The organism is Stenotrophomonas sp. BIGb0135, from assembly GCF_024810105.1.
In the GTDB taxonomy this organism is placed as follows: domain Bacteria; phylum Pseudomonadota; class Gammaproteobacteria; order Xanthomonadales; family Xanthomonadaceae; genus Stenotrophomonas; species Stenotrophomonas maltophilia_AB.
The window spans coordinates 1-57,671 of record NZ_JANUDX010000005.1; the positions used below are offsets into that span (position 1 = coordinate 1).

Here is a 57,671-nt window from a genome sequence, read left to right on the forward strand (position 1 = left end):
CCCCCCCCCCCCCCCCCCCCCCCCCCCCCCCCCCCCCCCCCCCCCCCCCCCCCCCCCCCCCCCCCCCCCCCCCCCCCCCCCCCCCCACGACCGCGTCTGGAGAGCCCCAACGCGCGCCTAGCGCAGCGAATGCGAACCGTTTTAGAGCGGGCTACGCGGCTCCACAACGAAATGCGGCGCCCCTGAGGGCGCCGCATGGGTTGGACAGAAACGGTGGGCTTACCGGCTGTTGATCACGTAGTCGGCGATGATGCCGGTGGCGATGGCGACCAGCAGCAGGTTGCCGCGGTCGTCGCGGATCCAGTGGTGGCCATACGGCGGACGACGCACCGAGTAGCGGTTGTAGTCGTTGACCACGTAGACCGGGCCCCGGTAGTACTCGTTGTAGCGGTGACCCCGCGCCCACCCGTAGCCGCGACCCGGGCCCGGGCGATAGACCACGCGCGGCGGCGGCGGTGCCGGGCGGTAATGGCCACGGTTGTCGTAGTAGCGACGATCGTGGTGCGCCTCGCGGCGGTCATCGCGCCAGTCGCGGCGGTCATGCCGGCGATCATGGCGGTCATCGTGGCGGTCGTGGCGGTCGTGCCCACGACCACGGTGGTCATCATCGGCGAAGGCCGGTGCCACCGCGCCGAGGGCAAGCAGCGAGGCAACGGCCCCGACGACAAATCGATTCATGCGCATGATTGGCCTCGCTTGGTGGATTGATGGCTCCATCATGCGCACGCCATCTGAACGGTTTCCGGCTGGAAACGGTTTCCACTTCAAGGGCCTTGACGGCCCATTCAGGCCCCGGCAAGCCCCGCCCCATGGGCCGACCGGCGACTGTCATCGCTTCCGGCTATAATCGGGAGTACCCCTTTTATTCATCTGTTCCCGTTCCGCATGGAACGGGGGCAGGGTCGCGCCTTCGGAGACCTCATGTCCTCGCAATACATCTACACCATGAACCGCGTCAGCAAGGTGGTCCCGCCCAAGCGGCAGATCATCAAGGACATCTCGCTGTCGTTCTTCCCGGGTGCCAAGATCGGCCTGCTGGGCCTGAACGGCGCCGGCAAGTCCACGGTGCTCAAGATCATGGCCGGCGTGGATACCGACTTCGAGGGCGAAGCCCGCCCGCAGGCCGGCATCAAGGTCGGCTACCTGGCCCAGGAACCCGAGCTGGACCCGACCAAGACCGTGCGTGAAGCGGTCGAGGAAGGCGTGGGCGAAGTGCTGCAGGCCCAGGCCCAGCTCGACGCCGTCTACCTGGCCTACGCCGAGGAAGGCGCCGACTTCGACAAGCTGGCCAAGGAACAGGAGCGCCTGGAGGCGATCCTCGCCGCCGGCGACGCGCACACCCTGGAAAACCAGCTGGACGTGGCCGCCGATGCGCTGCGCCTGCCGCCGTGGGATGCCGTCATCGGCAAGCTCTCCGGTGGTGAAAAGCGCCGCGTGGCGCTGTGCCGCCTGCTGCTGCAGAAGCCGGACATGCTGCTGCTCGACGAACCGACCAACCACCTCGACGCCGAGTCCGTGGAATGGCTGGAACAGTTCCTGGCGCGCTACACCGGCACCGTCGTCGCGGTCACCCATGATCGCTACTTCCTGGACAACGCCGCCGAGTGGATCTTGGAACTGGATCGCGGCCGCGGTATTCCGTGGAAGGGCAACTACACCGACTGGCTGATGCAGAAGGACGAGCGCCTGAAGCAGGAAGACAACCAGGAGAAGTCGCGCCAGAAGGCGATCCAGAAGGAACTGGAATGGTCGCGCCAGAATGCCAAGGGCGGCCGCACCAAGGGCAAGGCCCGTCTGGCCCGCCTGGAAGAGCTGCAGTCGGTGGACTACCAGAAGCGCAACGAAACCAACGAAATCTTCATCCCGCCGGGCGAGCGCCTGGGCAACTCGGTGATGGAGTTCAAGAACGTGTCCAAGAAGTTCGGCGACCGCCTGCTGTTCGACGAACTGAGCTTCCTGGTCCCGGCAGGCGCGATCGTGGGCATCATCGGCCCCAACGGTGCCGGTAAGTCGACCCTGTTCAAGATGATCACCGGCCAGGAAAAGCCGGATTCGGGCGAAATCACCGTCGGTCCGACCGTCAAGCTGTCCTACGTGGACCAGAGCCGCGATGCGCTGGAGGGCAACCACAACGTCTTCCAGGAAATCGCCGGCGGCCTGGACATCCTCAACATCAACGGCATCGAGATCCAGTCGCGCGCCTACATCGGTCGCTTCAACTTCAAGGGCCAGGACCAGCAGAAGCTGGTCGGTTCGCTGTCCGGTGGTGAGCGTGGCCGCCTGCACATGGCCAAGACCCTGCTGCAGGGTGGCAACGTGCTGCTGCTCGATGAACCGTCCAACGACCTGGACATCGAAACCCTGCGTGCGCTGGAAGATGCGCTGCTGGAGTTCCCCGGCAACACCTTCGTGATTTCGCATGACCGCTGGTTCCTGGATCGCATCGCGACCCACATCCTGGCGTTCGAAGGCGACTCGCACGTGGAGTTCTTCCAGGGCAACTACCGCGAGTACGAGGAAGACAAGCGCCGCCGCATGGGCGACGACGCCGCGCCGAAGCGCCTGCGCTTCAAGGCGCTGAAATAAGAAAGGAAAAACGGCCGCGCACTGCGCGGCCGTTTGCATTTGGGTAGGTCATGACCGTTGGTCATGACACAGGCGCGCACTGCGCGGCCGTTTGCATTCTGGCAGGTCACGACCGTGGGTCGTGACGCCTTATCGTCACGAGATTCCACCATGTCCCTCCCCGAGCGCCTGTTCCAGCTGCAGCAGTACGGCACCTCCGTGCGCACCGAAGTGCTGGCCGGCCTGACCACCTTCCTGACGATGTCCTACATCGTCTTCGTCAACCCGGACATCCTGTCCACCACCGGCATGGACCCGGGCGCGGTGTTCGTCGCCACCTGCCTGGCCGCGGCACTGGGCTCGCTGGTGATGGCGTTTGCGGCCAACTTCCCGGTCGGCATGGCCCCGGGCATGGGCTTGAACGCGTTCTTCGCCTTCACCGTGGTCGGCGCAGCCGGGCTGCCCTGGCAACAGGCGTTGGCCGCCGTCTTCATTTCCGGGCTGGTGTTCCTGGCGCTGTCGCTGACCGGCGTGCGCGCCTGGCTGGTGGCCGGCATCCCCAGCTCGCTGCGTGCTGCGATCGTGGCCGGCATCGGCCTGTTCCTGGCGATCATCGCGCTGCAGAAATCCGGCGTGATCATCGCCAACACCGATACCCTGGTCGCGCTCGGGCCGCTCAACACCGCCCCGCCGCTGCTGGCCCTGGGCGGCTTCCTGCTGATCGCGATCCTGGAAGCGCGCAAGGTGCGCGGCGCAATCCTGATCGGCATCCTGGCCGTCACCGGCGCCGCCTGGCTGCTGGGTGATGTGCAGTTCCATGGGCTGGTGTCGCTGCCGCCGAGCCTGGCCCCCACGTTCCTGCAGCTGGACCTGCCCGGCCTGCTGCACCACAACGGTGGCGCGCCGATCGCCGTGCTGCTGCAGGTGGTGCTGGTGTTCGTCCTGGTGGAGGTGTTCGACGCCACCGGCACGCTGTACGGCGTGGTCGGGCGGGCGGGCCTGTTGAAACTGCCGGGCGCGCAGAAGCGGTTCGGGCGCGCGTTGCTGGCCGACAGCACCGCGATCGTGGCCGGCTCGCTGCTGGGCACCAGCAGCACCACCGCCTTCGCCGAGAGCGCCTCGGGCGTACAGGCCGGTGGCCGCACCGGGTTGACCGCGCTGGTGGTCGCCGCGCTGTTCCTGGCCGCGCTGCTGTTCTCGCCGCTGGCGGCGATGGTGCCCGGCTATGCCACCGCCCCTGCCCTGCTGTTCGTGGCCGGGCTGATGCTGCGCGAGCTGGTGGACGTGGACTGGGGCGACCTGACCGAGTCGGTGCCGGCGGCGCTGTGCGCATTGGCGATGCCCTTCACCTATTCCATCGCCAATGGCCTGGCCTTCGGCTTCATTGCCTATGCGGTGCTCAAGGCCGGCACCGGCCGCTGGCGCGACGTGCATCCGGCGGTGTGGCTGGTGGCCGGCCTGTTCGTGCTGCGCTACGCGCTGGAGTAAGCGCCACGGTTCACCCCTCCGCAACGCGGCTCTGGGATGATGGCGGCATGAGCGATGCTTCACTGCCAGCCGATCTTTCCTCGCCATTGCGTCGCCGCCTGTTGCGTGCGGCGCTGCTGGCGCCTGCGGTGGGCGCGTTGGCGGCCCTGCCCGGCTGCTCGATGCCGGTCCAGGTGGATGGCACCTTCCTGCAACCCTGGCGCAGCCACCTGGACTGGACGATGGCCGACTGGCAGCGTTCGATGCAGTTGGCCGGTCGCCTGGGATGCAAGAGGCTGGTGCTGCAGTGGGCCGGCATCCACGGCGCGCCGGAAGGCGATTGGCTGCTGCCGGACGCGGGCCTGCGGATGCTGTTCACCGCCGCGGGCGAAGCCGGCATCACGGTGCGGGTGGGCCTGCCGTTCGAGCAGTCGTGGTGGACGGCCATCGGCGGCGATGATGCCGCGCTGCAAGCGTTCTTCGCCGACAGCCTGGCGCGCGCGCAGCAGTGGCTGGCGCAGGCCCCATGGGCACGCCTGCAGGCGTTCGGTGGCTGGTACCTGCCCTACGAGATCGAGCAGTACCACTGGGCCGACCCGGCCCGCGTGCAATGGCTGGTGCAGTGGCTGCACGGCCTGCAGCAGGCCGCGCAGGCGCGCGGTGGCGACTGTGCGATGTCCACCTATTTCAGCCGGCTGCAGACCGAAGGCCGGCTGGAGACGGTGTGGGCCAGCGTGCTCGACCAGGTCCCGCTGCGGCCGATGGTGCAGGACGGCGTGGGCGTCGCCGGCGCTGGCAACGTGCAGGAACTGCGGCCGCTGCTGGCGCTGCTCAAGCAACGCGGCGTGGCCTTCGATGCGATCGTCGAGTTGTTCCGCGAACTGCCGGGCGGAAACGCCGACGGTACCCAGTTCAAGGGTGAAACCGCCGACCCGGCGCGTATTGAGCGGCAACTGGCCTGGGCGCGCGACAGCGGGGCCGAGCACGTGCTGGTGTATGCGCTGGATCCCTGGCTGTCGCAGGACACGCCGCAGGCCAAGGCATTGCGGCGTCACTGGGGCCTGTAAGGCCTGCCTCCGCTACCGACCGACGGTCGGTAGCGACAGGTTCGTGCCGTACGCGCGTTACAGCGTGCGGCCGATGATCTCGCGCAGGATCTCGCTGCTGCCGCCAAAGATGCGCAGGGCGCGTGCATCGGTCCAGGCGCGGCCGATGCCGTACTCGCTGCTGTAGCCGTAGCCGCCGTGCAGCTGCAGCAGGTCATCAAGCACCGTGCCCTGCAGTTCGGTGGCATTGAGCTTGGCCATCGCCGCCACCGTCGCATCCAGCCGGCCCTGCATCTGCTCGCCCAGGCACTGGTCGAGGAAACTGCGCAGCATCGCCAGTTTGGCAGCCGCATCGGCGAGCACGAAGCGGGTGTTCTGGTGGTCGATCAGGAAGCGCCCGAACGCCTTGCGCTGGCGCACGTAGGCCACGGTCTCGGCGAGCATGCCTTCGGCCGAGGCCGCCGCACGCAGCGCGATGGCCAGGCGCTCGGCGGCCAGTTGTTCACCCAGGTAATCGAAGCCGCGCTGTTCTTCGCCCAGCAGGTGCGAGGCCGGCACCACCACGTTGTCGAAGAACAGTTCGCTGGTGTCCTGCGCATGCTGTCCGATCTTGGGCATCGGCGCGCCACGGGTGACGCCGGACCACGCGGTATCCACGCAGAACAGGGTCAACCCGCGCGCACCCAGCTCCGGCGCGACGGTCGCCACCACCACCACCACGTCGGCATTGCTGCCGTTGGTGATCCAGGTCTTCTGGCCGTTCAGCAGGTAATGCTCCCCCTGGCGCTCGGCGCGGGTGCGGATCGCCTTGAGGTCGCTGCCGGCGCCGGGTTCGGTCATGGCAATGGCACCGATCACCTCACCGCGGGCCATCGCCGGCAACCACGCATCGCGCACGACTTCGCTGCCGTACTGCATCAGGTACGGCGCCACCATGTCCGAGTGGATCGAGAATCCGATGCCCAGGTAGTTCGCGCGCGCCAGTTCTTCGGTCACGCACGCGGCATGCCCGTAATCACCGCCAAGGCCATAAGGCTCGGGCAGCTGGCAGTTGAGCAGGCCGGCCTCGCCCGCTGCGCGCCACAGCGACCGCGGGGTGATGCCGTCGCGCTCCCACTGCGCGTAATGCGGCGCGATGTCGCTGTCGATGAAGCGACGCACCTGCGCGCGGAACAGGGCGTGGTCGTCGCGGAAAACGGAACGCTCGGACATGGGATCAGCGGCCCACCGCGTCGGTGCCACTGAGCTGACCCTGCAGCACCGGGGCGGCCGCCGTACCGGTCAGGAACAGGCTGTAGTGATCGCCGGGCTGCAGCGCCGGCAGCGCCAGCGGGGCGCTGTCCTTGCTGCCGCAGCCGGCTACCAGGCGCGCCTTGACCGGGTTGATGCCGCGCGCACTGCTGCTGCCGGCGGGCACCGCCGGGAACACCACCGGCCCCTTGTCGGCCATGGCCAGGCGGCCCTGCGTGCAGCCGCTGGCAAGATTGTAGAAACGGATCTCGGCCTTGAGCGCGTCGCTGGTGCCGCCGCCATCGGCCAACACCGCCAGCGGCCTGGTCGGGGTGGCGGCATCCAGCACCAGCGTGGTGAAGCTGCCGGCGGCGACCTGCGCCTGGCTGCGCGGCTTGCCGGCCACGCGCAGGTTGAACGGCTTGCCGCCTTCCACGATGGCGTAGCGGGTGGCGCGGGTGGCCGGGCCGATGCTCTGCTCGGCACCGTTGCCGACGGCGACCTTGAGCGCGGCGCTACCGGGATTCAACACGCGTACGAACGCCGAGCCGGCCGGCGGCCGCGGCGCGTACAGCTGCGCGAGGCGGCCTTCCTGGCCCCCCTGCTGCGCGTAAGCGGCCAGCGGGGAAAGCACCAACAGGGCGGCGGTGAGCGGGATCAGGGTGCGCTTCATGGTCTGGGTTCCTGGCTGCGGAGCGTGCGCGCCAATGCATAGCGCTGCTCCAGTTGTCTGCGGTCGACCTTGTTGCTGTTGCCGGTGGGCAACGCATCCACGGCGATCAGTTCGGAGGGAATCATGTAGGGCGGGACGCGGCGGCCGAGCTGTTCCTTCCAGTCCTGCAACGCGGCGGGCAGCGGCTGCACCAGGCCTTCGCCGGGCTGGGCCAGCTCGACGAAGCCGATCATCCGCACCAGGCTGCCGTCGGGCCGGCGCAGCACCACCGCTGCACCCGCCACCACGCCGTCCAGCGTGGACAGCGAGGCATCCACTTCGGCCAGCTCGATGCGGTAGCCGTTGAGCTTGATCTGGTCGTCCTTGCGGCCGCGGAAGTACACGCGGCCCTGGTCGTCGAGATCGCCGAGGTCGCCACTGCGGTAGGCGCGCTTGCCGTGGTGGTCGAACAACACGCCTTCGTCCAGGTCCGGGCGGTCCAGATAGCCGCGCATGACGTGGTCGCCGGCCATGCAGATTTCGCCATCGTCGATGAAGACCTCGGCATACGGCTTGGCCACGCCGATCGGGAACGGGTTCGGGGCGGCCGCACGCAGCGCCGGGTCGATCTCCACCCAGGTGGTCGAGCAGGTGGCTTCGGTGGGGCCGTAGGAGTTGATGATGCGCGCCTGCGGGAAACGCGCCCACAGTTCCTCGGCCACGCGTGGGGTGAGCGATTCGGCGCCGAACACGAAGACCTTCAGCGACGGCAGGTGCTCGGCGTTGAAGCGTGGGTTGAGCATCTGCTGGCGCACGAACGAGGGCGTGGAGGCCCACACCGCCACCGCCGAATGCCGCAGGTGCTCGACGAAACGCTCGCTGTCGGCGATCACCTCGCGCGGGCACAGCACGCAGCTGCCGCCCAGGCCGAGCGCACCGCACAGGTCGAACAGCGAGAAGTCGAAGCTGAAGAGCATCTGGTTGAGGAACGCCGGTGCTTCACCCAGCTGCAGGCAGTCGCGAATCCAGCCGGTGAACAGCGCCACGCTGTCGCGGCCGATCTGCACGCCCTTGGGGTCGCCGGTGCTGCCCGAGGTGAACATGATGTAGGCCAGCTCCGGCACGCGCAGCGCGCGCGGCGCATCGGCGCCAGGGCCGAAGGTGTCGGTGGCCGCATCGTAGATCGCCCCGGCATGGGTGAGCTGGGTGATGCGCTGCAGCCGCGCCGCCGGGTTGATGGTGTCCACCGGTACGTAGGTGACGCCCAGTCGCAGGCAGCCAAGCATGGCCACCACGAACGCGGACTGCTTGTGCCCGGAGATCACCAGCGCATGCCCCGGCTGCACGCCGGCCGCCTGCGCGCGCACGATCCAGGCCTGGGTCGCCGCGTGCAGCGCGGCCCAGTCCAGGGTGCCATCGGCATCGTGCAGCGCCGGCGCGTGCGGCGCGCGGTCCAGCTCGACGAAGCGGCAGTGGTCGAAATCGAAGCGCATGCGGGCGGCTCCTGCAGGGGGGGGGAAGGCTCAGCGCTGGTGCGCGGCCACGTAGTCGGCCAGCACCTGCACCGAATCGACCAGCGCATCGATCTCATCGACCGGCAGGGTCACGCCGAGGCGGTCCTTGACCTCGACCATCAGCTGCACCTTGGACATCGAGTCGAACAGCGACTCCATGTATTCGTCGGGCTGCACGCGGGTGCCGATCACCGCTTCGACGATGTCGATCAACTGGGCCTGGAGGGTCTGGATATCCATCGGGTTCACCTTGTCAGAACTGGAAGTAGAGGAAACGGGATTCTTTGTGCAGGCTCAGCAGCGACAGGCCCAGCATGAGCAGCATCACCAGCAGCCATTGCCAGTTGGGCTGCCAGCGCATCCACGCGCGCGGGGCCGGGCTCGGCTTGGCCAGCGACGGGCCGTACACGCCCATGATCTGCTGCGCATTGGGTGCCAGCCAGACGATGGCCAGCAGCACCAGGATGTAGAGCAGCTGCACGTGGTGCCCGGCCAGCAGGCGCCAGCTGTCGCCCAGCCCCATGCCGCCAAGGTAGCCCAGGTTCTCCAGGCTTTCCCAACCACGCACGCCGAACATGGCCTGGACCAGCTCCCAGGCATCGTGCACGCCGTCGGCGCGGAAGAACGCCTGTGCCACCAGCACCGCGCCAAAGGTGAGCAACACGTAGCCGGCGTGCTGGTACCAGCGCAGCTGGCGCAGCGCGGCCGGCTTGCGGCCACCGACGAACACGCGCCAGGCATGGTTGATGGAGAGGTAGCCGGCATGCAGCAGGCCGAAGATCAGGAACTGCAGGCCGGCGCCATGCCAGATGCCGGCCAGGCCCATCGCCCACACCGTGGGCAGCACGATCATCGACAGGAAGCCGCCGGCCGAGGCCACCGCGGCCGGGCCGGTGGCGCGGCCGTGGCGGGTGCGCCAGCGGGTCACCGCCATCGCCACCGGGTAGTACAGGTAGGCGGTGATGTAGCGGGTGAGGGTCATGTGCCAGCGCGCCCAGAAGTCGATCACGCTGGTCGCCTTGTACGGCGAGTTGAAGTTGAGCGGGAAGCGGATGCCGAACATCCGCGCCAGGCCCAGCGCCATGTCCGAGTAACCGGAAAAATCGAAGTAGAGCTGCAACGCATAGCTGAGCGCGGTGGCCCAGGCCCCCCAGAACTGGACCTCGCCCGTGGACGCGAAGCCGGCATCGGCATACGGGGCGATGGTGTCGGCCAGCAGCACTTTCTTGGCCAGACCGATCACGAACAGCATGCCGCCCACCGAGAGGTTGTCGGCCTGGAAACGGTAGGTTTCGCGCTTGCTGAACTGCGGCATCATCTCCTTGTGGTGGAGGATGGGGCCGGCGATCAGGTGCGGGAAGAAGGTCACGAACAGCACGTAGCTGAGCGGGCTGCGGTCGTTGACCACGCCGGCACGGCAGTCGAGCAGGTAGCCGATCTGGGTGAAGGTGAAGAAGGAAATGCCCAGCGGCAGGATCAGCGCGTCCATCGGGCCGACGTTGAAACCCATCTCGCCGACGAAATTCACCATCGCCGCGAAGTACTTGTAGTGCACCAGCAGCAGCAGGTCGGCGGCCACGCCCAGCGCGGTGGCCAGCAGCTGCAGCCTGGGCCGCCTGGCCAGCGACAGGATCACCAGGCTGACCAGGTAATTGAACACGATCGAGCCGGACAGCAGGATCACGAACTGCGGGTTCCACCAGCCGTAGAACACGATCGAGGCCACGCACAGCCACAACGCGGCCAGCCGCGGTCGCACCGCACCCAGCGCGTAATGCACGCCCAGTGCGATCGGCAGGAACACCAGCAGGAACAGGAAGGAGTTGAAAAGCATCGTCCGTAGCGCTCAGTGGATCTCGGCCAGTGTTGCCTGCTCACCGTCGGTCAACGGCAAGGACAGGGCCATTTCGGAGAATTCCCAGACCACCAGCTTCACTGTCGATGGCCACTGCGCACGCTGCGGCCAGGCGGCCAGCAACGCGCCCGAGAACTGCCCACCATCCAGGCTCTGGTTCCACACTTCGCGCCCCAGCGCATGGCCCAGGCGCTCGGCAAACAGGCTGCGGCGGCCATTGGAGCTGCCCAGCAGCAGTACCTCCACCGGCGGGGTGTCATCGAGCAGGCCGCCGCTGCGCAGCGGGGTGATCACCTGCTCCGGCTCGCGGTCGAGCGCCGGGCGCCAGGCCGGCGGTGCCTTCTCCAATCCGGCCAGCACGATCAGGTCGCCCATGCGCGGTCTGGCTGCGCCCGGCGCGCCGACCTCGAAGGCCTGCCCGCCCGGGCCACCCAGCAAGGGCAGCGCAGCGGCGGCCACCGCGTCGGCCGCGCGCTGCGCGCCGAGCCGGTTCATGTGCACGTCGGTACGGAAGAACATGGGCGCGTCGGCGCCCTGCAGCACCGGGAGCAGGTCGGCCGACGGCACCTGGGCGACCTGCAGTGCCTGCTGCCACTGGCCGAGCCGCGCGCGCATGTTCGCCGAATGCCGCAGCCCGCAGGTGTGCGCCTGTTCGATCCGCGACTTGTCCGGCACCACCACCACCAGCAACTGCACGCCCTGCGCCTTGAGCTGGGCCGACCAGTGCCGCATCAGGCGCACCCGCTGCTGGACGACCTGGTCGCCGGCACCCGGCTGCGGGCGCAGGCCGTCGCGATAGAACAGCCAGTCCGGGCACCCCAGTGCGACCTGCGGGCCGAGGTCGCCCAGCAGGCGATAGCGCAGCGCCGCCGTGGCCAGGTCGGCCTGGGCCTGCACCGGCAGCTTGAGCGCTTCGTTGATCGCGCGGCCCGCCTCGCCATCGGCCCAGCGCGCCGGCGCCAGCGACGCCGCCGGAATCTTCGCCCTGCCCAGCATCCAGCCGCCAGCGAGCAGGCCGACCACCAGCAGCGCGATCACCACCACCGTCGTGGGCAGGTGGGCACGCGCCGGCGCGGCGGGGGGCAGTGGCGCGGGCGCGCCGGGACGAGCACTCATCGGGTTACTGCCCCAGTGCCTTGTTCAAGCGTGCGGTCCATTGCTGCGGGGTCATGATCGAGGCGTTGTCCCACTGGCCACGTGCATCCGGGCCCTGCACGTAGGACGGCTCGAACATCTGCCAGACCAGCACCTGCGGCTTGTGCGCGCGGAACTCGGGCGACTCCAGGTACTCCAGCAGCATCACCCAGTGGCCGACGTTGCCCGGCTTCCAGTTCACCGAGACCGGGCGGTCGAGCACGTTGGAGAGCTTCTGCGGGAAGCCGAAGTACGGCTGCACCATGCTGTGGCCGGTGACATGCACCGGCGCCGGCGCATCGTCCAGCAGCGACTGCTGCTCGGCCTGGCGGCGCACGGTGAAGGTGTCACGGCCAATGGACCTGCGCTGCTCTTCGGTGAGGAACAGTTCGGCCAGGTCGCCGAAGCGGCGTTCCTTGATCTCGCTGCCCAGCGCCATCCCGGTGCCGGCCTCGCCCGCCAGGCTGGGCACCTGCTGGCGGATCTGCGCGGCCACGGCCGAGGCCACGGCGTCGGCCGCCGGCTGGGTCCAGTGCTGGTCGCTGCGGTAGAACACCTCCTGCCCGCCCTGTTTGACCTGGCGCAACACCTGCAACGCATCGACCGAGGGCACGCCGGAGGTTTCCAGCCCGTCATGGACCAGCGCATAGCGGCCGCGTACGGCCTCGCCCAGGCGCTTGCCGTCGGGCAGCTTGTCTTCGTAGAACAGGGCCTTGTCCGGCAGCACCAGCACCTCCAGCTTGACCCCGGCCGCGGCCAGCGCGGTGCGCGCCTGGGCGATCAGCTGGGTGTTGCGGGCAATCGCCGGCGCATCGACGTCGGTGAGGCTGCCCCACGCCGGGAACAGCCAGCCATCCTTGCCGATCAGCACGATCGAGGAGTCCTGGTTGGCCGCGCCGGCCGCCGCCGGCGGCGTCTGTGCGATCGCCGGTGCCGTGGCGCACAGCGCGCCGCACAGCGCGGCCAGCAACAGCGGCCGCAGGCGGGAGGGGCGGGCGGAGGATCGGGCGTGGGTCATCGTCGGGTCCTTTTCCTGGATCAGTAATAGAGCGTGGCAGTGGCGAACAGGCCCTTGGCCCGCTGCGTATCGCCGCCGCCGATGGCGAAGCGGTACTGCACCGCCACGTCGAGATACGAGCGTGCGGCGTTGTAATGGTCTTCGCGGAACCAGTAACGCACGCCAACGCCGGGACCGGCCCCCAGCGACCAGCTGCTGGCGGTGTCGGACAGGGTGAAGGACTGCGCGCCGATCAGCGGGTACTCGATGCCACGCACCTTCGAGGTCTGGTCGATCCAGTCCGCGCCGACGACCAGGTACGGGTTGACCACCCAGCGGGTCTGCGCGGCGCCGAAGCGGTAGCTGCGCCCGGCGCGGACTTCGGCCGCACCAAACCATTGCTGGCGGCGCAGGCGGCCATCGGACTGCAGGATGCGCTGCGACGGATCGCCATTGGCGTCCAGCGCATCGATGGTGAAGTGGGCGCGGTTGTCGTCCCAGCTCAGGCCGGCCTGCGCGTAACCGCTGAGCGTCCACCACTGGTTGACGTCGGTACGCACACCGGTGCCCTTGTAGAAGCCGTAGGTCAGGTAGGACATCCAACCGCCGGCGTTGCTGTCCAGGCGATACCGGGCCAGCGTGTTGATCTGCAGCGGACGATTGGAGTCGAGCTGGATGCGGCACTGGATCGCGGTGGAATCGGGATAGATGCCGCCGTTGCGGGTGGCGGTACCGGCGAACTGGCGGCGCTCGATGCCCGCGCTCAGACCGGTCTGGCCAAACGCATAGCGCACGCCGAAGGAGGCGATGGTGGACGGCCAGCCGGCGATCGAGCGCGAGCGGCTCAGGCGTTCGGCCCGGGCGCGGGCGTCCTCGGTGGCTTCACCGGTGCAGGGGTCCACGGCCAGGATCGACTCGAACGTGCCGCCCTCGTCGTACAGCGTGTTGGCGATGCGTGCGTAGGCTTCGAGCGTGCCGTGGCGGGTGTTCAACGCGGGCGGCCGCCAGAATGCTTCGAGCGTGCCGAACACCGAATCGCCCGGCGTGCTGATCGCCGCGCCGCCGAGGTTGGTGGCTGCCTGGCGCGCGCCGCGGTAGCCGGCCGAGGCGATCACGCCCCACTCGCGCGAGAGGTTGGCGATGGAACTGCGGGTGTTGTAACGCTGCGCCGTGTCCAGTTTCAGCGTGCCTGCGTCGGCACTGTCGATCGCGCCGCGCAGCAGGGTCACCGCGTCGCGGTTGGCGCCGCTGGCCGCGCTGGCATAGGCCTGGTCCAGGATCACGGTGGGCGGCGCCTTGCCGGTGGCCTGGGCCGCGCGGAAGTCGGCCAGCGCCTGCTCCGGCTCGCCGACGCGCTGGTGGAGGTAGCCGCGCTGCATGAGCAGGGCGGCGTCATCGGGCGTGGCCGCCAACGCGGTGTCCAGGCGCTGCCGCGCCTGCGCCGCCTGGGCACGGTCGCCGGCCGACAGGGTGGTGGTCAGCAGCGCCTGCAGGGTGCGGTTGTCGGGGTCATCGCTGACGGCCTGCTGGGCCTGGCGGATGGCTTCCTGGTAGTCCTGCCGGCCGAATGCCGCGTAGGCGCGCTGCGACGCCCCGCCCTCGCCCTGCAGGTCGGCCGGCATCACTTCGCACTGCGTGCCGTAAGGGGTATCGCGACACTGCTGGAACGGTGCCGGGTAGTCGGCCAGGGTGAGCGCCTGGCCGGGCCGGGCCCGTGCCAGCGCCTTGCTGCGTTCGGCCACCGCATCCTGCACGGCCTTGCGTGCGTCGGCGTCCAGGTCTGCATAGGTCTCCTGCTGCAGCGGCTGCAGCAGCTGGGCCGCGCGCGCGCGGTCGCCGGCGGCGATCGCCGCATCGGTGGCGAGCAGGCGCACGTTGCGCAATTGCTGGCCATCCAGCCAATCCTGCTTGAGCGCAGCGTCGAAGTCCGCGTTGGCTTGCGCGGTCTTCATCTGGCGCTGGCGCAGGTAGGCGCGCATCACCAGGGCGACGGTGTCGTCGCTGTCATTGGCCAGGGCCTGGTCGGCGGTGGTCTCGGCTGCCGGCAGTTGTTCATCGAGCATCTGCGCGGTCATCAGCAGCAGGCGGTGCGAGGCGACATCGGGCGCGTGCTCGACGGCCTGCTGCGCGGATCGGGTGGCCGCGCCGAAGTCCTGCGCGATCAGTGCCTGATAGCCTTCCTGCGCCGGCTTGACCGCCCGCTGCCGGCCCAGCGCGACCCGCTTGGCCTGCAGGTCGCCGACGTTGGGCGCGCCGAGCTGGATCGCCGTGGCCGCCGCGGCGTCAGCCTGTTCCAACTGCTGCTGGGCCTCCAGCGAGGCCACCCACAGGGTCGCCCACGCGCCCTGCTGCGGTTGCTGGCGGAACGCCTGCTCGGCCTTGCTGGCAGCCTCTGCCATGCGGTCGTTGTTGTAGGCCTCGTAGGCCTGGGTGGCCAGCGCGAACGCGCGCTGGTACGCCAGCTCGGCCGCCGTGGGTTTCGCGGCGGCGTCAGCCCGGGGGCCGGCGGCGGCATTGCCGCGTGCCGGGGCGGCCGCCAGCGCCGGCAACGCCGGATCGGTGATGCCCGCGGCGATGGCACGCTGTGCCAGGGCGCGCGCCTCGTCGTTGCGGCCCAGCTTCTGCGCCGCGTAGATCTGCAGCAGCCGCAGCCGCGCCACGTCCGGGCGCAACCGCACCGCCTCGCTGGCGCTGCGGTAGGCCTGGGGGAAATCGCCGCGCTCATAGGCGCCGAATGCCTGCTCGGCGATGCGGTAGGCGTTGCCCGAGAGCGGCAATGATTCCTGCGCGTGCGCACAGGCACTGCCCAGGCCGATCAGACTCAGCGCGATCACGCTGGAAAGCAGGGTGGTCCTCATGCCTTCAGCTCTCCGTCGGCGCTGTATTGGGGTTGCCCGGACCGGCGATGCTGCTCGCGCACCGCTTCGGCGATCGCCGCTTCGGTGGCCACGCCGTGCTTGACCAGGTAGTCGCCGATGCGCCCGTCGCGCTGCGGCTTGTATTCGTCCAGCACGCGCTCGAACTGGTCGCGGGCGATCAGGCGCATCTCCACCAGCAGGTCGCCGAGCAACGGCACCGCGTCGATGCGGTAGGTTTCACCGCTGATCAGACGCAGGCCGGCATTGATTTCGCTTTCGCGCGCGATCGACTGCTCCACGGCACTGGCGTGCACGTCGTGCAGCAGCTGGGCCTGCTCAGCCTCGCTGAGCGGGTTGGCCACCGCGACCGACAACGTATCGGCCGTGCTGCGCGGCAGGGGCAACAGGCGCCACTGCACGCACGCTTCCACCGACAGCGGGAACACCCCGGCCTGCAGGTAGTCCACGTCGATGACGGCACGCGCCAGGTCGCCCTGGAACGCGATGGCCTCGGCCAGGGTTTCATCATCCAGCCAGCCCTGCGAGACCAGGATCCGGCCCAGCGGCTGCTGGCGCCCGCCCTGCTGTTGCTGCAGCGCTTCTTCCAGGCGTTCGGGCTCGACCGCCTGCCAGGTGGTGAGCAGCTCGCCGAGGCGCTTGCGGGTCTGCACCAGCTGCGAGGCACTGGGGAAATCGTGCATGGTCTTGTCCCACACCATGCGCTTGCCGAACAGCAGGTACAGCAGGAACATGCGCCACGCGCGCGCGGTGGCCATGAAGTTGATCATGTTGCCGACCACCATGCGCGGGATCGACATCAACGCGTGTTCCCATCCGTACAGCTTGTTGACGAAGTAGAAGCGCTGCACCACGCGACTGGCCAGGGCAGCGGTGGTGATCAGGGCGATGTTCATCTGCCAGGTGCCGGCCTGGAAGATGGTCGGGAACTGGGTCTGCCACAGCCCGGTCATCTTCAAGACCCAGAACAGCAGCAGCTGCAGGAAGATGATGTAGGCGATGATGCTGACGAACGAGGTGACGATGCCCTTGCGGTCGCGCGCCAGCAGGTACTTGGTGGCCAGCGACCCGCGCCAGCCCAGCGTTTCCCAGCTCTGCAGGCCGATGCCGAGCACCCAGCGCGCCTTCTGCCGGTAGGAGGCGCGGAAGTTGTCGGGGAAATACTCGCGCACGCACAGCGCCATCGACTGGGTACTTTCGCGCACCGGTCCCCAGCCGAACCACGAGGGGCGGCGCACGCGGAACTGCACCGGGAACCGGGCGAAGATCGAATGCATGCCCATCGCCGCCAGGCGCGCGCCCACGTCGTAGTCCTCGGTGAGGCTGTCGGTGTTGAACGGCTGGTTGTTGGTGGCCGCGCTCAATGCCAGCAGCGCCTTGCGCGAGAAGCAGGTGCCGACGCCCGCCGAGGGCACCATGCCGGACACGCTTTCGCGCACCACCAGGTCCTTGGCGTGCCATTCGGCGAACTCGTCCATGTAGACGCCGGCGATCAACTCGTACCACTCGCGATCCAGCGAGGTCACCGGCAACTGGATCATGTCCTTGCGCGGCAGCAGGTAGTTGAAGAAGCGCAGCTCCATCGGGTGCAGCACGTCCTCGCTGTCGTGCAGGATCACCCCGGCAAACTCGATGTCGTGGCGCTTCTCGTAATCGAAGATCGACAGGATCAGCCAGTTCAGGCAGTCGGCCTTGCTGGTCGGGCCGGCATGCGGCACCTCCACGCGGCGCAGGCGCTTGTAGCGCCGGCGCATGCGCTCCACCTCGGCGATGGTCTCGGCATCGTTGGGATAGGTGCCGACGAAGACGATGTACTCGCGGTAGTCGAGTACATCGATCATGTTCTCCACCATCTGCGCGATCACGTCGTACTCGGCCCAGGCCGGCACCATGATCGCCAACGGTTGCTCCGGGCGCTGCAGCAGGTCCTGCTGGGTCAGCGGGCGATACTCGCGCCGCTTCTTGACGGTCAGCGTGCGCCAGCTTTCGCGGACCCAGTACCAGATGTCGATGAACAGGTCATCGAGGCTGGAAATCAGGATCAACACGGCCACCGCCGCCGCCACTGTTTCCAGGGCGGCGTAGTAGTTGGCCAGGTGGATATCCCAGGGGAGACCGTTCACGGGCGATCAGTGCCCGCTGCTGCCGGACGCGCGGCGACGACGGATCTGGGCGACGCGTGCGGCCAGCAGGGCAAACACCACCAGGCCGACCAGCACCAGCAGCCACACCATGTGCTGCTGCCACCACGGCTGCGGGTTGCCGACATCGGCCAGCCGTGCGCCATACGGATCCTGGCTGTTGAAATCAGTCACCACGCCACTGCCATCGAGCACGGCGAGGTCGCCGCGCCGCAGCCGGAACGGCTGCTCCAGCAGCGGGCCCTGCGCACCGAGGTCGGTGTAGAGCACGCCGGTGTGGCCACCGCCGTCCACCACCTGCACGGCGGCGGCACGGTCCAACCCGGTCACGTCGAGCAGCGGCTGGTTGCCGCCGTTGACCACCAGGTGACCGTCCTTGAGCCCGGCCGGGCTGATCCCGGACGGGGCCAGCGCGAAGGCCAGGTATGGATGGCCGGGGCTGATCGCGGTACCGGCGGCCACCACCTTCAGCTCGGCCGCCTGCGGCGACACGCCCACCGCACTGGCGATGGCGATCACCTTGGCCAGCGATGCCGGGGCATCCTGCAGCCAGGTGGTCGGGACGAACACTTCATTGGCGTGCGCCAGCTGGCTGGCCGCGCCGATGAAGTCGGCATCGAGGGTCCGCTTGGCCAGGGTCAGGTGGCTGCTGGGCAGCACCGACACCGGGAAGGCGGTGGCCGGGTCGTGGCAGTACGGGCGCGCCGGCTGGCGCAGGAAGCTGATGCGCACTTCGTTGCGTGCCGCCAGCGCATAGGCCGGCACCTTGGCGACCAGTCGCTGCGGCTTGCCGTCGCTGGCCAGCACCTTGGCGCCCAGCAGATAGTCGTTGAAGTAGATGCTGGCTACCGCGCCCTGCCCGGCCGCGTTGGGCGCGGCCGAGACATCGACCACCACCTGGTCGGGCAGACGGCCGTCGGCCGAGAGGGCGCCGAGCTCGAAGCTGGCGGTCCGGTCGCCGCGGGTGACGATGTCCAGGGTGCCGGCGATGTTGCCCAGGCGGCTGAGCAGCACGGCGTCTTCGCCGACCGGCGCTGCGCTGGCCTGCGCAACCTGCAGGGTGCGGCCCAGTGCATAGGCACGCCACTGCTCGCTGAGCAGCCCGGCCACCTTGGCCCCGGCGTCGGCGGCGACCACCAGCGTGGGACGCCCGGCGACCGCGGCCACGCTCACCGACGCGGTGCCGGTGCCCTTCTCCAATGCGGCCATGTCGCTGCCGCGCCACGCGGTGAATGCAGCCGCGGCGTCGCCACCGCTCGCACCGACTTCCGTTGCCAGGGCGTCCAGCGCAGCGCGCACGGCGGCGCGCAGCGGATCGGTACTGATCGCCACGTCCACCGCCAGCGGGCCGCTGTCGCGCAGTGACAGCAGCGCGCCCACCTCGGCCAGAGAGGCGATCCGGTGCTGGCTGCCGCCAGCGGCCAATGCCGCGTAGGCCGGCACGCCCTGCAGGCTGGCCGGAATGCTGATGCCGGTCAGGTCGACGGTACCGCCCACCACCGGCAGCGCCACCACGTCCACCTGCTTGCCACCGTTGCGCAGCGCCGCACCTACCCGCCACGCCGCGTCGTAGGCCGGTGCCTGCAGCGCCTTGCCATCCACCAGCAGGCGCACCCGCGCCGGCAGGGCGCCCCAGGCCTTGGCCACGGTGTTCACCGCGCGGCCGTCGAAGCGATAGCTGAAGCGCGAGTCCGGCGACAGCCGCAGCACGTTGGCCGGGGCGCTCTGGTCGGCGCAGCGATAGTCGGATACCACCGACCACCAGCCGACGTTGACCCGCACGAAGCCGTTGTCGCGCGGCAGCCCGTCGATGGCCAGCAACTGGCTGGCATCGCCCTGCGGATCGGTGATCGAGCGCGCGGCGACCGGGTCGCCGTCCACCGACCACAGGCCCGAGCTGCGCCCGGTATGGCCGCGCACGTAGCGGCCATCGAGCTGCAGCTGCGCATCGCGGGTGGGCACGCCCGCCGGGACCGGCAGGTAGATTTCGCGCTGGCTCTCCTGCCCGCTGAGGGTCAGCGCCTGGCGGAAGCCAAGCTCGCGCAGGGTCATGCTGCGGGTCACGGTGGCATCGGCGGCCCACTCGCTGAACTGCCCGGCCGCGGTGTCGGCGGCGTGGGCAGGACTGAGTGGGAGGGCCAGGACCAAGGCCAGCGGTACTACCTTGGGGAAATGAGCGGTAATCCGGTTGGTCTGGGTCATGGCGTCAGTTCGGAAAGGGAGGTATGGGACATCGGCGCCGGGTGGGCCGCCACGAACTCGTCGAACGGCTCGCCGCGCAGCGCGGCCACGATCCGTGCCGAGGCACGGCCATCGCCATAGGGGCTGGCGTCGGCGATGAAGTGCGCCGCCACCCGCGGCCCGTCGCAGGCGGCATGCACCGCGGCGACGATCCGTGCCGGATCGGTGCCGACCAGGCGTACCACGCCGGCCTGCACGGCCTCGGGGCGTTCGGTGACGTCGCGCATCACCAGCACCGGCCGGCCCAGCGCCGGCGCTTCTTCCTGCACGCCGCCGGAGTCGGTCAGCACCACGTGCGCACGCTGCATCAGGCGGACGAAGTTGAGGTAGTCCTGCGGCGCGATCAGGTGCACGTTGTCCAGCCCGCCCAGGTGCGCATGCACCGGGCCCTGCACGTTCGGGTTCAGATGCACCGGGTAGACGATCTGCAGGTCCTCGCGCTGGGCCAGCTCGGCCAGCGCGCGGCAGATGTTCTCGAAGCCGCCACCGAAGTTCTCGCGGCGGTGGCCGGTGACCAGCAGCAGCTTGCGTTCGGGCTCCAGGAACGGGAAGTGGGCATCGATCTCCGCGCGCAGATGCGCGTCGCGGTCGATGCGCTCGACGGTCTGCTTGAGCGCGTCGATGACGGTGTTGCCGGTGACGCTGATGCGCCCGGCCAGGTTTTCCTGTTCCAGGTTGTAGCGCGAGCTGTCGGTGGGCGCGAACAGATGGTCGGCGACCACGTCGATGACGCGTCGGTTCATTTCTTCCGGCCAGGGCTGCTGCAGGTCACCGGTACGCAGCCCGGCTTCCACGTGCGCCACCGGAATGCGGCGGTGGAAGGCGGCCAGTGCGGCGGTCATCGCCGTGCTGGTATCGCCGTGCACCAGCACGCGATCGGGCTGCACCTGCTCGTAGAGCGCATCGAGCTTGGCGAACAGGCGCGAACACAGCCCGTTGAGGGTCTGGTTGGCCACCATCACGTCAAGGTCGTGGTCGGGGTGGATGTCGAACAGCGACATCACCTGGTCGAGCATCGCCCGGTGTTGCCCGGTGATGCAGACGATGGAGTCGATATCGGGCGCCGCGTGCAGCGCGCGGACCAGTGGTCCCATCTTGATGGCTTCAGGACGGGTACCAAAAACAGATAGAACCTTCACCGGACAGCTCCCTGTGACGACCAACGAGTGTGACTTCCATCACGCAAATCGTAGGCCAAGTGGCGAGAGCTAGCCAGTGCAACGTGATGTGGATCACATTTCCCCGTATAAGTGACGCTCAGCGTCACTTAATGCCCCGGGTTACACCCCATTGTGGCGTTTATGCGCGTGTCACCCGGGTGAAAGTTCGAATACCTGCCGCAGGTAGGCCAGGTAACCGGGGTCGTCGCACATGCTCTTGCCGGGCGAATCGCTCAGCTTGGCCACGGGCTGGCCGTTGCAGCGGACCATCTTGATGACGATGTTGAGCGGCGTGGGGCCAAGGTCGTTGGTGAGGTGCGTGCCCACCCCGAACGCGACCTGGCAGCGCCCGCGGAAGTAGTCGAACAGCTGCATCACCTTCTCAATGTTCAAGCCATCGCTGAACACCAGCACCTTGCTGCGCGGATCGACGCGGCGGTCCTTGAAGTGCGCCAGCATGCGGTCGCCCCAGGCGAACGGATCACCGGAGTCATGCCGCACGCCGTCGAACAGCTTGCAGAAATACATGTCGAAATCGCGCAGGAACGCATCCAGCCCGACCACGTCCGACAGCGCGATGCCCAGGTCGCCACGGTATTCGCGCGCCCACGATTCCAGCGCGGCAACCTGCGAATCGCGCAGGCGCGGGCCCAGCGCCTGGAACGCCTGCAGGTACTCATGGGCCATGGTGCCGTGCGGGGTCATGCCGTACAGCCGGGCAAAGTGCACGTTGCTGGTGCCGACGAACTGCGCGCCGAGCGCATCGCGCATCATCGGCAGCATGCGGGCGTGCCACTCCCGCGAGTAGCGGCGGCGGCTGCCGTAGTCGGCGATGCGGCACAGCTCGAAACCGGGGGTATCGCGCAGCAGCGCGGTCTTGGCCTGGAGGCGGCGCTCGCCCTCGGTGAAGTCCGGCGTGGTGGTGTTGCGGAACCAGACCTCGTTGATGATCGCCAGCAGCGGCACTTCGAACAGGATCGTGTGCAGCCAGGGGCCGGTGATGTCCAGGTCGATCTCGCCGGGCACGGTGGCCGACGGGCGCAGGTCGATGTACTTGCGGTCCAGGTGGAACAACCCGAGGAAATCGGCGAAGTCCGGTTTGACGAAGCGCAGGCCGCGCATGTACTCGAGCTCGTCGGCGCTGAAGCGCAGCCGGCACAGGTGGTCGATCTCGTCGTTGATCTGATCGATGTAGCTGGCCAGGTCGATGCCGGGGGTGCGGCACTTGAACCGGTACTGGACCTGGGCGCCGGGGTGCTGGTGCAGCACCGCCTGCATCATGGTGAATTTATACAGGTCGGTGTCGAGCAGGGACTGGATGATCATGGCCGCGATTATGCGCCTGCCCGGATGTACCGACCAACGCCCGGTGCTCAGCGCCGGCGGAGCAGGCGCGGGACCTGCATGAGGGCGTGCGCCCAGATCGCGGCGAACACCGCGCCCTGCACCGGCAGGCTGCGCTGGCGCGCCTCGAACTTGCGGAAGTAGCGCCACAGCCCGCGGTGCTTGTGCCATTCGACGAAGAACGGCCGCGAGCGGCTGGATACGCCGCGCACATGCACCACCTGCAGATCGTTGGCGATGGCCACCAGCGCGCCGGCCTGGCGCACCCGGCGGCACAGGTCCAGGTCTTCGGCGTGCAGGCGGTAGCCGGCATCCCAGCCGCCGATCCGCTCGAACAGCGCCCGCGGCATCAGCAGCAGCGCGCCGGACAGGGCCGGCACCGGCTGCAGCGCCTGCGCGGGGTCGGGCGGGATGGCCAGCTTCGCGCCCTGCCCCGGCGAGCGCAGCATGGCGCCGAAATCCGGGTCGCGCCGGCGCACCGCCGCGTCGGGCTGGCCGTGTTCGTCCACCTGTTCGACCCCCAGCAGGCAGTCGCCGATGCCGATCGCGCGCTCGCAGAGCAGCGCCAGGGTCTCGGTATCGACCATCAGGTCGGGGTTGATGAAGGCCAGCCACGGCGCCTGGCTGTCGGCTGCGCCCTGGTTGTTGGCGGCGGCGAAGCCGGGGTTGTCCGGGTTGGCGATGAAGCGCACGCGCGGATCGGCGCTGGCGTGGCGCTGCATGATCTCCAGCGTGCCGTCGCTGGAGCCGTTGTCGACCACCCGGATCTCGACCACGCCACGGGCGGCGCGCAGCCGGGCCAGGCAGCCATCCAGGGTGCTGGCACTCTGGTAGCTGACGATGATCGCGGCGATGGCAAGGCTCAAACAGGTGACTCCGGTGGGGCGGCGGGCGCGGCGAAGAGATCGCCCTGGGACCGCGGCATTATCGCCTGCCGATGCAGTTGCTGCAGCGCCTGGCGCGTGCCGAGCAGCGGGTCGCCCATCAGGAACGCCGCCAGCCGCGGCTGCCAGCCCGGCCAGCGCGTGCCCAGTGCGTCCATGTCGCCGTCGAACGCCTGCGCTTCGCTGGCACGGGCGACGAAGGCGGTTTCGCACAATGCGTTGCGCCAGCCCAGCCCGGCCATGCGCAGGCTCAGGTCGATCAGCGCGGCATTCCACGAACCGTAGCTGTGCATGTCCAGGCCGCCGGCCTTGCGCCGCGCGTTGGCGCGCAGCAGTACCGCGTGGGTCACCGCCGAGGGCAGTTCCGGATGCATCGGCGGCAGCGCCGCGCAGGCCTGCGCCATCGCCGGCAGATCGGCCGGCACCGGATCGATCTCGCCCAGCCGCGGCCACGCGGCGGTTTCGCCGGCGTTGCACCATGGGGTAGCCGACCCGATCGAAGGATCGCGCGCGAAGCACGCATCCATCTGCTGCAACCAGCCCGGCGCGGGGATGGCGTCGGGCGCCAGCACCACCACGTCGGCGCCGGCGCAGGCACGCAGCATTTCATCCAGGTGGGCCACCTCGCCGATGCTGCTGGCACGCCGGGTGTACTCGGCCTGCAACGGGGTGTGCAGCAACCAGTGCGCGATCACCGCCTGTGCGCGGGGGCCGGCCTGGCCATCATCGGCCAGCCACGCGGCGGTGCCGGTCGGGGTGCCGGCGTCCAGCGCCGCCAGGCAACGGTCGAGGGCGGTGTCATCGACCCCGATCGGCAGCAACACGATCGTCCCCATCGATCCTCCTGTGCGCGGCGTGCGGGAAGCGGCCGGTCAGGATGACCGCCTGGCCGCAGCGTAGCAGGCGCGCTGGCCGCGGTGACACCGTCGCCGGGACTCAATCCTTCTTCGGGTGGTTCGGGAACGGCTCCATCGCGCGGAAGCGGCTGCTGTATTCGTCGGTCAGGTTGCGCGATTCCTGGGCGTTGCGCACGATGGTCGGAGTGAGCAGCACGATGACTTCGGTGCGGCCACTCTTCTGGGTCTTGCGCCCGAACAGCGCACCGAGCACCGGGATCCTGCCCAAGCCTGGAACACCGTTGGAACCATCTTCGTCGGAGTCGGTGATCAGACCGGCCAGCATGATGGTGTCGCCGCTCTGCACTGCCGCCTCGGTGGAGATCTTGCGGGTGTTGATCGGCGGATTGCAGGTGGTCTTGGTCGGATCGCAGCCGGTCGGCGTGGCACCGGCGGAGCTGACTTCCTGCACGATATCCATGAACACCACGCCATCGCGGGTGATGCGCGGACGTACTTTCAGGATCACACCGGTGTCCAGGTACTGCACCTGACTGTAGGTGTTGTCACCGACGCCGGTGTTGACCGACACCGAGTTGATCGGGATCTTGGTGCCGACGTTCAGGGTGGCCTCGGCGTTGTTGCGCACGAACAGCGACGGGGTCTGCAGCAGGCGCAGGTTGGTGACCTTGTCCAGTGCGCTGATCACCGCCGCCGCGTTCTTGCCGAGGAACGTCCAGCCCAGGCCGGTGCTGCCGACCACGCCGGAGGTGCTGCCCCAGATCGAGCGACCCAGCGCGCTGGGCAGATTTGCCCCGCCGCTCTCTGCCGGGGCGTTGACCGCCTGCTCGAAGAACCAGTTGACGCCATAACTAAGGTCGCCCGTCAGCGCCACCTCGGCCACCTGCGCCTCGATATGCACCTGCATCGGCATCACGTCGAGCTTTTCGATCACCTCGCGGATCGAGCGCCATGCCTGCGGCGTGGAACGCACCAGCAGGGTGTTGGTCTCTTCCACCGCCGACACGCCCACGGTGTCGCCCTTCACTTCCAGGCTGAAACTGGCGTTGCCGGACTGGCGCTGCGGCAGGTTCATCGTGCCATCGCCGAGGCCGCCGCCAGTGCTGGAGCCGGTATTGCCCACGCTGCTGTTGTTGAGGGTGTTGTCGCGGTTGCTGCCCAGCTCCATCTGGGTCGCACCCGGGGCCAGCGAACTGCTGCTGCCCCGTCCGCCGCGACCGTTCTCGTTGGCGAAGGCCTCGGCCAGGCGCTCGGCGAGGTCCTTGGCCTTGACGTAGCGCAGCTCATAGGAGAACAGGCGCGCACTGCCGCCGGCGCTGTCGATGCGCTCCAGCCACTGCTGGATCTGGTCCAGGTAACGCGCCTGGGGGGTGATCACCAGCACCGCGTTGGCGTTCTCCAACGGCAGGAAGCGGAACATGCCCGCGCTCGGCGTCTTGCTCTGCTCGCCGAAGACTTTTTCCAGGTCGGCCGAAACCTGCTCGGCCTTGCCGGTCTGGATGGGGAACACGCCCACCGACATGCCCGACAGCCAGTCGACGTCGAAGATCTCCACGGTGCGCAGATAGTTTTCCAGCTCGCTGCGCGTGCCACCCAGGGTGATCACGTTGCGGCCACTGTCGACGTTGACGATCGCATTGGGCCGCGCGTACGGCTCGAGCACCTTCTTCATCTCGGTGGCCGAGATGTACTGCAGCGGCACTACCCGCACTTCGAAACCCCGCGCGCTGGATGCCGGCGCGGTGCTCGGGGCGACGGTGCCGGCCAGGGCCTGGTCGGCGGCGACGATGTTGTAGCGGCCACCGCTGTAGACCATGCGCGCGTTGTTCCAGCCCAGCACCATCTCCAGCAGGTTCAGGGCCTGCGCCGAGGAGACCGGCTTGGGGGTGGCCAAGGTTACCGTGCCCTGCACGCCCGGGGCGATGACGTAGTTCTGGCCCAGCATGTCGCCGAGGATCGCCTTGACCACCGCGTGCACCGATTCGCCTTCGAAATTGAAGGTGGCGGTGCCGTTGCCGGCCTGGGACAGCGCAGGTGCGGCGGCGGCCGCGGCGCTGCGGTTGATCATGGTGCCGGTACCGCGACGGATGACCGCCTGCGGCGCGCCGGCGGTGTCCAGCGGCTGGGCGTCGATGCCGTCGCGCGAGCCGTCGCCGGCCACGACCTGGTGGCTGCCGTCGAGCACGGCGTTGCGACGGACGTCCGGTGCGGGCACCGAGGCACACCCGGCGAGCAGGACCAGGGCGAGAGACAGGCAGAAATGACGCGGGGAGAAAAGACGCAGTGTCATGCTTTGCACTCTAGTTGTTCTGGCCGGAGCCGCCCGTGGGCGGCCGCTGCGACTGTTGTTGTTGTTGCTGCAGCTGCTGGCGGCGCGCCTGGATACGCGCACGGATGGCTTGCATCTGCGCATCGCTGGGGCCTTGTGCCGACGGCGTCTGCGTCTGCGTGGCCGGTGGAGTGGCCGGCGCAGGCGCCGGCACCGAGGGATTGGCGGCCTGGACCGGGCGCGCAGGGGGTGCCATGGGCGGTGGCGCCGTGACCCCGGCGCCGGCCGGCGGCACCGCACCATTGACCGGATTGCCGAGCACCGTCGGGGGCTCCCCGCCCTGACCGTTGAACACGCTCAGTTCCAGCGTCTGGGTCCCGCCGGGGCCACTGACCGTGGCGCTGCGTGGCTCCAGTGCGAGCAACTGCCAGCCGTTGACCGGCTCGCCATTGAGGCGCAGGCGCAGCGACTGCTTCTGGTCGGTGGTGAGGATGGCCATGCTGAACTCGCTGGTGAGCAGCACGCCGGTCAGGCTGACCGCGCTGGAGGCGCCCGGTTCGCTGCCACCGAGCAGATAGGGGCGCGGCTTGCGGTCTTCGGCGAACAGCGGGCGCGCGCCGATCTGCGCGTAAGCCTCGGCCGAGGCAAGGCGCTCGGGTGCGGCCGCCGGCAGGACCGGCAGCGGCGACGCCGTGCGATCGCCCTCGGCGGCGGCGGGGATGCGGCCGCCCAGGCCAAACAGGCCGGCCACCCAGATCGCCGCGGCCCACAGCAGTGCCGTGGCCAGCCACCAGCTGCGCAGGGAGGCCAGCTCAATCTTCATGGGCGTCCTCCTCCGGGCCGTCGGATGCGCGGTCGGTGGCGTCGGCAGCGGCTGCGGCCGCCGCGTCGGCCCCGTCCGAAGGCACGTCGGCAGCGGCCTGCGGGCCGGTCGGCACCGCCATCGCCGGCGCGGGACTCAACCCGGCACCGCCGGACAGGCCCACGGGCGGCGGGGCGAGCGGCGCGCCGGCGGCTGACGCGCCTGCTGGCGCGTCGGCCAACGCATCGGGTTTGAGGTAGCCCACCAGCTCGAAGGACACATCCAGCCCGGTCCCGGTTTCATTGGGCGACTGCTGGAAGCGCTGCGCGAGCAGGTTGAGGTTGTTGATGAACAAGCGCGGGCTGCCGGTCTCCAGCGTGTGCAGCACCGCGGCCATCTCCGGAATCCCACAACGCAGGCGCACCTGCAGGGCGATCCTGGGGAAGGCGTTGTCGCCGCCGCCGGTGTCCTGCAACGGCGAGCGGTTGCTGATCGTGCAGCTGCGGTTGCCGGGGCTGGCCGAGGCGACCGCATCCTGCAGGCGCGACGACAACGCGGCGGCGGCCGACTCGGCCGTGGCCTCGCGCAGGAAGCCCGGGCGCCCGGCCAGGGCGGCCTGGGCCTGCTGCAGGCCGCGTGCCACCGGCACCCGCTGCTGCAACTGCGCCTGCACGCGCTGGCCGCGCTCCTGCAGTTCGCTGATCTCGGCATTGATCGCCAGCAGCGGACGGGTGAACCACGGGTGCACCAGCAGCAGGTACGCCAGCGCGATCACCGCCACCAGCAGTGCCAGCGCCAGCCAGCGGTCACGGCGTGTCGTTGGCATGGCCATCGGCACCCTCCGCAGTGGTGGTGGCGGCAGGCGCGCTGGCGGCAACCGCGCCCGGCAAGGGCTGCAGTTCGGCGGTGAGAGTGAAGCGATCGCGCCCGGCGGCGCCGCCATCGGCCTGCAGTACGCCGGTCAGGTTGACCTTGCGCCACAGCGGCGAATCCTGCAGCAGCGGCACCAGTTGCGAGGCTTCGCGGCTGAGCCCGATCAGCTGCAGCGAGTCCCCCTCCACCGACAACTTCTCCAGGTAGGTGCCATCGGGCAGCAGCCGGGTCAGTTCATTCCACAGTTCCACGGTGCTGGCATGCGCCGTGCGCTTCTGTTCCAGGAATGCCGCGCCTTCGACCAGGGTCTGCAACTGCTGGCGTTCGGCCGCGACCTGGCGCGCATCGCGCGCGGCCGCATTGACCTGCTCGCGCAGCACATCGGCCGCGGCCTGGCGGTTGTCGAGGATCTGCTGCCCGGCCAGCGCCAGCACCACCAGGGTGGCTGCGGCCATGAGCAGGTTCCAGCGCCGCATCGGATCGCGCAGGGTCTGGCGCTGCTCGAGCGGCAGCAGGTTCACGCCCAGCGGCTGGCCCTCCGCATCGGCGACGTCGATCCCGGCCAGTGCCTGCGCCCACGGCCCCACCTGCCCGGCCCACTGCTCCAGCGCCAGGCGCGGGATGACCACCAGCTCGACCTGCAGCTGGCCATCATCGCGTGTGCCGAGCTCACGCACATCGAAACTCACCTGCGCCGGTTCGAACGGGGTCTGTCGATCGATCTCGAAGCCGACCACGTCGCGCAGGCGCGCGGCGGCGGCGGCAGGCAGGCGCATCGGCCGGCGCAACGCCGCGGTGGCCGGCAACAGCCAATGCCGCGGCAGCGTGCGCAGGCGGGCGTCCAGGCGTTGTTCCAGCGTGGCCGGCGTCTGCGGCCAGGGCAGTTCCAGCAGGGTGTCGCGGTGCAGCCCGATATCGCGCTGCACGACCAACTGCTCGCCCTGCCGGTGCAGCAGCAACCGCGCGCGCGACCAGCCCAGCGCCCATTGCCAGCGCTCGGGCAGCCACGCCAGCAGCGAACGCCGCCACCAGCGCAGGCCTTTGCCCACGCCCGGCGCCACCTGCCCCTGCGCCCGCACCAGACTGTCCCGCCATGCCGTCATCGTGCTGCCATTCCCTGTTCCCAACGAAGTACTGTGTAAGTCGTTCCCGGCGTGCCCGACGCCCCCATGCGCACCACGCCCTGCAGGACCGACACCCGGCCGCGGTCATCCATTGCGCGGCTCTCGATACTATAGGTGCCGCTGCCACTGGCAAGCGTCGCACCGCCCACTTTCTGCTCTTCGTCGCCTTGGGACTGCTCACGCTGGGCCAGCAGCTGGTTCGCATCCAGGCCCAGCGCGGTGAGCACCGGGCCGGCGGCGAAGCGCGGATCCGGACGCGACTGCCGACTGTACAGGGTCAGCATCGGCGCGAGTTGTTCATACAACGCTGCATCCATGCCCAGCACGCGCTGCAGCTCGCCCAGGGTCTCGAAACGGTTGTTGCGGGGCCCGTAGGGCAGGCCGGCCGCGACATACTGCGGCAATTCCGCGCCCCCGACCGGCTGCTTGAGGCTGTCGGCGTCGCGCCAGTCCACGATCGCACCGGCCAGTTGCCGCGCACGCCCGGTTTCCACGCCCATCGCCCGCAGGAAGGCCTCCAGCAGGGCGGCATCGGCCAGGTTGAGGTTGATCTTGCCGTTCTCGTCGACGATGCGCAGGTCGATCCGGCGCTGGTCGAACTGCCAGCGATAGCGGCGCCCGTCGGCCACCCACGCCGGCCGGGTGGCGGTGGGCTGCAGGCGGTAGAGCGCGTACTCCAACCCGGCGCGCGCATGCTCCTGGCCGATCGCATCGTCGCCGACCACCCGTTCCTGCAGGTGCTCCACGCGCGCACTGAGCGCGAACGCGCCCACCACGGCGGTCAGCAGCGCGATCAGCCACAGCACCAGCACCAGCGCCGCACCACGGGCCCGGGTCATGGGCGCGCCCCGCGTTGTTGCGGCAACGCGGCCACCATTGGCGGCCATGCCTGCCCCTGCTGCGGGGTGACGGTGATCGAGACCAGGCTGGGCAGGCGACGGGTGTCCTCCCAGGTGTCCTGCCAATCGCCAAGTTCGCCGTTGCGTGGGTCGATACCGCGATAGCGGAAGCGGACCTCGCGCAGTCCATCGGCCAGCACTTCCGGCGGACGCACCGGGTTTTCCTCGATGCGTTCGCCGTTCTGTACCAGGGTCAATGCCAGCTCCAGGCGCTGCGCCCCGTCGCTGCCGCGCACCTGCAGGTCGTGCACGTACGGGCCGCCACGGCCCAGATAACCGGGCAGGTCGGACACGAACAGCATGCTCTGCGCCTGCCCCTGGAAGTACACCGGCTCACGGGTGGGATCGGGCGGTGTGGTGGCGGTGAGCATGGCCATCGACAGGCGCCGGCGCAGGAAGCCTTCGACCGCGCGCATGCGCTCGTTCTGCGCCACCATGCGTTCGCCGCGCTGGCTGATCGCCATCGCCGAGCGCACCGTGGCGAACGCCAGGGCCAGGCCGCCAACCAGCAACGCGGTGGCCAGCAGCACCTCGATCAGGGTGAAACCACGCGCGCCGCGCAGGCCGATGCGAGTCATCGCGGGGCCCCGGGTGTGGCCGGCAGCAGGCGCAGGCTGCGCCACTGCAGCTGTTCACCCGCGCCGTCGCCCCAACGCACGTCCAGGCTGAGCTGCGCCAGCACCGGGCCGGAGACCGGCTCGGCGGCGTTCAACGCGCCGCCGCGCGGATCCACGTAGGGCGCCACCTGCAGGTGCCAGCGGTAGCGGCCCGCGTCCCATTGCCCGCTGCGCTCGCCGGTCTGCAGCGGCGCCTCGACACCGGTCACGGCCAGCAACGACTGTGCGTGCAGCACCGCGCGGCTGCGCAGGTCGGCTTGCCTGACCTGCCGCGAGGCACCGGACAGACTGCCCAGCAGCAGGGTCAGCGCCAGCGCCAGCAGCGCGAAGGCAACGATCACCTCCAGCAGCGAGTAACCGCGTTGACGCTTCATCGGCGCTCCCGTGGCTGGCCCGAGCGCACTTCACCGGTGATCCAGCCCACGTCGATCCGCCACACCGCCTCGCGCACCTGCAACTCGATGCTGCCGCCACTGGAGGCCCCATCGGGATAGAACGCGATGGCGCCCTGGCCGGCGGCGGCAGCCACTTCACGCGCACCGCGGAAGCGCACCTCCAGCGACTCGGGCAGCGTGCCGTGGCGACCGCTGGCCCCCTGCCAGGTGCGCGCCTGCGGATCGATCACGAAGCGCTGCCGTTCGCCGCTGGCGATGGCCTGGGTGCGCGTGTAACGCAACTGCGTGGCCAGCTCCTTGCCCGCGTTGCGCAGGCGCATGCCGTCGATGCCGCCGTTCATCGCCGTGGCGGTGACCACCCCGACGATGGCGATCAGCGCCACCACCAGCAGCATCTCCAGCAACGACAGCCCGGCTGCGCCACGCGCGGGGCGCGGCAGGCAACGGGGCAACGCGCAGCGATGCAGGGCGGCGACCGGCAAGCAGGCTTACTCGTAACGGATGTCGGCGTCGTAGCTGCTGCCACCCACCTTGCCATCCTTGCCCAGGCTGATCAGGTCGAACGGCTGGCCTTCGCCGGGCGCGCGGTATTCCAGCGGGTGGCCCCACGGATCGTTGAGGTCGGCCGGCTTGGCGTACGGCCCCAGCCAGCCAGTGCTGCCCCCGGGCTGGGTGACCAGGTCGTCCAGCTTGGTGGGCAGCTTGCCGGTATCCAGCTGGAAGTTTTCGACCTTGCCGGCCACGGTCTGCACCTGGGCCTTGGCGATGTTGGCCTTGCCGCGATCGGCACCACCGAGCACGCGGCTGCCGACCAGGGTGAGCACCGCACCGATCAGCACGATGACGATGATGATTTCCAGCAGGCTCATACCCGACTGGTGGCGAGGCGAGGAAAAACGGGTCAGGCGGCGTTGCATGCGGCAGGCTCCTTGCGGGATGTCAGGGGCAGCGCCATCGTCAGCCGATGGCGTTGGTGAGGTCGTACAGCGGCACCAGCACGGCCACGATCACCAGGCCGACCACCGAGGCCAGCACCAGGGTGATCACCGGCACCATCGCCGACAGCAGCCGGTCGATCGCGCGTGCGCTTTCCTGTTCAAACGTGTCGGCGGTCTTGAGCAGCATCGTATCCAGCGCGCCGGATTCCTCGCCGACCTGGATCATCTGCAGCGCCAGCCGCGGGAAGCGCTTGCCGCGGGCCAGCGCCAGCGACAGGCCACTGCCGTTCTTGACCTCGTCGCTGGCGGCGTCCACGTCGTCGGCCAGCGCGCGGTTGCCCAGCACGTTGCGCGCGATGCCCAGCCCGGCCAGCAGCGGCACGCCATTGCGCAGCAACGTGCCCAGCGTGCGCGCCAGGCGCGCGGTTTCCAGCTTGGCCAGCAGCGGGCCGATGCCCTTGCGCTGCAGCAGCCAGCCATCCATCGCCAGCCGGAACGCGGGTTGCCGCAGCTTGCGCTCGATCACCAGCAGCGCCAGCGCGGGCACCACGATCATCGCCAGCCAGCCTTCGCGCACCACCAGGCCGGCCGCCAGCACCCATTGGGTGAACCACGGCAGCGCCACGTCCAGGCTTTCGTACATCAGCGCGAACTGCGGCACCACGTAGCCCAGCAGGAACAACAGCGCCCCGCCGACCACCGCCAGCAGGATCGCCGGATAGATCAGCGCATTGATCACCCGGCCCTTCAGTTCGGCGCTGCGTTCCAGGTAATCAGACAGGCGCTGCAGCGTGTCGTGCAGGCTGCCACCGGCTTCACCGGCACGCACCATGTTGATGTACAGCCGCGAGAATAGGCCATGCTGGCGTTCCAGCGCGGTCGACAGCGACGCGCCACCCCGCACCACGTCGCGGATCTCGGTGATCACCCGGCGGCTGCGCTCGTCTTCCGGCAGTTCCAGCAGGATGGTCAGCGCGCGGTCCAGCGGCTGCCCGGCACCGAGCAGGGTCGCCAGCTGCTGGGTGAACTGGACCAGCGCGGCGCCGTCGAACGGCTTGCGCCGCAGCAGCGAAGCCCAGGAGGTGGTGGTGGCCACGCCCTCGCTGGCCAGTCGCGCTTCCATCGGCAGGTGGCCCTGGTCCTGCAGGCGCGCGGCCACCTCGGCTTCGCTGGCGGCCTCCATCTGGCCGTCGAACAGCTCGCCATGGGCATTGAGCGCCTTGTAGCGGTACTGCGCCATGCTCAGTGGCCTGCCGGCCGGCGGACGCGTGCGTGCATCAGGATTCCTCCGTCACGCGCAGCACTTCCTCGATGGTGGTGTGGCCAAGCAACGCCTTGGACAGGCCGTCCTCGTACATGGTGCGCATGCCGGCCTCGCGCGCGATCCGCTCGATCTCGCCCATCCCGGCGCGGCGCATCACCGCCCCGCGCAGCGCGTCGTTCATCACCAGGAATTCCATGATGGTGGTGCGGCCCAGGTAGCCGGTGGGCGCGATCGCCGAGGGCTGTGCGCGATACAGGAAGATATCGCCCTCCGGCTGCAGCCGGCGCAGGTCGAACTTCTCGATCTGCTCGGGCGAGGCGGCGTAGCGCTGCGCGTGCTGCGGCTCCAGCCGGCGCACCAGGCGCTGGGCGAGGATGCCGTTGATGGTGGAGGTAAGCAGGTAGTCCTCCACGCCCATGTCGAGCAGGCGGGTGATGCCGCCGGCCGCGTTGTTGGTATGCAGCGTGGACAGCACCAGATGGCCGGTGAGCGCGGACTGGATCGCGATGCGCGCGGTTTCCAGGTCACGCATTTCGCCGATCATGATGATGTCCGGGTCCTGGCGCACGATGCTGCGCAACGCATGCGCGAAGTCCAGCCCGATCTGCGGCTTGGCCTGGATCTGGTTGATGCCCTCGATCTGGTACTCGATGGGGTCCTCGACGGTGATGATCTTCACGTCGGCGGTGTTGAGCTGGCTCAGCGCGGTATACAGCGTGGTGGTCTTGCCCGACCCGGTGGGTCCGGTCACCAGCAGGATCCCGTGCGGCTGTTCCAACACCTTGCGGAACTGCGGCAGGAACGCATCGGTGAACCCGAGCCGATGGAAATCGAACACCACCGTGTCGCGATCGAGCAGGCGCATCACCACGCTCTCACCGTGCGCGGTCGGCACCGTGCTCACGCGCAGGTCCAGCTCCTTGCCCTGCACGCGCAGCATGATGCGCCCGTCCTGCGGCAGGCGACGCTCGGCGATGTTGAGCCGGGCCATGATCTTGATGCGGCTGATCACCGCGGCGGTCAGGTTGGCCGGCGGGCTCTCGCCTTCGATCAACACGCCGTCCACCCGATAGCGCACCTTCAGGCGATTCTCGAAGGGCTCGATATGGATATCCGATGCCCGCAGTTCGAAGGCGCGCTGGATGACCAGATTGACCAGCCGGATCACCGGTGCTTCGGACGCCAGGTCGCGCAGGTGCTCGATATCATCGACCACCGCGCCCTCGCCATCGGCGGTCTCCACGATCGCGCCCATCGCGCTGCGGCCCTGCCCGTACCAACGCTCGATGAGGTCATCGATCTCCGAGCGCAGGCCCACCTGCAGCCGCACCGGCACGCCCATCGCCAACTGCACTGCATCGGCCGCATAGGGATCCTGCGGATCGCTCAACCACAGTTCCATGACGCCATCGCGCAAGGCCAGCGGGCAGACATGGAACTGCTTGAGGAAGCGCAGCGACAGCGGCAGCGCGTCGAGCAGCGACTCCGGCGCCACCTCGGGCACCGCACGCGCCTCCAGCAAGGGCAGCCCCAGCACGTCGGCACTGGTCTGCGCGTGGTCACGCTCGGACACCAGCCCCAACCGCACCAGCAACTGCAACAGGCTGCCACCGGCTTCGCGGTGCAGCGGCCGCGCCCGCGCGAGGTCGCCGTCCTTCAGGCGCCCGCTGCGCAGCAACGCCTCGACGATGCGGCTTTCCGCGCTGGAATCTGCAATGGGATCGTGGGCAACCGCGTTCACAGAAGCTCTCCTGGCGACCCCGCGACTTTAGCAGTTCATCGCCGCCCTGCACCGCTTTGGAGGCGCATCGATGAAAAGGATGGAATGCTCACCTGGCGACAACGATTGATCCCGTATGCGGGGACAAGGAGCAATCAACGGCCGCGAATATTCGACCTGCCACGGGCGTGGGCGGCTACACCGCGACCCACAGCAGGCGCAGCCCTTTGCCTGGCCGCTGCACGTCGTGTTCGACGCGCGGGCGCCGGATGGGCAACGCCGGCATCCGGGATGCAGCGCCGGGGTCAGGTCAGCGGGCCTCGCTCAAACGAAACCCCCAAACAAAAAGCGGGCGCCCGTCACAAAGACGGACGCCCGCAAACCACACACGCTGTTACTGGTTCGCGATCAGGCTCACACCGCTGAATGCGGACTCGCCGACCAGCTTGATGTAGTACGTGCCCGCCACCGGCGCGGTGAAGCGCACGGTTTCACTGTTGCCCGGACGGGCCGACTTGGCGTCGAACACCGTCGCCGTCGGTTCCTTGCCCTGGCTCACGTACACCGACACATTGCCGCTGCCGCCGTAGGTCAGCAGGCTCAGCACCTTGCCCGCCTGCGCCTCGAAGCTGTACAGCACTTCGCTGCCGCCGGCCCCGCTCAGCCCGCCCACCGCCACCTTGTTGGTCAGCGGAATCGCGGTCGGGCCGCAGTTCTCGGTGCATTCTTCTTCCAGCGCCTTGGCCAGCGCGGCCTTGGCGTCGACGATACCGGTCCCGATCGGCGTCGCCGCCGGGATGGTCACCGGGAACTTGCGTGCCGTCGACTTCAACAGCGCTTCCAGCTCGGCCGGCGTGAACGCGTCGCGGTTGTTGGCGATGCGGGCGCTCTGCACCAGCGCGGCCACCGCGGCCACGTGCGGGGACGACATCGACGTACCGCCCTTGCCGCCGTAATCGGAGGTGCCCAGCTCGGGCGAGGTGGTGCTGCTGGAGATCGCCTGCCAGATGTAGCCACCCGGATTGCCATCGACGCTGCCACCGCCACCCGGGGCCGACAGATCCACCGCCGCGCCGTAGTTGGAGTAGTACGTGATCCCGCCGGTGATGCGCGTCGCGCCCACCGCCACCACGTTGTTGCAGTTGGCCGGACGCGCGTTGGAGACATTGCCACCGGCGTTGCCCGCAGCCACCACCACCAGCGTGCCGCGCGACACCGCACCGTTGATCGCGGCCTGGTAGACCGGATCGCAGGCGCCGCTACCGCCCAGGCTCATGTTGATGATCTCGGCCGGATTGGCGTTGGCCGGAATCCCCGCCACCGTGCCACCCGAGGCCCAGGTAATCGCGTCGGCGATATCGGCCAGGCTGCCGCCGCACTTGCCCAGCACGCGCACCGGCAGCACCTTGGCCTTGTACGCCACGCCGGCCATGCCGACGCCGTTGTTGGTCGCCTCGGCTACCGTACCGGCCACGTGCGTGCCGTGCCAGGAGCTGTCTTCGGCCAGCGAGCCGGTGTAGCACTCGTTGTCATTTTCCACCCAGTCGCCGTAGTCCAGCGCACCCGGCACGCGGGCGTCGGTCGGACGCCGCGAGGTCTCCGCATCGCTGATGAAATCGTAGCCCTGCAGCAGGTTGCCGCTGAAGTCCTCATGGTCGGGCAGGATGCCGGTATCGATCACCGCCACCACCACGCCCTCGCCCTGCGAGACATCCCACGCCGACGGCGCGTTGATGCCGCCGGTGGCGCCGCTGAAGTGCCACTGGTACTGCGCGTAGTACGGATCGTTGGGAACCAGCTGCTTGGTCTCGGTCGGCTTGGCGCGCAGGTCGGCGCGCTGCATGCGCGCATTGACCACCGCGTATTCCACGGCCGGATCGGCCTTCAGCTCGGCCAGCACCTTCTGCAGTTCCGCATCGCCCAGGCGGCTCTGCAGGCGGATCAGGTCCGCGCCGATACCGAGCTTGCGCACCACCTGCGGGCTGAGCGCACCGGCGCGCGCGGTGCCACCGTTGAGGCTGGCGCGCGACAGGGCCGAATTGACCACCGCCAGCTTCGCCGAACGGTCCGACGCGGCGGCGGTGCCGGTACGGTACTTGACGATGATGCCGTTGCTGGTCTGCTGCGCGGCGGTTGCCGGACGCTGCGGTTCCTCGGTACGCGGGCTGGCGGCGAACGCCGAACCGGCGGAGATCGACAGCATCGCGGCTGCCAGCACGTTGATGTGAAGGTTCTGCTTACTGGTCACGTTGAAATCCTCTTCAAGGTCATGGATCAAACGACTGTTCAGGCCAACATTCCATGCGAGTTCCCTGGCCGGCCCTGGCCAGGGTCCCCGTGACCCGCCCCCTCAGGCCTTGCATTGCTTGCGACGTGGCCCGACCGGGCCACGCCTTGCCACGTTCCGCTTACCAGCCGAAGCCGGCACCCACGCCCACCGAGCTGTCATCGCTGCTGAAGGCACCGCCGATGGTCACCGTGGCGCGCTCGCTGAGCGCACGCTGATAGCCCAGCGACAGCGCCGACTCACCGCCCTGGTAGCCCACGCCCACGCCGACCCGGTTCTGGGTGCGGACGCCGGCGGCGCTGGTGGCCATGTTGAGCATGGCCGCGCTCATCGCCCCCTGGCGGTCGATGCGGCGATCCTGGTGGCGCAGGCGCTGGTCGATTTCGCCCTTGTAGATATCGAAGCTGTCGGCCATCGCGCCGAAGCGCTGGTCGGTGTAGCTGTTGGCCGTGGCGATGCCGCCGTCCAGCTGGCCCTTGTTGACCGCATCGGTGGCCAAGGTACCGGCAGCCACGTTGGCCACCTGGCGTTCGGCACCGACACTGCCCACCGACACCGTATCGGCCCGATCAGCGACCGAGCCCTGGCCGAGCGCGACCGAGTTGGCGGCCGTCGCGGTGGCGCCCTGGCCGATCGCCGTGGCCGACGCGCCGGTGGCGACCGCGCCATCGCCCATCACCACCGCATTGACCGCGGTCGGTGCAGCGGCCGCCGGTGCGCTGACCACCTGTGCCGCACCGGCACTGGCGGCGGTCGGCGTGCCCTGCACGCTGGCCGTTGCCACCGCCTCATCCACACGGGCCACCGAGGCGCTGGCCAGGCTGGCGGTGGACGGTGCGGCCGCGCGGGCGCGGGCGGTGCTGCTGCCGGCCACGCGCTGGTCGAGGTCGCTGACCTTGCGATCCAGCGCACCCAGCGCATCGCCGACGTTGTTGTACGTCGTGCCCTGGATCACGTAGTTGGGCGCTACGAACACGCCCTGCATGCCGACGCTGGCACCGCCGCCGAGGAAACTGGCGGCATCGGACAGCGACTGGAACAGCTGGCCACCGTTGATCGCCTGGCGACTGCCCGAGGCGATCGCGCCGCTGCCCACGTTGTCCAGCACCGTGCCCTGCACGCCGGACAAGGTGACCTTGTCGCGGCTGGCGTCGTCGTAGCCGAGCGCATTGGCGGTGACGTTCTCGACCGAGCCGATCCGCTCGTCGATGTCGCCCACGCGGGTTTCCACCGCGCCGACCCGCTGGTTGGTGGTGTTGAGCTGGCCACCGGTGACCGCGTCGGTGCTGCCGGCAGCAATGCGGCCCGCGCCCACGTTGACGATGCGGCGCGTGGCCGGACCATCGGTGCCGTTGCCGCCACCCACCGAGACCACGTTCGCTTCCACCGCACGCGAGCCTGCGCCGAGCGCCACCGCGCCGGCGCCGGACACGCCGGCGCCCGCACCGATGGCAATGCTGCCGGCACCATTGCTGGCGAAGGCGCCGTTGCCGATCGCCACGCCATTGACCGCGTTGGTCGAGGCCGAGCGGCCCAGCACCGTGCTGTTGTCACCGCGCGCCGACGCATCGGCACCCACTGCGGTGGCGCCGGTCGCCGAGGCCACCGCCGCGGTGCCCAGCGCACTGCTGCGGGTGCCGCTGGCGGTCGCCGCCGAGCCGGCGGCGAGCGCATCGCTGCCGCTGGCCGTGGCCACGCCGCTACCGCTGGCCTGGAAGTGCTTGCCGACCGCATCGGCAGTGGCCGCCACGCTATCCAGCTGCGCCTTGTTCACCGCATCGTTGGCGTTGACCGCCGCGCCGACGTTGGTGATGCGGCGCGTGGCCGGACCGGTGGTTCCATTGCCGCCACCCACCGAGACCACGTTGGCCTCGCTGGTGCGCGCACCGGCGCCCAGGGCGACGCTGCCGGCGCCGCTGGCCGAGGAGCTCTTGCCCACCGCGGTGGCGTTGATGCCGCTGTAGGCATAGCTGTCCTGGCCGATGGCGGTGGAGCCGGCCGAGGTCGCCCACGCCAACTGGCCGACCGCAGTGGTCTGCGCAGCGGTGGCCCAGGCGTTGGAGCCGGCGGCGACGCTGTTGGCGCCGCTGGCCTGGGAGGCATAACCGATCGCGTTGGCATAGGCACCCGAGGCGGTGCTGCCCCAGCCCAGTGCGGAGGCGTAGTCACCGCTGGCCTCGGCACCGTAACCGAGCGCGGTGGTGCGCACGCCGCTGGCGGCACTGAAGGTGCCGATAGCCGTGCTGTAGTCGCTGCCGGCTTCGGCGCTGTAGCCGAAGGCCGACGACTGCAGGCCGGCTGCGGTCGAACCGGCGCCGCTGGCCGTGCTGAACACCCCCACCGCCTGCGCACCCGCGCCGAGCGCGGTGGCGCCGATCCCGCTGGCGCTGGTGGCCTTGTCGAGCACCACGTTGCCGTTGGCATCTTCGTAGTACAGCGCACCACCGATGGCGGTGGCCGAGTCGGCGGTGGCCGATGCGTTGAAGCCGGACGCCGAGGCATTGCGGCCGGAGGCCAGCGCGCCGCTGCCATAAGCCGATGCACCGGTGCCGAAGGCATTGGCCGCTTCACCGGCGGCGGTGGCATAGGCACCGTCGACGTAGCTGCCGACGTCATCGCCGTTGCCGCTGCCGGAGGCCTTGAAGTGGCGGTTGGTCTGCTCGGCCACCTCGGCGACGGCATCGAGCTGGTTGAGGTTGACCGCATCGGTGCCTTCGGTACCGGCAGCGACGTTGGTGATCTGCCGCTGTGCGGTGGCCGTGCCGACCGAGACGGTATTGTCGCGGTCGGCGCTGGAGCCCGCGCCCAGGGCGACGCTGTTGACGCCCTCGGCCGACGCATTGGCACCCAGCGCCGTGGCGCTGGCCGCATCGGCCCAGGAGTTCCAGCCGATCGCGGTGGCGTAGTCGTCGGTGGCCCAGGCACCGGCGCCGAACGCCGCTGCACCGGTGCCGCTGGCACGCGCCGGAATCAGGCCGAAGAAGGTCGACCCACCGATGGCGACGCTTTCATCGCCGGTGGCTTCGCTGGATTCGCCCAGCGCGACCGCACTGGCACCGGAGGCCGTCGCCGAGGTGCCGACCGCAGTGGCCAGCGTGTTGGAGGCGATGGCGCCGTAACCCAAGGCATTGGACAGGCGGCCACTGGCCTCGCTGTAGCTGCCGAACGCGGAGGCACCGGCATCGGAGGCGCTGCTGCGGAAGCCGGTGGCGGTGGCCTGCTGGCCGCTGGCCGCCGACTCAACGCCCGTGGCGGTGGCATAGGCGCCGCTGGCGATGGCACCGCCACCGACCGCGCTGGCCCCGATTTCGCTCGCGCTGGCATTGCTGCCCAGCGCCACGCTGTTCTCGCCACTGGCCTGCGCATTGCTGCCCAGCGCGGCGGCACCCTCGGCACTGGCCAGGGCATCGGTGCCCACGGCCGTGGCGCTGGTGGCCAGTGCATTGGCACCGGCACCCAACGCGGTGGCACCGTTGCCGATCGCGTTGGCCGCTTCGCCCGCGGCGAGTGCGTCATCGCCTTCCACGTATGCGCCGGCATCGCTGTTGTCGTTGCCGCTGGCCTGGAAATACTTGCTGGTCGCCTCGCCTGCGGCCGCCACGGCGTTGAGCTGGTCGAGGTTGACCGCATCGGTGCCTTCGGTGCCGGCGGCGACGTTGGTGATCTGGCGCTCCGCCCCGGCACTGCCCACCGACACGCTGTCGTCGCGGTCGGCGATGGCATCGGCACCGAGGGCAACGCTGTTCTCGCCACTGGAGGTGGCCGCGTTGCCGAGCGCAGTGCTGTTCAAGCCCGGCGACCACGCCCCGCCACCGACGGCGGTGGAGTAATTGCCCGAGGCTTCGGTGGCCAGCAGGCCGAACAGCGAGCCGCCGACGGCGACGCTGTTGGTGCCCGTGGCCAGGCTGCCCTGGCCGGTGGCGGTGCTGTACGCACCGGACGCCTCGGCATCGCCACCCACGGCCACGCTGTTGGAGCCGGTGGCCTGGGCGAAGCTGCCCAGCGCGGTGGCGTTGAAGGCGCTGGCCACGGCCAGTCCGCCGATCGCGGTGGTGTAACCGGCAGTGGCTTCGGCACCGAAACCATAGCCGGCCGACAAGGTACCGCTGACCACGCTTTCAGCGCCCACGGCGGTGGCACCCTGGCCGCTGGCGGTGCTGTAGTACCCCAGCGCGACCGACTCCTCGCCGGCCGCTTCGGACAACGCGCCGCCGGCCAGGCTGCCCGCGCCGGAGGCGATGCTGGCCGCACCGGTCGCGGTGCTCTGCTCGCCGGTAGCCTCGCTTTCGGCACCGGTCGCGGTGGCGTATTCGCCACTGGCCTGTGCGTTGGCGCCGACCGCGATCGCGTTGGCGCCGCTGGCCAGCGCGTTGAAGCCCAGCGCACTGGCGTTGTCGGCCAATGCGAACGCGCCGCTGCCCAGCGCGGTGGCACCGCTGCCGGCAGCGAAGCTGGCCGAGCCCACCGCCGTGGCGTAGTCGCCGTCGGTGGCGGCATTGGACCCGGCGGCCACGCTTTCCTCACCGCCGGCCACGGCCACGCCGTCGCCGCTGGCCTGGAACTGCGCGGTCGCGTCGCTGAGCTGGTCCAGGTTCACCGCGTCCGTGCCTTCGGTACCGGCGGCGACCTGGGTGATCTGGCGCTGGCGGGTGTCGCTGCCCACCGACACGGTGTAGGCACGGTCGGCAACCGATCCGGCGCCGAGGGCGACCGCGTTGGATGCACTGGCATTGCTGCCCGCACCGATGCCGATCGCGCTCTCGCCGCCGGCCACCACGTTGGTGCCGATGGCGATGCTGTTGATGCTGTTGCCCAGCGCCTGGAAGCCGACCGCGACGCTGTTGTCGCCGTAGCCGAACGCACCGCGACCGAGCGCGGTGGCGCTGCTGCCACGGGCCCAGCTGTTGTAGCCGATGGAGGTGGAGCCGGTCCCGCTGGCCCATGCCGACTGGCCGACCGCGGTGCCGTTGGCGGCGGTGGCCCATGCACTGGCGCCGTAGGCGGTGGCACCGTCTTCGGTGGCCCATGCGTAGGCACCGGTGGCGGTGGTTTCCTCACCGCTGGCGAAGGCATTGTCGCCCTGGGCGACGCTGTAGTCGCCGGTGGCGCGCGCCTTGTAGCCAGCGGCCAGGCTGTTGTTGCCGGTGGCCTGTGCGCCGCTGCCGAACGCGTTGCTGGTGGTGCCCGTGGCGAGTGCGCCGGCGCCCACGGCGACGGCATCCTGCGCGGCAGTAGTGCCTACGGTGACGGCATTGCCGTCGGTATCCACCAGCGGCTGGTTGAATTCGTCATAGGCCTGGCCGAGACCGCCGATGGCGACGCTGCCATTGCCGTTGGCACTGACATTGCGCCCGACCGCCACGCTGTCATCGCCGAGCGCATTGGCCCCGTTGCCGAGCGCGGCCGCGCCGGCTCCCAGCGCGTTGCTCGCTTCACCGGCAGCCACCGCGCCATCGCCTTCGGCGAAGGCGCCCACGTCGCTGTCCTCGGAGGCATTGGCCTTGAAGCGGTTGGCGGTGACGTTGGCCACCTGGGCCACGCCGTCCAGCTGCGCCTTGTTGACCGCGTCGGTGGCCTCGGTACCGGCGGCCACATGGGTGATCTGGCGTTCGTTGCCGACATCGCCGACCGACACCGTGTTGGCGCGAGTGGCGGTGGAATTGGCGCCGAGTGCAACGCTGTTCGCGCCGCGTGCCGTGGCATAGAAGCCGACCGCGGTGCTGAGTTCGCCGCTGGCCCAGGTTTCCGCGCCCAGTGCGGTGGCCCCCTCACCCGGCGCGTAGGCGAAATAGCCCACGGCGGTGGCTTCGGTGCCCGACGCCTCGGTCAGGGTGCCGTTGGCGGTGGCGTAGTCGCCACTGGCGATGGCGCCGGCGCCCACGGCGGTCGCCGCTTCACCACTGGCCTGGGTCTGCACGAAGAAGCCCAGGCCCGGCAGCAGGTCGGCCGGACCACCGATGGCGGTGCTGCTGTTGCCGGTGGCCACGCTCTGCGTGCCGACCGCGGTGGAATAGTCGCCAATGGCGTTGGACACCGCGCCGAAGGCGGACGACTGCGCGCCGCCAGCGTACGCGCCCACACCGTAGGAGGACGAAGCGAAGCCCGCTGCTTCCGCGCTCGCCCCCACGGCGGTACCGCCGACGCCGGCACTGGTGGCACCGGTATCCACCGGCACGCCACCGTTGGTGATCAGCGGGTTGCCATCGGCATCCACGGCCGCGCCACCGACGGCCACGCTGCCCGGCCCGTTGGCCTGCGCGTTGTTGCCGAAGGCGGCGCTGTTCTGCCCACTGGCCACGGCGTTGAAGCCGACCGCGGTGGCGTTCTGTGCCACGGCCGTGGCGCCACTGCCCAGCGCGGTGGCCCCATTGCCAAGCGCGTTGGACGCTTCACCGATGGCAGTGGCGTTGTCGCCGTCGGCATAGGCGCCGACATCGCTCTCGCCAGTGCCGGTGGCCTGGAAATACTTACTGGTCGTGGCCGCCACCGCGCCCACGGCATCGAGCTGGGATTTGTTCACCGCGTCGTTGGCTTCGCTGCCGTCGGCCACGTTGGTGATCTGGCGGCGCAGGCCGGTTTCGCCGTTGCCCACCGAGACCGTGTCGATGCGATCGGCGTAGGAGCCGGCGCCGAGCGCCACGCTGCCGACGGCCACGGCCGCGGAATTGGAACCGAGCGCGGCGCTGAAATCGGCTACGGCCACGCTGAACGCGCCAACCGCCACCGAGGCTTCGCCGCCGCTGCCTGCGCCGCGGCCCAGCGACGTGCTGCCCGCACCGATGGCCAGCGCACCGCCACCGATCGCGGTGGCACCGTCGGCGCTGGCTTCGGCCAGGCCGCCGATCGCGGTCGCTGCGCCGTTTTCGCTGGCGGCCACCGCCGACGCGCCAAGGGCGACATCGCCCAGCCCGAACGCCACCGCACTCTGCCCGACGGCCGTGCTGGCATCGCCGAGCGCCAGCGCGTTCTGGCCGAACGCACTAGCGCCCAGGCCCGCAGCCACCGCGCTGCTGCCCACCGCCGTGGTGGCATTGGCCAGCGCCTGGCTGCCCTGGCCGACGGCCGTGGCGGCATCGCCGTCGGCAGTGGCTCCGGCACCGGCGGCAAGGGCGCCGTCACCATCGATCTTCGCCGCGTCGCTGTTGTTGCCCGCGCCATCGGCCTTGAAATAGCGGGTCGCGCCTTCGGCGGCGACCGCAACCTTGTCCAGCTGCGCCTTGTTCACCGCATCGGTGGCCGCGGTACCGGCCGCCACGTTGGTGACCTGGCGTTCCTTGCCGGCATCCCCCACCGACACCGTGTTGGCACGATTGGCCTTGGAGCCGGCACCGAGCGCCACGCTGTTGCTGGCCGAGGCGGTGCTGTTGCTGCCGATCGCCACCGCGTTGCTGCCCGAGGCCGTCGCGTTGCCGTCGACCACGCAGCTGTCGATCACGCCGCTGTTGAGCACCACGCAATTGGCATTGCCGCCCACTTCCACCGATTGCGCGTGCGCGGCCGGCGCGATCGCTGCCGTGCCCAGCCCCAGTGTCAACGCGATGGCGGCCGACAGCAGCGACGCGCCGCGTGTGTCGGTGGATCGTCGCTGGTCGATGACCACGCCGGCGGACTGGCTGCTGGCCAATTCCGAGGCGACGACCATCTGCCCCAGTGCTTTGTTCCAGACCTTGCGATAAATCCGATTCATCGATGCGACTCCTGAGTGGGCTGGTTTAGGCAAAGCGACGCCAACGCCGGACCACGTGGTCCAACGTCCCCTGGGGGCGTTTTCTCGCTTGATTTACTGCGTTGTGCCGAATGGCTTGTTACAGACGTACAGCGGACGCGCCATCCCTGCGGTTACTGTGGAACTGAACACTTTCCAAATGAGCAATCAGTGTTAACGCACCGTGCCAACAACGTCAAGACTTTGACTTCGAAAAACTCCTGACCGCCAAGCGCGTCACAAAACCGGCGGAAAACACGCTTATTTCGTTAGCTTCATGTGAGCAATGGTCATAACGCCGTTTCACATTGAAACGCGCTGTAACTCATTGCTGTCGATCACTTTCCACCGAACGCAAAAAAAAACCGCCGGCAGAACCGGCGGTTTCTTCACGCGATTTTCATCGCATCGACATCGGCAGCGTGCGCCGTATCAGCCGCACCATACTCTTGCGTTGCGGAACATCCGCAGCCACGGCGAATCGCCCTGCCAGTCACTCGGACGCCAGCTCAGGTTGAGCGCGCGCGGCGTGCGTTCGGGGTGCGGCATCATGATGGTGACCCGGCCGTCGGTGCTGGTCAGGCCGGTGATGCCGTCGGGCGAGCCGTTCGGATTGAGCGGGTACTGCGTCGCCACGTTGCCGTCGCCGTCCACGTAGCGCAGCGACACGCGTGCCGCGGCCTGGTCGACCGCCGTGGCAAACACCGCCTGGCCTTCGCCGTGCGCCACCGCGACCGGCAGGCGCGAGCCGGCCATGCCGCGCAGCAGGATCGACGGCGACTCCACCACTTCCAGCAACGCCGTGCGCGCCTCGAACTGCTCGCTGCGGTTGCGGCGGAACTGCGGCCAGTGCTCGGCACCGGGGATGATGTCCTTGAGCTGGCTCATCATCTGGCAGCCGTTGCACACGCCCAGCGCGAAGCTGTCCCCGCGCGCGAAGAACGCCGCGAAGGCATCGCGGAGCGCGCTGCGCTCCAGCACCGAGGTCGCCCAGCCACGGCCGGCACCCAGCACGTCGCCGTAGCTGAAACCACCGCAGGCGGCCAGGCCGGTGAAATCGGACAGGGCCACGCGGCCGTCGATCAGGTCGCTCATGTGCACATCGAACGCATCGAAGCCGGCACGTTCGAAGATGTTGGCCATCTCGATCTGGCCGTTGACGCCCTGCTCGCGCAGCACCGCCACGCGCGGACGCGCGCCGGTGTTGATGAAGGGCATCGCCACGTCTTCGTTGAGATCGAAGGTCAGCTTGGGCTTCAGGCCCGGCGCGTTGAAGCTGCGTGCGACCGCACGCTCCTGGTCGGCGCTGTCCGGGTTGTCGCGCAGCTTCTGCATGGCGTGGGTGACCGACCACCAGGCATCGAACAGCGCTTCCCAGCGCCACTCGACCAGGCTCTCGCCCTGCAGCGACACCCGCACGACCGGCGCGGTGGTCGGGCGGGCGATGCGCTGGGCGCACTCGGTCAGCGCGTGGCGCTCGACCAGGTCGGCGAAGGCCGCGCGGTCTTCCTTGGCGATCTGCACCACCGCGCCCAGTTCTTCATTGAACAGACTGCGGAACGGATCATCGCCCCAGGCATCCAGCGTGATGTCCAGGCCCAGCCGCGAGGCGAAGGCCATTTCGCACAGCGCGGCGAACGCGCCGCCGTCGCTGCGGTCGTGGTACGCCAGCAGCAGGCCGGCCTGGCGCGCATCGCGGATCAGCTCGAAGAACGCGCGCAGCCGCTGCGCATCGTCCAGGTCCGGCACCGCGCCGGCGAATGCCGGCAGTGCGCTGTGGTCGGCATGCACCTGCGCCAGGATGGAGCCACCCAGGCGCTGCTTGCCGGCACCCAGGCCGATCAACCACAGCTCGCTGTCGGTGTCGCGATCCAGCAGCGGGGTGAGCTGGCCGCTGGCATCGGCGACCGGAGCAAAGGCGGAGATCACCAGCGACACCGGCGACACCGACTTGTGCGCCTGGCCGTCGGCCTGCCACTGCGCCTGCATCGACAGCGAGTCCTTGCCCACCGGAATGCTCAGGTCCAGCTGCGGGCACAGTTCCATGCCCACCGCGCGCACCGCGTCGTACAGCAGCGCGTCTTCGCCGTCGTGGCCGGCTGCCGCCATCCAGTTGGCCGACAGCTTCACCGTCTCCAGCGCATCCACCGGGGCGGCGCACAGGTTGGTGATCGCTTCACCCACGGCCATGCGCGCCGAGGCGGCCGCGTCGAGCAGGGCCAGCGGGGTGCGCTCGCCGATCGCCATCGCTTCACCGGCCAGCGTATCGAACCCGGCCAGGGTGATGGCGACGTTGGCCAGCGGCAACTGCCAGGGGCCGATCATCTGTTCGCGTGCGGTCAATCCGCCGACGCTGCGGTCGCCGATGGTGACCAGGAAGTTCTTGGAGGCCACCGACGGGTGTGCCAGCACGCGCAGGCCGGCTTCATGCAGGTCCAGCCCGGCGGTCTTCAACGCCGGCCAGCGCGGGGCGGCCGGGTGCGCGGTATCGCGATGCATCTTCGGCGCCTTGCCGAACAGCACGTCCATCGGCAGGTCGATCGGCGCATCGGCCGGGATGGCGTCCACGGTGGCGCCGTAGGCCACCACCAGCCGCTCTTCAGCGGTGGCGACACCGACCGCGGCGAACGGGCAGCGCTCGCGCGCGCACAGGGCGGCGAACTCGGCCAGGCGCGCCTGCGGCACGCCGAGCACGTAGCGCTCCTGCGATTCGTTGCACCACAACTGCATCGGCGACAGCGACGGGTCATCGCTGGGTACCTTGCCCAGGTCGATCACACCGCCCACGCCGGAGTCGTGCAGCAGCTCGGGAATCGCGTTGGACAGGCCACCGGCACCCACGTCGTGGAACCAGCGGATCGGGTTGTCCAGGCCGAGCGCGACGCAGCGGTCGATCACTTCCTGGCAGCGCCGCTCCATTTCCGGGTTGTCGCGCTGCACGCTGGCGAAATCGAGGTCTTCGGCGCTTTCACCGGAGGCCACCGAACTGGCGGCGCCGCCGCCCAGGCCGATCAGCATCGCCGGCCCACCCAGCACGATCACCGCATCGCCGGGCTGCAGGCGCAGCTTCTCGACCTGGTTCTGGTCGATGGCGCCGAGGCCACCGGCCAGCATGATCGGCTTGTCGTAGGCGCGGGTCAGGCCCTGCCCTTCCGGCAGTTCGAAGCTGCGGAAGTAGCCAAGCAGGTTCGGGCGGCCGAACTCGTTGTTGAACGCAGCGCCGCCGAGCGGGCCGTCCAGCATGATGTCCAGCGCCGGGGCCATGCGCGGGTTCAGCGCACGCGGCGCCTCCCACGGCTGCGGCAGGGTCGGGATGCGCAGGTGCGAGACCGAGAAGCCGGTCAGGCCGGCCTTGGGCTTGCCGCCGCGGCCGGTCGCGCCTTCATCGCGGATCTCACCGCCCGCACCGGTGGCCGCGCCCGGGAACGGGGCGATCGCGGTCGGGTGGTTGTGCGTTTCCACCTTGATGCAGAACGCCGAATCGACCACCGCCTCGCTGCGGTACTGGCCGCTGGCCGGGTCCGGGCGATAGCGCGCGGCCGGGAAGCCGGCGACCACCGCCGCGTTGTCGCTGTACGCGCTCAACGTGTGCTGCGGGGTCTGCTGGTGGGTGTTCTTGATCATCCGGAACAGCGAATGCGACTGGTCGGCGCCGTCGATGGTCCAGCTGGCATTGAAGATCTTGTGCCGGCAGTGCTCGGAGTTGGCCTGCGCGAACATCATCAGTTCCACGTCCGACGGCTGCCGGCCCAGTTCGCCGAAGCGCTGGCGCAGGTAGTCGATCTCGTCCTGGGCCATGGCCAGGCCGAGGCGGCGGTTGGCCGCTTCCAGGTCGTCCAGGGCGATGCGTTCCAGCTCGCCGCGCGCCGGCGCGCTGAACAGCGCCTGGGCCTGGTCGGCCTGGGCCAGCACGGACTGGGTCATCGGGTCGTGCAGCGCGCGGCTGACCGCGTCCTGCGTGGCCGCATCGGCCGGCCAGCCGGCCAGGTCGATGCGCAGGCCACGTTCCACCCGGCGGATCGGCTGCCCGGCACCGCGGACCAGCTCGGTGGCCTTGCTCGACCAGGGCGACAGCGTGCCCAACCGCGGGACCACGAACCGCGACACGGCCCCGTCCTCACGCCCGGCCAGGTCCGGCTGGGCCTCCAGGATCCGGCTCAGGATCGCCGGGTCCGGGGCCGCATCGCCCTCGGTCTGGATGAAGTAGACATGCCAGGCACCGGTGATGCGCAGATCGGCGGCCAGGGACTGCAGGCGGGATTCAAGACGTTCGCGGCGGAACGGCGAAAGGGCGGATGCGCCCTCGAGGACCATCATGTCCGGGGAACCGTGGTTGGGAACGGGGCCCACCATTGTACCCAAGTCCGCTCCCGGGGCTGCCCCGGCGGGTAGGCGGCCGGCCCGGTCTTCACGGCCGAACCTTGCGCTGGCTCACGGATTGATCCGGGAATGCATGACAACGTTATCACCACCTGGCCCACGGCCAGGTCCTTGTCCGCCCCCTGCTGTTGCCGGCCTCTCCCCGGCGCCCGGACCTGCTGCACGCGGGCCGCCCCACCCGGCGGCCCGCGCCCATCACTAGATCGGAGTAAGACCATGCCTGACCCGATGATGCGCAGTGCGGTGACATCGATATCCCTCCATGCGGCGGGCCGCCGCAAACGCTGGTTGCTGGCCCTGGCCCTGGCAACGGCGGCCACCACGCCCACCCTCGCGCTGGCCGCCAACTGTACCGGCGCGCCGGAATGGAACCCGGCGGTGATCTACCTCTCCGGCACCACCCTGCAGAAGGGCGGCGTGCTGTACCGGGCCAACCAGGACATCTGGAACGCCCCGCCCGACCACCCGGCCGGTGCGCCGTACTACACCAACCTCGGCGCCTGCGATGGCAGCGGCAGCAACCAGCCGCCCAGCGTCAGCCTGACCTCGCCCAGTGCCGGGGCCAGCTTCAGCGCCGGCAGCAGCATCACCGTCAGTGCCAACGCCAGCGACAGCGATGGCACCGTGAGCAAGGTGGAGTTCTTCCGCGGCGGCACCTCGCTGGGCATCGACACCAGCGCGCCGTACAGCGTGACGTGGACCAACGCGAGCGCCGGCAGCCACACCTTCAAGGCGGTGGCCACCGACAACAACAACGCGGTGACCTCCTCGGCCACGGTCAGCGTGACCGTCACCGCGGCCAGCAACGACACCACCCCACCCAGCGTCCCCGGCGGGCTGGCTGCGCCGTCGAAGACCGCCACCACGGTCAACCTGGCCTGGAGTGCGGCCACCGACAACAGCGGCGGCAGCGGCGTGGCCGGCTACGACGTGTACCGCAACGGCAGCCTGGTCGGCTCGCCCAGCGCCACCCAGTACACCGATGGCGGCCTCACCGCCAGCACCGCGTACACCTACACCGTGCGTGCGCGCGACAACGCCGGCAACGCCTCGGCACAGAGCGGCGCGATCAGCGTGACCACCTCGGCCGGCGGCGGCGGTGGCGGTGCCAAGCGGGTGATCGGCTACTTCACCCAGTGGGGCATCTACGGGCGCAACTACCGGGTCAAGAACATCGACACCAGTGGCTCGGCCGCACGCCTGACCCACATCAACTACGCCTTCGGCAACGTGCGCAACAACCGCTGCGAAGTGGGCGTCACCCAGGCCTCGGACCCGAACACCGGCGTGGGCGGGGACGCCTTCGCCGATTACACCAAGGCCTTCGGTGCCGGCGAGAGCGTGAGCGGTGGCGCCGATACCTGGGACCAGCCGCTGCGTGGCAACTGGAACCAGCTCAAGCAGCTCAAGGCCAAGCACCCGAACGTGAAGGTGCTGATCTCGCTGGGCGGCTGGACCTGGTCGCGCGGCTTCTCCAGCGCGGCACAGCCGGCCAACCGCCAGGCCTTCGTGGCCTCGTGCATCGATGCCTACATCAAAGGCAACCTGCCGGTCACCGACGGCGCCGGTGGCGTGGGCGCGGCGGCCGGCGTGTTCGACGGCATCGACATCGACTGGGAATACCCGGTGGCCTGCGGGCTGAGCTGCGGCACCCCGGCCGACAACGCCAACTACACCGCGCTGCTGGCCGAGTTCCGCCGCCAGCTCGATGCGGTGCGTCCGGGGTTGTTGCTGACGGTGGCGGTGGGCGCGGGCATCGACAAGGTGCGGGTGACCGACCCGGCCGCGTACCACCCGTACCTGGACTTCATCAACGTGATGACCTACGACTTCCACGGTGCGTGGGACCCGCAGACCAACCATCACTCGGCGTTGTTCGATTCCCCGGCCGATCCGTCCACCGGTGACCAGAAGCTCTACAACAGCAACGATGCGATGGAGGCCTTCCTCAGCCGCGGTGTGCCGGCGTCCAAGTTGAACCTCGGCATCGGCTACTACGGGCGTGGCTGGACGGGCGTGGCCAGTGGCAACAACGGCCTGTACAAGAGCGCGAGCGGCGCGGCGCCGGGCACTTACGAGGCCGGCATCGAAGACTGGAAGGTGCTCAAGAACCTGGCCTGGCCGGGCTATACCGACACCGTCGCCAAGGCCACGTGGATCTCCAACGGCACCACCTTCTGGAGCTTCGACACCCCGGCGATGGTCACCGAGAAGATGGGCTACGTGAAGGCCCAGGGGCTGGGCGGCGCGTTCTTCTGGGAGTTCAGCGGCGATGATGCGCAGGGCACGCTGACCAAGGCGGTCAGCGACGGCCTGAACTGACCGGGCGCCGGCCCCTGACCGGGCCTACCCCGTAACGACAACGCCCCGGCCATGCCGGGGCGTTGTTGGTTTCAGCGGCTGCCGCCGGCGGAGATCCGCTCCAGCGCGGCCTTCATCTGCGCCGGCGGGACGTAGCCACCGAGCTGGGTGCCATCGGCGGCGAAGATCGCCGGGGTGCCGTTGACGCCGATCTGCTGGCCCAGCGTGTACTGCATGGCCACCGGGTTGGTGCAGTTCTTCGGCGCGACCGGCTTGCCGGTCTTGGCCGCGGTCAACGCCTGCTTGCGGTCGTCGGCACACCACACCGAGATCATGTCGGTGTAATCCTGGCTGCCCAGGCCCATGCGCGGGAAGGCGAGGTATTCCACGCTGATCCCGTTGCGGTTGAGCTCGGCGATGTCCTGGTGCAGCTTGCGGCAGTAGCCGCACTCGATATCGGTGAACACGCTGACCGTGTACTTCGCATTGGGCGCGGCGAACACGATGCGCTCGCTTCGCGGCACCTTCGCCAGCAGCTTCTGGCGGTAGGACAGCAGGCCCGCACTGCTCACCGGCGCCTTGTTCTGGATGTCGTAGGGCTGGGACTGCATCAGGTAGCGCCCGTCATCGGACACGTACAGCACCTGGCCGCCGACCAGCACTTCGCGGAAGCCGGGGAACGGCGCTGCACCGATGAAGTCCGGCTGGAACTTCGGGTCCAGGGTCAGCAGCGCGCTGCGCACGCGCTGGTCGGCAGTGCCGCCGGCCGAGGCGGCCGTGCTGGCCGGGGCCGCGGCGCCCTTGCTGGCGGCCGGAGCGGAGGGCTGCTGCGCACAGGCAGTCAGGCTGAGCGCGCCGAGGAGCGCGGCAAAGGCAACACGGAGCATCGAGCGATCCGGGGGGAAAGAAGGTAGCGCTGATTCTCGCACAGCCACCCGGCGCCGCAGCTGGACCGCGACGGAACAGTGACGTGCAGCGGCTCCCGCCACCGCACTCAGCCCCGTGGGTGGTGCTTGGCGTGCAGCTTCTGCAGGTGTTCACGCGCCACCAGGGTGTAGATCTGGGTGGTGGACAGCGAACTGTGCCCCAGCAGCATCTGCAGCGCGCGCAGGTCCGCGCCGCGGTTGAGCAGATGGGTGGCGAAGCTGTGGCGCAACCCATGCGGACTGATCCGCACCGGGTCGATCCCGGCCAGCACCGCGTACTTCTTGACCAGTCCCCAGAACTGCTGGCGGCTGAGCGGCTCCAGCGAGGGGGCCAGGAACATCGGCACCGCGCCGTCGGCGGCCACCGGCACCGCCCGCTTGCCGGCCAGCAACGGCCGCGACTCGGCCAGGTAGCGTTCCAGCCAGTGCTGCGACTCCTCGCCCAGCGGCACCAGCCGCTCCTTGCTGCCCTTGCCGGTCACCCGCAGCACGCCCTGGCGCAGGTTGACCGCGTTGGCGGGCAACTGCACCAGTTCGCTGACCCGCAAGCCGGCCGCGTACATCAGCTCCAGCATCGCCCGGTCGCGCAGGCCCAGGGGCGTCTCCACGTCCGGTGCGCCCAGCAGCGCGTCGATCTGGCTCTCGGCCAAGGCCTTGGGCAGCAGGCGGGGCAACTGCGGCGGATCCAGCAGGGCGCTGGGGTCCTCGTTGCGCTGACCGCGGCGCACCGCATCGGCGAAGAACGCGCGCAGCGCCGACAACAGCCGTGCGTTGCTGCGCGGCGACCAGCCATGCCGCGCCCGCCAGGCCAGGTAGTCGAACAACCCCGCGCGGTCGATTGCCCCCAGCCCGCCGCCCGCCCCATCGCGCCAGCGCGCTACCCCTTCCAGATCGCGCCGATAGCTGTCCAGGCTGGCCCGCGCCAGGCCATGCTCGGCCCAGATCGCATCGAGGAAACGCTGGATCAGGATGTTGTCGTCATCGCGCAACGGCGGAAGCTGCTGGACCAACTGGCGGCGCAGCGCGGGAGTGGAGGCATCGGACATGCCGCCAGCATACGGAGCGACGCCGGCCGCGGCCATCGAAGCCGCGCCGATGCACAGGTATGCTCGGCCGATGGCCACCACCCCCGCTCCCGCCGCGCGCACCGACCGCCCCGCCAGCCAGCTGCTGTGGCGCCTGCTGGCCCTGCTCTACGACCTGTTCCCGGCACTGGCGCTGTGGATGCTGGTCGGCACCCTGTTCACCGTGGCCTATACGCTGTCCGGCCATGCCGAACGCGAGAACATCCCGGCCTTCAGCGCCCTGCAATGGGTGCTCTGGCTGTGCTGCTGGATCGTCACCGGCGTGTACGCCACGCTCAGCTGGCGCCGCGGCGGCCAGACCCTGGGCATGCGCCCGTGGCGGCTGCAGGTGGTCAACCCCGATGGCAGCGCCCCGACCCGCCGGCAGCTGTGGCTGCGGTATGCGGTGGGTACGCTCTCGGTCCTGCTCGGTGGCCTCGGCCTGTGGTGGGCATTGATCGACCGCCACCGGCTGGCGTGGCATGACCGTGCCAGCGGCACCCGGATCCGGCGCCTGCCCAAGCGCTGATCCCGCCGCCGGGATCAGCCCGGCCTCATCCGGACTTGCGTCGGAACAGCATCCCCGACACCGCCAGCATCACGATCGGTGGCAGCGCGTAGGCAATGCGGTAATCGAACTTCAGCGCGCCGGCCATGCGCCCGAAGAACAACTGCAGCAGCCAGAAGCCCAGTGCGAACAGGATGCCCAGGAACAGGCGCTTGCCCATGCCGCCGCTGCGCAGCGAGCCGAAGGCGAACGGCACCGCCGCCAGGCACAGCGCCAGCACGTTGACCGGGTAGAACCAGCGGCTCCAGTAGATGTCCTCGTAATCGCGCGCATCCAGCCCGTTGCGCTTGCGGTACTCGATGCTGGTGCGCAGGTCCATCGCGGTCAGGTTGCGCGGCTTGGAAATGCCGCTGGCCAGCGCCGCCGCATCCAGCCGTGAATTCCACGGCTCGGACTCGACCGTTTCACGCGTGGCCGAACGCTCGCCAAAGGTATCCCGGCGCACTTTCTTCAGCACCCAGCCATCACTGCCATGCTCGGCCGACCCGGCATAGGTCAACGAGGCAAGCCGGCCATCGTCGCCGATCTTGTACAGGCGCACGTCGCGCAGCACCAGCTTGGTCCCGCCACCGGGCAACAGCTGCTCATCGCCCGCGCCCGCATTGAGGAACGTATCGCCCTCGCGCGCCCAGACGCCCGAGTAACGCGCCACGGCCATGCTGTTGCCCCACTTGGCGCTCATCTTGATGTCGTCGGCACGGCTCTGCGCCCACGGCGCCAGCGTCTCGCCGCTGAACACCATCACCGCCGTCAGCAACGACAGCGCGATCGCCACCGATGCGCTCAGACGCTTGCGCGACAGGCCCAGCGCGCGCAGCGCGGTCAACTCGGAGGTCGCCGCCAGCTGGCCCAGGCCCATCAGCGAGCCGATCACAGCCGCCGTCGGGAAGAAGGTGTAGGCCCGGCGCGGCACCGTGTACAGCACCCAGGCCGCCGCATGGCCCAGCGTATAGCTGCCCTTGCCCACGTCCTTGAACTCGCCGGAGAACGCCATCACCACGTCCAGGCCCACCAGCACCGCCCAGGTCAGCAGGACGGTGCTGAACACCGCCCGGCCCAGGTAAACGTCAAACCGCATCGGGCGAAGCTTCATGCGGTCCTCCGCGGGCGCGACAGCTTGCCATCACGCAGGTACATCCAGATCGCCAGCGCCAGCAGTGGCAGGCTCAGCCACCACAGTCCGACGCTGCCGGACAATTTGCCATCGGCGATCCAGCGCGTGCCGATGAACATCAGGTTCATGCCCACCATGTAGGCCAGGAAGGCCAGCATCATGCGGCCGTAGCGCTGTTGCCGCGGCGAGCTGCGCGCCAGCGGCAGGGTCATCAGCGCGAAGGCCAGCGCGATCAGCGGCGGGGTGATCCGCGAGTGCAGCTGCGCCTGCGCGGCCGGGCGTTCATCGCCGAACAGCCGGCTGGTCGGCAGCAGCTCCGGGTCGTCCTTCTCGCGGGTATCGGCGCCGTCGGGCATGGCCACGTCGTTGCGCGCGAAGGTCATCAGGCGGTAGTCCAGCGCGCCGGCGGCCGGCCCTTCCACCTGGTGGCCATCTTCCAGCTCCAGATAGCGTTGGCGGGCGCCCTCGAAGAACATCCGGCCGCGGTCGGCCGAGACCACCTCGATGCGGTCGTCCTTCTGGCGCTGCATGAACACCTTGCCCAGCTGTGTGCCATCGGGCGACACCGAGGACAGGTAGACCACCCCGCCGTTGGGCAGCGTGGTGAACTTGCCCGACTCCAGCCCGGCCATGACCACGCTGCGGTTGGCTTCCTCGATCATGGTCTCGCCGGTGCGGTCGGCCCACGGCCCCAGCCACAGCGAGCACAGCCCGATCAGGGCCACCACCGGCAGCACCAGCATCAGCACCGGGCGCAGCAGCCGCTTGGGCCCCACCCCGATGGCGGTCAGCACCGCCATTTCCGAGTCCCGGTACAGGCGGGCCGTGGCCAGCAGCAGGCCCAGCATCAGCGCCAGGGGCAGGATCAGCGGCATGTACACGATGAACTGCAGGCCCAGCTGGGAGAACAGCAGGCGGGCGGGCAGCCGGCCATCGGCGATGTTGCCGAGGATGTCCACCAGGACACCGCCGACGCTCACCACCAGCAATACGATGAGGGTGGCCAGGAAACTCTGGACGAAATCACGCAGGAGATAGCGATCGAGCTTCGACATGGGGCGGTGGTTTAAACTCTCGGATTCGTTCGCGGTGCTGCCCAGTCTACTGACGGGACGTAAACAGCTCGCGATTGTACGGATTTGCCAACGGAATCTGATCAATGGCCCTGGAATTCACCCTGAACCACGCAGCGCCGGCCTCGGCCGCGTTCGATTGCGTCATCGTCGGCGCCTTCGCCGACCAGACCCTGAGCCCGGCGGCGCAGGCCCTGGACACCGCCGCCGGGGGTCGCCTGTCGGCCCTGCTGGCCCGCGGCGACGTCGGCGGCAAGACCGGCAACACCACGCTGCTGCACGACCTGCCGGGCGTGACCGCTCCGCGCGTGCTGGTGGTCGGGCTGGGCGAGCCGGCCAAGTTCGGCGTGCCGCAGTACCTCAAGGCGGTGGGCGATGCCAGCCGCGCGCTCAAGGCCGGGGTCAACCACCACGCGCTGTTCACCCTTAGCGAGCTGGAGGTCAAGGGCCGTGATGCGGCCTGGAACATCCGCCAGGCGATCATCACCGCCGACCACGCCGCCTACCGCTACAGCGCCACGCTGGGCAAGAAGAAGGTCGACGAACCCGGCCTGACCACCCTGGCGGTCGCTGGCAGCGACACCGAGGCCCTGGCCCTGGCCCAGGGCCAGGCCATCGCCGCCGGCGTGCAGTACGCCCGCGAGCTGGGCAACCTGCCGCCGAACGTCTGCACCCCGGCCTACCTGGCCGAGTCGTCCGTCGCCTTCGCCCAGGCCCATGATGGTGCCGAGGCGGAGATCCTGGACGAGGCGCAGATGGAAGCGCTGGGCATGGGCTCGCTGCTGGCCGTGGCCCGCGGCTCGGCCAACCGCCCGCGCATGATCGTGCTGAAGTGGCGCAACGGCGGCGACGCCAAGCCCTACGTGCTGGTCGGCAAGGGCATCACCTTCGATACCGGTGGCGTCAACCTGAAGACCCAGGGCGGCATCGAAGAGATGAAGTACGACATGTGCGGTGGCGCCAACGTCATCGGCACCTTCGTCGCGGCGGTCACCGCCAGGCTGCCGCTGAACCTGGTGGTGGTGGTGCCGGCGGTCGAGAACGCCATCGACGGCAATGCCTACCGTCCCTCGGACGTGATCACCTCGATGTCGGGCAAGACCATCGAAGTGGGCAACACCGACGCCGAAGGCCGCCTGATCCTGTGCGACGCGCTCACCTACGCGCAGCGCTTCGAGCCGGCCGCGCTGGTCGACGTGGCCACCCTGACCGGCGCCTGCGTGGTCGCCCTGGGCCACCAGACCGCCGGCCTGATGACCAAGCACGACGACCTGGCCAACGAACTGCTGGCCGCCGGCGAGCACGTGTTCGACCGCGCCTGGCGCATGCCGCTGTGGGACGAATACCAGCCGATGCTGGATTCGACCTTCGCCGACGTCTACAACATCG

Annotated in this window: 39 protein-coding genes (1 of these 39 running past the window's edge); 6 read left to right on the plus strand and 33 right to left on the minus strand. The window is 69.5% G+C overall.

Annotated features, from left to right (window positions below):
* Positions 1 to 219 precede the first annotated feature (219 nt).
* Positions 220 to 684: an RcnB family protein gene (locus M2421_RS12100; RefSeq protein ID WP_259206952.1), complete on the minus strand. Its 465-nt coding sequence runs from the start codon at positions 682 to 684 to the stop codon at positions 220 to 222.
* Positions 685 to 921: 237 nt separating this feature from the next.
* Between M2421_RS12100 and ettA the strand changes: the two genes are divergently transcribed.
* The 3 genes from ettA (at position 922) to M2421_RS12115 (ending at position 5,099) form a co-directional block, all read left to right on the plus strand.
* A complete protein-coding gene (gene ettA, locus M2421_RS12105) occupies positions 922 to 2,586 on the plus strand; it encodes an energy-dependent translational throttle protein EttA (RefSeq protein ID WP_259206955.1) in 1,665 nt (554 codons plus the stop codon).
* Between the two features lie 150 nt (positions 2,587 to 2,736).
* Positions 2,737 to 4,053 (plus strand): NCS2 family permease, encoded by a 1,317-nt coding sequence (locus tag M2421_RS12110; protein WP_259206959.1) that lies wholly within the window; start codon positions 2,737 to 2,739, stop codon positions 4,051 to 4,053.
* 47 nt (positions 4,054 to 4,100) lie between these two features.
* Positions 4,101 to 5,099, plus strand: coding sequence for a DUF4434 domain-containing protein (locus M2421_RS12115; protein WP_259206961.1), 999 nt, complete (start codon positions 4,101 to 4,103; stop codon positions 5,097 to 5,099).
* A gap of 57 nt (positions 5,100 to 5,156) precedes the next feature.
* Here M2421_RS12115 and M2421_RS12120 read toward each other — a convergent pair whose 3' ends face one another.
* The 28 genes from M2421_RS12120 to purL all read right to left on the minus strand — a co-directional run bounded on the left by M2421_RS12120 (position 5,157) and on the right by purL (position 49,173).
* Complete coding sequence (locus M2421_RS12120; protein WP_259206963.1) at positions 5,157 to 6,290, minus strand: acyl-CoA dehydrogenase family protein; 1,134 nt, start codon at positions 6,288 to 6,290, stop codon at positions 5,157 to 5,159.
* Between the two features lie 4 nt (positions 6,291 to 6,294).
* Entirely contained in the window at positions 6,295 to 6,981 is a 687-nt protein-coding gene (locus M2421_RS12125) for an alginate O-acetyltransferase AlgF (protein WP_259206965.1), read from the minus strand.
* Positions 6,978 to 8,453, minus strand: a complete 1,476-nt coding sequence (locus M2421_RS12130; protein ID WP_259206967.1) for an AMP-binding protein — start codon at positions 8,451 to 8,453, stop codon at positions 6,978 to 6,980. The genes M2421_RS12125 and M2421_RS12130 overlap by 4 nt, the downstream gene beginning before the upstream one ends.
* Positions 8,454 to 8,483: 30 nt before the next feature.
* Entirely contained in the window at positions 8,484 to 8,714 is a 231-nt protein-coding gene (locus tag M2421_RS12135; protein WP_038690541.1) for a phosphopantetheine-binding protein, read from the minus strand.
* A 13-nt stretch (positions 8,715 to 8,727) separates the two neighbouring features.
* Complete coding sequence (locus M2421_RS12140; protein ID WP_259206974.1) at positions 8,728 to 10,308, minus strand: MBOAT family O-acyltransferase; 1,581 nt, start codon at positions 10,306 to 10,308, stop codon at positions 8,728 to 8,730.
* A gap of 12 nt (positions 10,309 to 10,320) precedes the next feature.
* Complete coding sequence (locus M2421_RS12145) at positions 10,321 to 11,445, minus strand: cell division protein FtsQ (RefSeq protein WP_259206976.1); 1,125 nt, start codon at positions 11,443 to 11,445, stop codon at positions 10,321 to 10,323.
* Between the two features lie 4 nt (positions 11,446 to 11,449).
* On the minus strand, positions 11,450 to 12,481 hold the full coding sequence (locus M2421_RS12150; protein ID WP_259206977.1) for a twin-arginine translocation pathway signal: 1,032 nt from the start codon (positions 12,479 to 12,481) through the stop codon (positions 11,450 to 11,452).
* Positions 12,482 to 12,501: 20 nt separating this feature from the next.
* Positions 12,502 to 15,318: a hypothetical protein gene (locus tag M2421_RS12155; protein WP_259206979.1), complete on the minus strand. Its 2,817-nt coding sequence runs from the start codon at positions 15,316 to 15,318 to the stop codon at positions 12,502 to 12,504.
* Complete coding sequence (locus M2421_RS12160) at positions 15,315 to 17,459, minus strand: glycosyl transferase family protein (RefSeq protein ID WP_259206982.1); 2,145 nt, start codon at positions 17,457 to 17,459, stop codon at positions 15,315 to 15,317. Before M2421_RS12160 ends, M2421_RS12155 begins: the two co-directional genes overlap by 4 nt.
* A gap of 6 nt (positions 17,460 to 17,465) precedes the next feature.
* Positions 17,466 to 19,679, minus strand: coding sequence for a cellulose biosynthesis cyclic di-GMP-binding regulatory protein BcsB (locus tag M2421_RS12165; RefSeq protein WP_259206987.1), 2,214 nt, complete (start codon positions 19,677 to 19,679; stop codon positions 17,466 to 17,468).
* The gene (gene wecB, locus M2421_RS12170; RefSeq protein ID WP_259206989.1) at positions 19,676 to 20,857 is read right to left on the minus strand and encodes a UDP-N-acetylglucosamine 2-epimerase (non-hydrolyzing); all 1,182 of its coding nucleotides are present in this window, start codon (positions 20,855 to 20,857) and stop codon (positions 19,676 to 19,678) included. Before wecB ends, M2421_RS12165 begins: the two co-directional genes overlap by 4 nt.
* A gap of 171 nt (positions 20,858 to 21,028) precedes the next feature.
* Positions 21,029 to 22,204 (minus strand): nicotinate phosphoribosyltransferase, encoded by a 1,176-nt coding sequence (gene pncB / locus M2421_RS12175; protein WP_259206991.1) that lies wholly within the window; start codon positions 22,202 to 22,204, stop codon positions 21,029 to 21,031.
* 47 nt (positions 22,205 to 22,251) lie between these two features.
* A complete protein-coding gene (locus M2421_RS12180; protein ID WP_259206993.1) occupies positions 22,252 to 23,088 on the minus strand; it encodes a glycosyltransferase in 837 nt (278 codons plus the stop codon).
* Positions 23,085 to 23,942 (minus strand): glycosyltransferase, encoded by an 858-nt coding sequence (locus M2421_RS12185; protein WP_259206995.1) that lies wholly within the window; start codon positions 23,940 to 23,942, stop codon positions 23,085 to 23,087. The genes M2421_RS12180 and M2421_RS12185 overlap by 4 nt, the downstream gene beginning before the upstream one ends.
* 100 nt (positions 23,943 to 24,042) lie before the next feature.
* Positions 24,043 to 26,253 carry a type II secretion system secretin GspD gene (gene gspD, locus M2421_RS12190; RefSeq protein ID WP_259206998.1) on the minus strand — a complete coding sequence of 737 codons (2,211 nt, stop codon included), beginning with the start codon at positions 26,251 to 26,253 and terminating at the stop codon, positions 24,043 to 24,045.
* A 10-nt stretch (positions 26,254 to 26,263) separates the two neighbouring features.
* A complete protein-coding gene (locus M2421_RS12195) occupies positions 26,264 to 27,055 on the minus strand; it encodes a general secretion pathway protein GspN (protein WP_259207000.1) in 792 nt (263 codons plus the stop codon).
* Positions 27,045 to 27,866, minus strand: a complete 822-nt coding sequence (gspM, locus tag M2421_RS12200; RefSeq protein WP_259207003.1) for a type II secretion system protein GspM — start codon at positions 27,864 to 27,866, stop codon at positions 27,045 to 27,047. Before gspM ends, M2421_RS12195 begins: the two co-directional genes overlap by 11 nt.
* A complete protein-coding gene (locus tag M2421_RS12205; protein WP_259207004.1) occupies positions 27,841 to 29,010 on the minus strand; it encodes a PilN domain-containing protein in 1,170 nt (389 codons plus the stop codon). Before M2421_RS12205 ends, gspM begins: the two co-directional genes overlap by 26 nt.
* Entirely contained in the window at positions 29,007 to 29,870 is an 864-nt protein-coding gene (locus tag M2421_RS12210) for a general secretion pathway protein GspK (RefSeq protein ID WP_259207006.1), read from the minus strand. Before M2421_RS12210 ends, M2421_RS12205 begins: the two co-directional genes overlap by 4 nt.
* Positions 29,867 to 30,508 (minus strand): prepilin-type N-terminal cleavage/methylation domain-containing protein, encoded by a 642-nt coding sequence (locus tag M2421_RS12215; protein ID WP_259207008.1) that lies wholly within the window; start codon positions 30,506 to 30,508, stop codon positions 29,867 to 29,869. Before M2421_RS12215 ends, M2421_RS12210 begins: the two co-directional genes overlap by 4 nt.
* Complete coding sequence (locus tag M2421_RS12220) at positions 30,505 to 30,921, minus strand: prepilin-type N-terminal cleavage/methylation domain-containing protein (protein ID WP_259207010.1); 417 nt, start codon at positions 30,919 to 30,921, stop codon at positions 30,505 to 30,507. Before M2421_RS12220 ends, M2421_RS12215 begins: the two co-directional genes overlap by 4 nt.
* Entirely contained in the window at positions 30,918 to 31,337 is a 420-nt protein-coding gene (locus M2421_RS12225; protein WP_259207411.1) for a GspH/FimT family pseudopilin, read from the minus strand. Before M2421_RS12225 ends, M2421_RS12220 begins: the two co-directional genes overlap by 4 nt.
* Before the next feature lie 93 nt (positions 31,338 to 31,430).
* Positions 31,431 to 31,859, minus strand: a complete 429-nt coding sequence (gspG, locus tag M2421_RS12230) for a type II secretion system major pseudopilin GspG (RefSeq protein ID WP_259207012.1) — start codon at positions 31,857 to 31,859, stop codon at positions 31,431 to 31,433.
* Positions 31,860 to 31,899: 40 nt separating this feature from the next.
* Positions 31,900 to 33,120 (minus strand): type II secretion system F family protein, encoded by a 1,221-nt coding sequence (locus tag M2421_RS12235; protein ID WP_259207014.1) that lies wholly within the window; start codon positions 33,118 to 33,120, stop codon positions 31,900 to 31,902.
* Positions 33,121 to 33,157: 37 nt separating this feature from the next.
* On the minus strand, positions 33,158 to 34,885 hold the full coding sequence (gene gspE / locus M2421_RS12240; RefSeq protein ID WP_259207015.1) for a type II secretion system ATPase GspE: 1,728 nt from the start codon (positions 34,883 to 34,885) through the stop codon (positions 33,158 to 33,160).
* A gap of 373 nt (positions 34,886 to 35,258) precedes the next feature.
* Positions 35,259 to 37,112, minus strand: coding sequence for a S8 family peptidase (locus M2421_RS12245; protein ID WP_259207018.1), 1,854 nt, complete (start codon positions 37,110 to 37,112; stop codon positions 35,259 to 35,261).
* A 160-nt stretch (positions 37,113 to 37,272) separates the two neighbouring features.
* Positions 37,273 to 44,838: an ESPR-type extended signal peptide-containing protein gene (locus tag M2421_RS12250; RefSeq protein WP_259207021.1), complete on the minus strand. Its 7,566-nt coding sequence runs from the start codon at positions 44,836 to 44,838 to the stop codon at positions 37,273 to 37,275.
* Between the two features lie 450 nt (positions 44,839 to 45,288).
* Positions 45,289 to 49,173, minus strand: a complete 3,885-nt coding sequence (purL, locus tag M2421_RS12255) for a phosphoribosylformylglycinamidine synthase (RefSeq protein WP_259207023.1) — start codon at positions 49,171 to 49,173, stop codon at positions 45,289 to 45,291.
* Positions 49,174 to 49,452: 279 nt separating this feature from the next.
* Here purL and M2421_RS12260 point away from each other — a divergent pair, with 279 nt between their 5' ends.
* Complete coding sequence (locus M2421_RS12260; RefSeq protein ID WP_259207025.1) at positions 49,453 to 51,558, plus strand: glycosyl hydrolase family 18 protein; 2,106 nt, start codon at positions 49,453 to 49,455, stop codon at positions 51,556 to 51,558.
* Between the two features lie 71 nt (positions 51,559 to 51,629).
* Here the strand turns inward: M2421_RS12260 and M2421_RS12265 are convergent, their stop codons facing one another.
* Positions 51,630 to 52,424, minus strand: coding sequence for a thioredoxin fold domain-containing protein (locus tag M2421_RS12265; RefSeq protein ID WP_259207028.1), 795 nt, complete (start codon positions 52,422 to 52,424; stop codon positions 51,630 to 51,632).
* 107 nt (positions 52,425 to 52,531) lie between these two features.
* Positions 52,532 to 53,509 (minus strand): site-specific tyrosine recombinase XerD, encoded by a 978-nt coding sequence (gene xerD, locus M2421_RS12270; RefSeq protein WP_259207029.1) that lies wholly within the window; start codon positions 53,507 to 53,509, stop codon positions 52,532 to 52,534.
* 70 nt (positions 53,510 to 53,579) lie between these two features.
* On the opposite strand from xerD, the gene M2421_RS12275 reads away from it, so the two are divergent.
* On the plus strand, positions 53,580 to 54,056 hold the full coding sequence (locus M2421_RS12275) for an RDD family protein (RefSeq protein WP_259207031.1): 477 nt from the start codon (positions 53,580 to 53,582) through the stop codon (positions 54,054 to 54,056).
* Between the two features lie 25 nt (positions 54,057 to 54,081).
* Here M2421_RS12275 and lptG read toward each other — a convergent pair whose 3' ends face one another.
* Positions 54,082 to 55,188, minus strand: a complete 1,107-nt coding sequence (lptG, locus tag M2421_RS12280; RefSeq protein ID WP_259207033.1) for an LPS export ABC transporter permease LptG — start codon at positions 55,186 to 55,188, stop codon at positions 54,082 to 54,084.
* Positions 55,185 to 56,264, minus strand: a complete 1,080-nt coding sequence (lptF, locus tag M2421_RS12285) for an LPS export ABC transporter permease LptF (RefSeq protein ID WP_259207035.1) — start codon at positions 56,262 to 56,264, stop codon at positions 55,185 to 55,187. The genes lptG and lptF overlap by 4 nt, the downstream gene beginning before the upstream one ends.
* Positions 56,265 to 56,368: 104 nt before the next feature.
* Between lptF and M2421_RS12290 the strand changes: the two genes are divergently transcribed.
* Positions 56,369 to 57,671, plus strand: the 5' portion of a protein-coding gene (locus M2421_RS12290) for a leucyl aminopeptidase (protein WP_259207037.1). It continues 182 nt past the right edge of the window; the window shows 1,303 of its 1,485 coding nt (coding positions 1-1,303); it begins with the start codon at positions 56,369 to 56,371; the stop codon falls past the right edge of the window.

Coding starts and splice junctions, on each gene's coding strand:
- M2421_RS12100 (WP_259206952.1), bottom strand. CDS start 684: ATGCGCATGAATCGATTTGTCGTCGGGGCCGTTGCCTCGCTGCTTGCC.
- ettA (WP_259206955.1), top strand. CDS start 922: ATGTCCTCGCAATACATCTACACCATGAACCGCGTCAGCAAGGTGGTC.
- M2421_RS12110 (WP_259206959.1), top strand. CDS start 2,737: ATGTCCCTCCCCGAGCGCCTGTTCCAGCTGCAGCAGTACGGCACCTCC.
- M2421_RS12115 (WP_259206961.1), top strand. CDS start 4,101: ATGAGCGATGCTTCACTGCCAGCCGATCTTTCCTCGCCATTGCGTCGC.
- M2421_RS12120 (WP_259206963.1), bottom strand. CDS start 6,290: ATGTCCGAGCGTTCCGTTTTCCGCGACGACCACGCCCTGTTCCGCGCG.
- M2421_RS12125 (WP_259206965.1), bottom strand. CDS start 6,981: ATGAAGCGCACCCTGATCCCGCTCACCGCCGCCCTGTTGGTGCTTTCC.
- M2421_RS12130 (WP_259206967.1), bottom strand. CDS start 8,453: ATGCGCTTCGATTTCGACCACTGCCGCTTCGTCGAGCTGGACCGCGCG.
- M2421_RS12135 (WP_038690541.1), bottom strand. CDS start 8,714: ATGGATATCCAGACCCTCCAGGCCCAGTTGATCGACATCGTCGAAGCG.
- M2421_RS12140 (WP_259206974.1), bottom strand. CDS start 10,308: ATGCTTTTCAACTCCTTCCTGTTCCTGCTGGTGTTCCTGCCGATCGCA.
- M2421_RS12145 (WP_259206976.1), bottom strand. CDS start 11,445: ATGAGTGCTCGTCCCGGCGCGCCCGCGCCACTGCCCCCCGCCGCGCCG.
- M2421_RS12150 (WP_259206977.1), bottom strand. CDS start 12,481: ATGACCCACGCCCGATCCTCCGCCCGCCCCTCCCGCCTGCGGCCGCTG.
- M2421_RS12155 (WP_259206979.1), bottom strand. CDS start 15,318: ATGAGGACCACCCTGCTTTCCAGCGTGATCGCGCTGAGTCTGATCGGC.
- M2421_RS12165 (WP_259206987.1), bottom strand. CDS start 19,679: ATGACCCAGACCAACCGGATTACCGCTCATTTCCCCAAGGTAGTACCG.
- pncB (WP_259206991.1), bottom strand. CDS start 22,204: ATGATCATCCAGTCCCTGCTCGACACCGACCTGTATAAATTCACCATG.
- M2421_RS12185 (WP_259206995.1), bottom strand. CDS start 23,942: ATGGGGACGATCGTGTTGCTGCCGATCGGGGTCGATGACACCGCCCTC.
- gspD (WP_259206998.1), bottom strand. CDS start 26,253: ATGACACTGCGTCTTTTCTCCCCGCGTCATTTCTGCCTGTCTCTCGCC.
- M2421_RS12195 (WP_259207000.1), bottom strand. CDS start 27,055: ATGAAGATTGAGCTGGCCTCCCTGCGCAGCTGGTGGCTGGCCACGGCA.
- gspM (WP_259207003.1), bottom strand. CDS start 27,866: ATGGCCATGCCAACGACACGCCGTGACCGCTGGCTGGCGCTGGCACTG.
- M2421_RS12205 (WP_259207004.1), bottom strand. CDS start 29,010: ATGACGGCATGGCGGGACAGTCTGGTGCGGGCGCAGGGGCAGGTGGCG.
- M2421_RS12210 (WP_259207006.1), bottom strand. CDS start 29,870: ATGACCCGGGCCCGTGGTGCGGCGCTGGTGCTGGTGCTGTGGCTGATC.
- M2421_RS12215 (WP_259207008.1), bottom strand. CDS start 30,508: ATGACTCGCATCGGCCTGCGCGGCGCGCGTGGTTTCACCCTGATCGAG.
- M2421_RS12220 (WP_259207010.1), bottom strand. CDS start 30,921: ATGAAGCGTCAACGCGGTTACTCGCTGCTGGAGGTGATCGTTGCCTTC.
- M2421_RS12225 (WP_259207411.1), bottom strand. CDS start 31,337: ATGCTGCTGGTGGTGGCGCTGATCGCCATCGTCGGGGTGGTCACCGCC.
- gspG (WP_259207012.1), bottom strand. CDS start 31,859: ATGCAACGCCGCCTGACCCGTTTTTCCTCGCCTCGCCACCAGTCGGGT.
- M2421_RS12235 (WP_259207014.1), bottom strand. CDS start 33,120: ATGGCGCAGTACCGCTACAAGGCGCTCAATGCCCATGGCGAGCTGTTC.
- M2421_RS12250 (WP_259207021.1), bottom strand. CDS start 44,838: ATGAATCGGATTTATCGCAAGGTCTGGAACAAAGCACTGGGGCAGATG.
- purL (WP_259207023.1), bottom strand. CDS start 49,173: ATGATGGTCCTCGAGGGCGCATCCGCCCTTTCGCCGTTCCGCCGCGAA.
- M2421_RS12260 (WP_259207025.1), top strand. CDS start 49,453: ATGCCTGACCCGATGATGCGCAGTGCGGTGACATCGATATCCCTCCAT.
- M2421_RS12265 (WP_259207028.1), bottom strand. CDS start 52,424: ATGCTCCGTGTTGCCTTTGCCGCGCTCCTCGGCGCGCTCAGCCTGACT.
- xerD (WP_259207029.1), bottom strand. CDS start 53,509: ATGTCCGATGCCTCCACTCCCGCGCTGCGCCGCCAGTTGGTCCAGCAG.
- M2421_RS12275 (WP_259207031.1), top strand. CDS start 53,580: ATGGCCACCACCCCCGCTCCCGCCGCGCGCACCGACCGCCCCGCCAGC.
- lptG (WP_259207033.1), bottom strand. CDS start 55,188: ATGAAGCTTCGCCCGATGCGGTTTGACGTTTACCTGGGCCGGGCGGTG.
- lptF (WP_259207035.1), bottom strand. CDS start 56,264: ATGTCGAAGCTCGATCGCTATCTCCTGCGTGATTTCGTCCAGAGTTTC.